The 57,671-nt window shown below is 61.8% G+C and carries 46 protein-coding genes and 1 tRNA gene (2 of these 47 only partly in view); 25 read left to right on the top strand and 22 right to left on the bottom strand.

The genetic code is table 11. The features are described from left to right. Positions 1-491 carry the 3' portion of a GAF domain-containing SpoIIE family protein phosphatase gene (locus VGG89_06600; GenBank protein ID HEY1976191.1) on the top strand. 808 nt of this gene lie to the left of the window's left edge, so only the last 491 of its 1,299 coding nucleotides appear in the window; the start codon falls outside the window, past its left edge; it ends in the stop codon at positions 489-491. Between the two features lie 10 nt (positions 492-501). Here VGG89_06600 and VGG89_06595 read toward each other — a convergent pair whose 3' ends face one another. Further along, on the bottom strand, positions 502-693 hold the full coding sequence (locus VGG89_06595) for a hypothetical protein (GenBank protein HEY1976190.1): 192 nt from the start codon (positions 691-693) through the stop codon (positions 502-504). 104 nt (positions 694-797) lie between these two features. Here VGG89_06595 and VGG89_06590 point away from each other — a divergent pair, with 104 nt between their 5' ends. After that, entirely contained in the window at positions 798-1,382 is a 585-nt protein-coding gene (locus tag VGG89_06590; protein ID HEY1976189.1) for an ATP-dependent Clp protease proteolytic subunit, read from the top strand. Positions 1,383-1,779: 397 nt separating this feature from the next. Here VGG89_06590 and VGG89_06585 read toward each other — a convergent pair whose 3' ends face one another. The 3 genes from VGG89_06585 to VGG89_06575 all read right to left on the bottom strand — a co-directional run bounded on the left by VGG89_06585 (position 1,780) and on the right by VGG89_06575 (position 6,712). Continuing rightward, on the bottom strand, positions 1,780-2,160 hold the full coding sequence (locus tag VGG89_06585) for a hypothetical protein (protein HEY1976188.1): 381 nt from the start codon (positions 2,158-2,160) through the stop codon (positions 1,780-1,782). Between the two features lie 414 nt (positions 2,161-2,574). Beyond that, positions 2,575-4,881: a UvrD-helicase domain-containing protein gene (locus VGG89_06580; GenBank protein ID HEY1976187.1), complete on the bottom strand. Its 2,307-nt coding sequence runs from the start codon at positions 4,879-4,881 to the stop codon at positions 2,575-2,577. Positions 4,882-5,554: 673 nt separating this feature from the next. Next, positions 5,555-6,712 (bottom strand): DNA cytosine methyltransferase, encoded by a 1,158-nt coding sequence (locus VGG89_06575; GenBank protein ID HEY1976186.1) that lies wholly within the window; start codon positions 6,710-6,712, stop codon positions 5,555-5,557. A 68-nt stretch (positions 6,713-6,780) separates the two neighbouring features. On the opposite strand from VGG89_06575, the gene VGG89_06570 reads away from it, so the two are divergent. After that, entirely contained in the window at positions 6,781-7,707 is a 927-nt protein-coding gene (locus VGG89_06570) for a helix-turn-helix transcriptional regulator (GenBank protein ID HEY1976185.1), read from the top strand. A gap of 484 nt (positions 7,708-8,191) precedes the next feature. Here the strand turns inward: VGG89_06570 and VGG89_06565 are convergent. Beyond that, positions 8,192-8,285 (bottom strand) — tRNA-Sec (locus tag VGG89_06565). A gap of 277 nt (positions 8,286-8,562) precedes the next feature. Between VGG89_06565 and VGG89_06560 the strand changes: the two genes are divergently transcribed. The 3 genes from VGG89_06560 (at position 8,563) to VGG89_06550 (ending at position 11,213) form a co-directional block, all read left to right on the top strand. Then, a complete protein-coding gene (locus tag VGG89_06560) occupies positions 8,563-9,081 on the top strand; it encodes a hypothetical protein (protein ID HEY1976184.1) in 519 nt (172 codons plus the stop codon). A 127-nt stretch (positions 9,082-9,208) separates the two neighbouring features. Further along, positions 9,209-9,583, top strand: a complete 375-nt coding sequence (locus VGG89_06555) for a hypothetical protein (protein ID HEY1976183.1) — start codon at positions 9,209-9,211, stop codon at positions 9,581-9,583. A 103-nt stretch (positions 9,584-9,686) separates the two neighbouring features. Next, positions 9,687-11,213 carry a right-handed parallel beta-helix repeat-containing protein gene (locus VGG89_06550; GenBank protein ID HEY1976182.1) on the top strand — a complete coding sequence of 509 codons (1,527 nt, stop codon included), beginning with the start codon at positions 9,687-9,689 and terminating at the stop codon, positions 11,211-11,213. Between the two features lie 7 nt (positions 11,214-11,220). On the opposite strand, the gene VGG89_06545 is transcribed toward VGG89_06550, so the two are convergent. Then, positions 11,221-11,463: a hypothetical protein gene (locus VGG89_06545; GenBank protein HEY1976181.1), complete on the bottom strand. Its 243-nt coding sequence runs from the start codon at positions 11,461-11,463 to the stop codon at positions 11,221-11,223. Between VGG89_06545 and VGG89_06540 the strand changes: the two genes are divergently transcribed. Genes VGG89_06540 through typA form a run of 3 tightly spaced genes read left to right on the top strand, consistent with a single transcriptional unit; the run spans position 11,462 to position 15,068 of the window. Continuing rightward, positions 11,462-11,914 carry a DUF5069 domain-containing protein gene (locus VGG89_06540; protein ID HEY1976180.1) on the top strand — a complete coding sequence of 151 codons (453 nt, stop codon included), beginning with the start codon at positions 11,462-11,464 and terminating at the stop codon, positions 11,912-11,914. The genes VGG89_06545 and VGG89_06540 overlap by 2 nt on opposite strands. 21 nt (positions 11,915-11,935) lie before the next feature. Further along, on the top strand, positions 11,936-13,228 hold the full coding sequence (locus VGG89_06535; GenBank protein ID HEY1976179.1) for a HAMP domain-containing sensor histidine kinase: 1,293 nt from the start codon (positions 11,936-11,938) through the stop codon (positions 13,226-13,228). A gap of 13 nt (positions 13,229-13,241) precedes the next feature. Beyond that, on the top strand, positions 13,242-15,068 hold the full coding sequence (gene typA, locus VGG89_06530; GenBank protein HEY1976178.1) for a translational GTPase TypA: 1,827 nt from the start codon (positions 13,242-13,244) through the stop codon (positions 15,066-15,068). On the opposite strand, the gene VGG89_06525 is transcribed toward typA, so the two are convergent. After that, a complete protein-coding gene (locus VGG89_06525; GenBank protein ID HEY1976177.1) occupies positions 15,055-15,972 on the bottom strand; it encodes an aldose epimerase family protein in 918 nt (305 codons plus the stop codon). The two genes, typA and VGG89_06525, sit on opposite strands and share 14 nt — an antisense overlap. A 73-nt stretch (positions 15,973-16,045) precedes the next feature. Between VGG89_06525 and VGG89_06520 the strand changes: the two genes are divergently transcribed. Beyond that, a complete protein-coding gene (locus VGG89_06520; GenBank protein ID HEY1976176.1) occupies positions 16,046-17,197 on the top strand; it encodes a hypothetical protein in 1,152 nt (383 codons plus the stop codon). Here the strand turns inward: VGG89_06520 and clpB are convergent. Beyond that, positions 17,153-19,795, bottom strand: coding sequence for an ATP-dependent chaperone ClpB (gene clpB / locus VGG89_06515; protein HEY1976175.1), 2,643 nt, complete (start codon positions 19,793-19,795; stop codon positions 17,153-17,155). The two genes, VGG89_06520 and clpB, sit on opposite strands and share 45 nt — an antisense overlap. 131 nt (positions 19,796-19,926) lie before the next feature. Continuing rightward, complete coding sequence (locus tag VGG89_06510; protein HEY1976174.1) at positions 19,927-22,911, bottom strand: hypothetical protein; 2,985 nt, start codon at positions 22,909-22,911, stop codon at positions 19,927-19,929. A 37-nt stretch (positions 22,912-22,948) separates the two neighbouring features. Between VGG89_06510 and VGG89_06505 the strand changes: the two genes are divergently transcribed. Next, entirely contained in the window at positions 22,949-24,004 is a 1,056-nt protein-coding gene (locus VGG89_06505; protein HEY1976173.1) for a hypothetical protein, read from the top strand. A 10-nt stretch (positions 24,005-24,014) separates the two neighbouring features. On the opposite strand, the gene VGG89_06500 is transcribed toward VGG89_06505, so the two are convergent. From VGG89_06500 to VGG89_06480, 5 genes are all read right to left on the bottom strand, one after another. Continuing rightward, entirely contained in the window at positions 24,015-25,022 is a 1,008-nt protein-coding gene (locus VGG89_06500) for an adenosine deaminase (GenBank protein HEY1976172.1), read from the bottom strand. Then, the gene (gene selB, locus VGG89_06495; protein HEY1976171.1) at positions 25,019-26,875 is read right to left on the bottom strand and encodes a selenocysteine-specific translation elongation factor; all 1,857 of its coding nucleotides are present in this window, start codon (positions 26,873-26,875) and stop codon (positions 25,019-25,021) included. The genes VGG89_06500 and selB overlap by 4 nt, the downstream gene beginning before the upstream one ends. 17 nt (positions 26,876-26,892) lie before the next feature. Further along, positions 26,893-28,497, bottom strand: coding sequence for an NAD(P)/FAD-dependent oxidoreductase (locus VGG89_06490; protein HEY1976170.1), 1,605 nt, complete (start codon positions 28,495-28,497; stop codon positions 26,893-26,895). Between the two features lies 1 nt (position 28,498). Beyond that, a complete protein-coding gene (locus VGG89_06485) occupies positions 28,499-32,083 on the bottom strand; it encodes a TonB-dependent receptor (GenBank protein ID HEY1976169.1) in 3,585 nt (1,194 codons plus the stop codon). Positions 32,084-32,160: 77 nt separating this feature from the next. Continuing rightward, positions 32,161-33,825, bottom strand: coding sequence for a PucR family transcriptional regulator ligand-binding domain-containing protein (locus VGG89_06480; GenBank protein ID HEY1976168.1), 1,665 nt, complete (start codon positions 33,823-33,825; stop codon positions 32,161-32,163). Between the two features lie 56 nt (positions 33,826-33,881). Here VGG89_06480 and gabT point away from each other — a divergent pair, with 56 nt between their 5' ends. The 3 genes from gabT to VGG89_06465 are packed head-to-tail and all read left to right on the top strand — an operon-like array spanning position 33,882 to position 38,031. Beyond that, positions 33,882-35,132, top strand: a complete 1,251-nt coding sequence (gabT, locus tag VGG89_06475; GenBank protein ID HEY1976167.1) for a 4-aminobutyrate--2-oxoglutarate transaminase — start codon at positions 33,882-33,884, stop codon at positions 35,130-35,132. Beyond that, on the top strand, positions 35,133-36,500 hold the full coding sequence (locus tag VGG89_06470; protein ID HEY1976166.1) for a putrescine aminotransferase: 1,368 nt from the start codon (positions 35,133-35,135) through the stop codon (positions 36,498-36,500). It abuts the gene before it with no gap. A 4-nt stretch (positions 36,501-36,504) separates the two neighbouring features. Beyond that, positions 36,505-38,031 carry an aldehyde dehydrogenase family protein gene (locus VGG89_06465; protein HEY1976165.1) on the top strand — a complete coding sequence of 509 codons (1,527 nt, stop codon included), beginning with the start codon at positions 36,505-36,507 and terminating at the stop codon, positions 38,029-38,031. A gap of 18 nt (positions 38,032-38,049) precedes the next feature. On the opposite strand, the gene VGG89_06460 is transcribed toward VGG89_06465, so the two are convergent. The 6 genes from VGG89_06460 to VGG89_06435 all read right to left on the bottom strand — a co-directional run bounded on the left by VGG89_06460 (position 38,050) and on the right by VGG89_06435 (position 46,750). After that, on the bottom strand, positions 38,050-40,221 hold the full coding sequence (locus VGG89_06460; GenBank protein HEY1976164.1) for a prolyl oligopeptidase family serine peptidase: 2,172 nt from the start codon (positions 40,219-40,221) through the stop codon (positions 38,050-38,052). Between the two features lie 26 nt (positions 40,222-40,247). After that, the gene (locus VGG89_06455; GenBank protein ID HEY1976163.1) at positions 40,248-42,209 is read right to left on the bottom strand and encodes a S9 family peptidase; all 1,962 of its coding nucleotides are present in this window, start codon (positions 42,207-42,209) and stop codon (positions 40,248-40,250) included. Further along, the gene (gene selA, locus VGG89_06450) at positions 42,203-43,537 is read right to left on the bottom strand and encodes an L-seryl-tRNA(Sec) selenium transferase (GenBank protein ID HEY1976162.1); all 1,335 of its coding nucleotides are present in this window, start codon (positions 43,535-43,537) and stop codon (positions 42,203-42,205) included. Before selA ends, VGG89_06455 begins: the two co-directional genes overlap by 7 nt. 3 nt (positions 43,538-43,540) lie before the next feature. Then, positions 43,541-43,867: a thioredoxin gene (trxA, locus tag VGG89_06445; protein HEY1976161.1), complete on the bottom strand. Its 327-nt coding sequence runs from the start codon at positions 43,865-43,867 to the stop codon at positions 43,541-43,543. An 87-nt stretch (positions 43,868-43,954) separates the two neighbouring features. After that, positions 43,955-46,459, bottom strand: coding sequence for a DNA gyrase subunit A (gene gyrA / locus VGG89_06440; GenBank protein ID HEY1976160.1), 2,505 nt, complete (start codon positions 46,457-46,459; stop codon positions 43,955-43,957). A gap of 42 nt (positions 46,460-46,501) precedes the next feature. Continuing rightward, positions 46,502-46,750 carry a hypothetical protein gene (locus VGG89_06435; GenBank protein HEY1976159.1) on the bottom strand — a complete coding sequence of 83 codons (249 nt, stop codon included), beginning with the start codon at positions 46,748-46,750 and terminating at the stop codon, positions 46,502-46,504. Between VGG89_06435 and tsaE the strand changes: the two genes are divergently transcribed. The 8 genes from tsaE to VGG89_06395 are packed head-to-tail and all read left to right on the top strand — an operon-like array spanning position 46,749 to position 52,132. Beyond that, on the top strand, positions 46,749-47,186 hold the full coding sequence (tsaE, locus tag VGG89_06430) for a tRNA (adenosine(37)-N6)-threonylcarbamoyltransferase complex ATPase subunit type 1 TsaE (protein HEY1976158.1): 438 nt from the start codon (positions 46,749-46,751) through the stop codon (positions 47,184-47,186). The two genes, VGG89_06435 and tsaE, sit on opposite strands and share 2 nt — an antisense overlap. Further along, on the top strand, positions 47,183-47,839 hold the full coding sequence (gene tsaB, locus VGG89_06425) for a tRNA (adenosine(37)-N6)-threonylcarbamoyltransferase complex dimerization subunit type 1 TsaB (protein HEY1976157.1): 657 nt from the start codon (positions 47,183-47,185) through the stop codon (positions 47,837-47,839). The genes tsaE and tsaB overlap by 4 nt, the downstream gene beginning before the upstream one ends. After that, complete coding sequence (gene rimI, locus VGG89_06420; protein ID HEY1976156.1) at positions 47,836-48,375, top strand: ribosomal protein S18-alanine N-acetyltransferase; 540 nt, start codon at positions 47,836-47,838, stop codon at positions 48,373-48,375. Before tsaB ends, rimI begins: the two co-directional genes overlap by 4 nt. Next, a complete protein-coding gene (gene yqeK, locus VGG89_06415; protein HEY1976155.1) occupies positions 48,372-48,962 on the top strand; it encodes a bis(5'-nucleosyl)-tetraphosphatase (symmetrical) YqeK in 591 nt (196 codons plus the stop codon). The genes rimI and yqeK overlap by 4 nt, the downstream gene beginning before the upstream one ends. Then, positions 48,851-49,279, top strand: coding sequence for a ribosome silencing factor (gene rsfS, locus VGG89_06410; GenBank protein ID HEY1976154.1), 429 nt, complete (start codon positions 48,851-48,853; stop codon positions 49,277-49,279). Before yqeK ends, rsfS begins: the two co-directional genes overlap by 112 nt. After that, positions 49,266-49,406, top strand: a complete 141-nt coding sequence (locus VGG89_06405; GenBank protein HEY1976153.1) for a hypothetical protein — start codon at positions 49,266-49,268, stop codon at positions 49,404-49,406. Before rsfS ends, VGG89_06405 begins: the two co-directional genes overlap by 14 nt. A 9-nt stretch (positions 49,407-49,415) precedes the next feature. Further along, positions 49,416-50,741 (top strand): aminotransferase class III-fold pyridoxal phosphate-dependent enzyme, encoded by a 1,326-nt coding sequence (locus VGG89_06400; protein ID HEY1976152.1) that lies wholly within the window; start codon positions 49,416-49,418, stop codon positions 50,739-50,741. A 2-nt stretch (positions 50,742-50,743) separates the two neighbouring features. Continuing rightward, the gene (locus VGG89_06395; GenBank protein HEY1976151.1) at positions 50,744-52,132 is read left to right on the top strand and encodes a CoA-acylating methylmalonate-semialdehyde dehydrogenase; all 1,389 of its coding nucleotides are present in this window, start codon (positions 50,744-50,746) and stop codon (positions 52,130-52,132) included. Here the strand turns inward: VGG89_06395 and VGG89_06390 are convergent. Both VGG89_06390 and VGG89_06385 read right to left on the bottom strand, forming a co-directional pair. Continuing rightward, positions 52,129-52,770 carry a GntR family transcriptional regulator gene (locus VGG89_06390; GenBank protein HEY1976150.1) on the bottom strand — a complete coding sequence of 214 codons (642 nt, stop codon included), beginning with the start codon at positions 52,768-52,770 and terminating at the stop codon, positions 52,129-52,131. The two genes, VGG89_06395 and VGG89_06390, sit on opposite strands and share 4 nt — an antisense overlap. Continuing rightward, positions 52,767-54,113, bottom strand: coding sequence for an APC family permease (locus VGG89_06385; protein ID HEY1976149.1), 1,347 nt, complete (start codon positions 54,111-54,113; stop codon positions 52,767-52,769). Before VGG89_06385 ends, VGG89_06390 begins: the two co-directional genes overlap by 4 nt. Positions 54,114-54,193: 80 nt before the next feature. On the opposite strand from VGG89_06385, the gene VGG89_06380 reads away from it, so the two are divergent. The 3 genes in view from VGG89_06380 to VGG89_06370 are tightly spaced (at most 30 nt apart) and all read left to right on the top strand, a layout consistent with a single transcriptional unit that may run on beyond the window. Beyond that, complete coding sequence (locus tag VGG89_06380; GenBank protein HEY1976148.1) at positions 54,194-55,177, top strand: TPM domain-containing protein; 984 nt, start codon at positions 54,194-54,196, stop codon at positions 55,175-55,177. Further along, positions 55,171-55,890 (top strand): hypothetical protein, encoded by a 720-nt coding sequence (locus tag VGG89_06375; GenBank protein HEY1976147.1) that lies wholly within the window; start codon positions 55,171-55,173, stop codon positions 55,888-55,890. The genes VGG89_06380 and VGG89_06375 overlap by 7 nt, the downstream gene beginning before the upstream one ends. Before the next feature lie 30 nt (positions 55,891-55,920). Further along, positions 55,921-57,671, top strand: partial view of a hypothetical protein gene (locus VGG89_06370; protein ID HEY1976146.1) — the 5' portion only. Its footprint extends 1,192 nt past the window's final position; the window shows 1,751 of its 2,943 coding nt (coding positions 1-1,751); the start codon lies at positions 55,921-55,923; its stop codon lies off the right edge, out of view.

Below are 57,671 nucleotides of genomic sequence, written 5' to 3'. Positions count from 1 at the left end.
CGCTGCGCGCCGCAATCCTCAGCGAGCCGGATCCCGCGGGCGCATTGATCGTCGCCGATCGGCTGATGCGCTTAGATTCCGAAGACGCCTTCAGCACCGCGCTGGTCGCCATCGTCGATCCCGTTCATCGAACGATGTCGTGCGCTTCGGCCGGTCATCCCGGGCCGCTGATGTGGATGCACGACGGAACGATCGCCGATCCGATATCGGAGCGGAGCCTCCCATTGGGGTTGCACGACTTGGACAGCGGCAGGATTCGGCGGTCGCAAACGGTGCTGATGAAGCCGGGAATGTTCGCAGTGTTTTTCACCGACGGTCTGCTGGAGTGGAACCGAGACGTTCCGGCAGCGTGGGATCACCTCATCGAGGCGATGCGCCGGCACGACGTGCGCTTCGCGCGCCGTCCAGCCGCCGTGATACGCGAGATCGTCATCGACGGCGGAAGCCACCCCGACGACGTCGCGATTCTGACCCTTCGCGTCGACGCGTGATTGGCGGGAGCTAAGCGGCGAGCGCGTTCGTTTCCGAGCCGTGCCGTTCAGAGACGGTTCGCGGGAAGACGCCGGCGAGCCGCCCGTACAGAGAAATCGTTTCACGCCGGTGTCCCGTGATTTTCTCGACCTCGCGAGCGCTCTTGCCTGACTCGAGAAGGCGAACAATCCGCTGCTGCTGCTCGGGTGTCAACGTGTTCATGACGGTTACTCCGTCGTAGCTCTTGCAGCTCCTGCGATTACGGTGTCCGCTTTTGACCACGATGGCCTTTCCGCGCTCCGCTCCGGGATGCTATAAAGCGTCTCATGGGACATCTTGTGCCGACCGTACTGGAGAATAATGGGCGGTACGAACGCGCCTACGACATTTACTCTCGCCTCTTAAAGGACCGTATCGTCTTCGTCGGTGGAACGATTGACGATGCTCTTGCTAATCTCGTGATGGCGCAGCTGCTCTTCCTAGAGAAGGAGGATCCGCAAGCCGATATCGACCTCTACATCAACAGTCCGGGCGGCAGCGTGACCGCCGGACTTGCGATCTACGATACGATGCAGTTCGTGAAACCGGACGTCGCGACGATCTGCGCAGGCCTTGCCGCTTCGGCCGCTACGGTGCTCTTGGTCGGGGGTGCCCCCGGAAAGCGCATGGCGCTGCCGAGAAGTAAAATGCTCATTCATCAGCCATGGGTCTCGCAGATTGGTGGCCAGGCTACGGACATCGAGATTCACGCACGCGAGATGCTCGCGACGCGTCAATTGCTAGCGACAATTTATTCGGAGCGAACCGGAAAAACGGTCGAAAAAATCCTTGCCGATCTGGAACGCGATTATCACATGAACGCACAGGACGCGCGGGAATACGGGCTTATCGACGAAATCCTCATGCGTTAGCACTGGTCCCTTGCAATTGAACTCAACCACTTGACGAGCTAGGACGTCGGCGCCCAGCGCTGGCTTGAGGAGAACGTCGATCACCCAAGCGGGAGCGCCGCAGGTCGTACGAGCGCTGTGGCAATCCGGCCAAGTCGCCTTCGCGGTGGCTTTGGGATACGCGAATCGATGCTTCTTGAAGTATTCGTAGCGTTGGGTCGGGTATCAACCGCCTAGCCGGAGTCCTCCGGGTGGTCGCTCGCGAGCCAGGGGTCGTTGATCGAGATTCGCGGCGTTGCACCGCTGAAGACACTCTTGTTGCGACGGGCTTGGAGTTGTCGCATGCGGGAGACGAGATATTCGAAGTGTGTGAATTGATCGTTACCGCGTTGCCGGCGCAGTAGCGCGACGACGGGCTCTAAGTTCCGCCACTCGTATCGATCGCGGGCGAGTATAGCTGCAAGAAATGATCGTCGAGCAATCCCTCGCTGACAATGAGTCCGAGCTGTGCATTCCAGTCGATCATGTACATCTCAGGATGCTTGCTGCGGTTGATCGGGCCGTACTCCAGTTCGTGACGATATCGCGGATCCTTGAGCTTTTCCCCGAGCTCCTCCTTGATGTAGTCGTACGGCCCCTGAACCTTATCGGACTGCCACATTTCCAGGATGGTCAACTGCGCTGCAAGCCAATTGCCGCGCCGAAGGTGGCGAAGTTGTACGAGCGCCGCGAGCGCGGTCAAAGCAATGACGATAAAGGTCCCTACAGAAGCGACCGAATTGAGCGTTTCAAGCGTCATCGGTGGTACGTAGTAAGCGTCGGTTCAAGGTCGTCTTCGGCGTCTAGCATTCAAGATCGGGATTAGACCTGCGCGGGGAGTTGGCCTGTTACGCTACGATTGGCCAGGTGTGCCGGATCGTGCGCCGCCGCTTTGAGGTTCCACGGCAGTAGATTTTCTATACGTGAAGTCCGATTGCAAAAGCCGAATTGCCACATGATGCGTGCGAACTGCCACACTTCCCCAGTGTGGCAACAAGGCAGTGTTTGTGGCGGGAGCGTATAGGAATCGAACCACAATTCGGGGGTTCCGGGCAATTCCTACCGTTACCGAATAGTGTTGGCCTGTTGCATTTTCAGAAGCCTTGGCTCCCTGCCAATGCCGTCGTGTCCCTTCCGTTTCCGACCGGTCCGTTAGAAAATGTTAGACGAGATGCTATGGTATGACTTCGAGAAGGCCCTGCTCAATTGCACCCCTTAGAATTGGCGCGGGATCGGCCTGACTACCGATCAATACCGTCAGCCTGTCCTTCGCGCGACTAAATGTAACATACACATCCCTAAGAGCTTGCTGTTCAAGAGCGGTTTGCAGTGCCGAATTTGAAACATATTTTGGAACGACCCCCTGTTCCAGGCCGACGGCGATTACTGCGTCGAACTCCTGGCCGCCGACAATTGCCGGCCGGCAAAGGGTCGTGAAGCTATGTCCGCGCGGGCGCTCCCCACGCCGCAACATCGGGAAAAAATCCAAGTCCTTTAATTTGTCCTTGAGTTTCTCTTCGAGCTCCAACCAGTAGGACTCGTTAAAACAAACGATCGCAATCTGCCTTAATCCATCGCGGCGACAGTCCCTAACAAGTTGGGCGACCGCGTTAGATAGAAATTCGTCGGCTCCGACGCGCTCCAAGTGTGGCTTGCTTCCATCGGACGTGTGAGAGGGCGTCTCGGTGGTCTTCGTGTAGTCAGGGAAATCCAGCGTAAAAAGCTCCGTGCTCTGCGAAATCACGTAAAAAGCCAAGTCGGCGATTCTAGCCGTCATTCGATGATTGTATCGAAGATTCTCGCGTTCGGCGTCCTTAATCCCAAGAAGAGCTAGACCTACCCGCGATTCGCCGAAAAACTGCTGGCCCTCGTCGAGAGCAAGAACGATTGGCACAAATGGTCGCTTCCCATTGCCGAGGTACTGAAAAATCTTGCGCTCATTTTCGTTGAACAATTGCGCCTCGTCTACAAATATATAGTCAAATCCCATAGATTTGCGCTGGTGGTGCCAGACAGGTGAGCTTAATTTTCCAAGCATCGTAAGAGCCACGTCATCAGTGTCAAGCACGCCGTACTCATCGAGCATATTCTGATATATCTGGAACGCTTGATATACGACCGCTCGCTCATCAGGCGTAAGAATCCCGTGCAGTTTACCGAGCGCAACGGAGGAGTTTACATATGACGTCTTATCGGATTGGAGATTTTGCGCTTTGATTGCCACGGAGAAGTCGGACCGCACAAATTCGCCAAACGTATTAAGGTCCTTAGCGATTACGCCGAGTACATCGGATCCCTTAACGATGGATTCGCTGATCTTTGCGGCCTCCAAAAACGCTTGATTAACGAATGCGAGCTGCGTATTCTTCGCATCTGCACTGGTCGGCTCAAGTAGATTAACGTCCCTTAGCAGCAGTGTGTCATTTGCATAACGCTCAAGCGTGGTCACGGCTATATTGTTGGCCAGAGTAAACTGCTTTGCGCCGAGCACCGCGAAACGCTCTCGAATAGCTAACTCCATCGGCTGGTTGTGCGTAATGAAGATTATCTTTGAAGCGGATGGATCGATGGTTTGCAGTCGCATGGCCATCAACTGCATTAGCAAAGTCTTGCCTGCACCAGCCGGCCCAATTATTCGGATTGGATGCTTGAGGACACCATCGCCCATGAGGATATTTAGCTGGTCCTCGGAAAGCGTGGTGCCATCGGACAACCACTGCTCGAAGGGCCATCCGGCGGTTCTATATTTGTCGGATTCTTCAACGGCGAGAGGCCCGGCGCGCCTTGTTACCTCGGTGAGCGGCGGCTGCTGTATCGGTGGACTAATTGCCATACGAAGTTCGACGAGCGCATTTTGCGTCAATAGTGAAGCAGAGCCTCGCGCTTCGCTTATGCGCTCTACAAGGGACTCAGAGAGGTCGCCCAGGATGGCCCGCTCAGCAGTTGCCGCAGCGCCAGCGCGCTTCCAGTCGCCCTCCGGACCAACGCAAACAACGACCTTTCTTGATACCGCCTGTGCTCTGACGGCGAGCTGGGTTTCGGCATAGCCGATACTGTAGTCGCGTGCTTCAGTGCCTCTCCCCGCAAGAACCTTATGACTACCGTCCTCGAAGTCCTGATGATAGTAGGCGGATTCGAATATGAGGTTACGCAAGCGATAGTTCAGAACGGTCAGCTCGCGTTCGAACGCTTCAAAGGCAATCCTCGGAAAATTGACTAGCCCGTACGTCCCAGAAAGCTTGATAAAGCCGAGCCCCTCATCCGCCAACCCGGTAAGATAATCGATGTTCCAAAAGCAAACCAGCCCCAATTTATCGTCATAGACCATTCGAACTGGGCCCTGCCTAAACAGTCCCATCTGCACTACCTTTAGCTTTTCAGGATCGCTGAGTGCGTCAAGGAGTGGCGTGCGTATAGATTCGTGTTCGAGTAGCCAGCCTGCTGTCTGCCATGTCGTACCAAAATAGAGCGCGTCGGGCACGAAACAGAGCCTCCGCTAGTCGCATTATTTGAAGTGGCACAGCTTGCGAGTTGGGTGCTGCCTATCCTTCTTTCACCCGCGGCTGCGCGGTTGTACAGTACCCAAGTTCAGACGCGAATCGAGCTTTCCGAACCATTTGCTCCGCCAGTCCTAGTCGCGCGTCATCGCAACGGGCAGCCTAGGCGGTACGTTAATCGTCAAAACCACATGCGTCCAGACGTTACGCCTTACAGTGCGGTTCGACGATACGTGCCTATGGTACGCCTTAGATTTGCGAGGAACGTCTGTTGTTCGCACTCCCAGAGTATTACGACAGATATACCAACGGCACGTAGCCGCTGCACGGTGCGACGATCTCTCGCGACCGTATTAGCGAGTTTCACCGCCCAAAAAGCCACATTTGTCCGCGGTTGCCTTCTACCTTTTGGACAATGATGCGAGTGCCAAAAGCAGCCGTGAACGAATACCGCAACCCTTATGCGCGGGATAAAGATATCAGGCCGACCCGGTAAATCCGCTCGGTGGAGCCTGTATCGAACGTGATAGGCCGAAAGAACTTGTCGAGCTGCGAGTTCACACGGCGTGTCCCTTGTGGCGACATTCTGCATTCTTCTCGATACGAGAACTGAAGTTTGCAGGGATTTCCGGAGGTGTCCCTCTTGTGCGGTCATCGCTAGGCGATCAGGGATGCGAGGTGCTCGCCTATTACTTTGCCAAGGAGCGGCGGCACGGCATTACCAATCTGCTTTACGATCTGTGAACGATTTCCGCAGAAAACAAAATCGTCATCGAATGACTGCAGTCGTGCGCCCTCTCTAGGGGTAAGGGCACGGTTCAGTACGGGATGTATGCAACGGTTCGATGCCGGATGAACAAAATTAACGGTGATCGTTACCGATGGGCAGTCGCCATCGAGCCGCGAATAACACGAGCTAAAGCCGCTGGTTATAAGGTGCTTCGGTATCGAATAAATATTTGGACCGGAGTGTTTGATGATACGAAGCATCTTCTTGGTGTGCTTCGTCGATCCGTGGAGCGTTAGCTTAGTCAAGCCCTTTCGCCTAGCTGCTTGGTACGCATTGGTCGGTGCTACGTCATACGCCAGTGATTCCTCGCCGGATTCGATCCTTGGTAAGTCGCCGATTGCTTCCATCACAGTTATAGCGGGCTCAAGGTTTGGCGCCCTGGTGAATAGCGTATCCTCATCAGGCAAAAGCATGCGTGTCCGATCACGGTAGCCAATCGTGCTTCCATTGGAACTGTGAGTTGGGTTAGGGAACGTTATCTTCGCTCCGCGTGGCAATCCTATGAAAATAAGTCGCTCCCTACGCTGCGGTATACCAAAGTGGGCCGCGTTAAGGATGCGCCAGTCGGTATCGTAGCCGAGTTGCTCGAAGCAGGTTTGCATTGCCTCGATCGTCTCGCCACCCTTATGCGTCGCGAGCCCAACGACGTTCTCAATAACGAGTGCTCTTGGTCGAAAATAGTTTACGAATGAAGCAAACTCTTCAAAGAGGCTATTCCGTGGATCGTCCTCCTCGGATGATCTAAAAGGCCTTATCGAAGAAAATCCCTGGCAAGGGGGACCTCCGATTATCACGTCAACCTGCCCACGACGTAGCTTGAGCATCTCCGCGACGTGTTCGCGTCGAAGCTTTCTTATGTCGCCGCTGACACACTTTGCATGGGGATGATTGGCAGTAGCGGTTCGCACAGCAACCGGGAGTAAGTCGTTGCAGAAAACCGTTTGGTACTCGGCGGACAGAGAGTTCTCGAAACCCTTTGAGAAGGCACCTGTTCCAGAGAACAGATCAAAAAGCCGATACGCCAAACCTTGCACCTCCGGTGGAGAATATATTCTCGTTGACCAAGCTTTCCCTCCTCGCCTAGACTCATCGCGTGTCGGAAAATGACGAGGGACTAGTCGCCGCATTTCTTGCGATCTTAAAAGAACTGCGCAACGATCAGAATCTTACTCATGAGTCTCTCGCCGAGCTTGCCGGGATTGACCGGACCTACATCGGCGTCTTAGAAAAGGGCAACTCCCAGCCCACGCTCGGCATGGCGCAGAAGCTCGCCGAAGCCCTAGGGTTTCCACTTTCCGGCTTGGTCGCTATGGCCGAAGGGCGAGCGGGTCTCGAAGCCGCGCCGCCAAAAGCTCCCGAGCGAACCGAACGAGCCGTTTCGACGGAGTTCTGCCACAACGTAGCGCAGTTGACTCACCTAACCGGCCTAACATGCGAAATGCTCGTTGAAGCGATCAGATATTGTTACGAAACGCTGGACATAATCGACGATCAGCTCATCGCGCACGGCTCAAACCGCCTTGCCGGCTTAGTGGAACTCGCGAACCTTTCTTCAATGGTCGGCAACCTTCTCGGAGCGGGAATCGCTCAAGCGTCGAACGGCCTTTACATAAGAAATGGACCGCATACTTATCCCGATCTTCTTCCGCAGAAGTCTCCCGCCGTTGACTTAGAACTCAAGGTAGCTCTCGAAACAAACCGTCCCAAAGGACATCTGCCAAAGGCGGGAACGTATATCACATTCCGGTATGTTCTCACAGATGAAGCAGGTGTGTTCACACGGGGCACCGCGAATCGAGGACTTCGCGCCTTTGTTTGGGAGGCTAAGGTTGGCGTTTTGACCAAGGACGACTTCGATATTAGCAGTACTTCGGGCGATTCCGGAAAAACCGCTGTTATTAAAACAAAAGTTCACGACAACATGAGCACCGTTTACCAAGTAGACGATTTAAATCCTTACGCTAGGCCGCGTATCGTCGAGGAGCGCCAGTTAGCTCTCCCGGAAATGCCTACTGAATAAGGCGCTCCTGGAGTGTCGTCGACAATTGAATCCATCGCTTATGACCGCGAGACCAGCGTGCTAAGCGTACGTTTTTTCGATGGAAATCTGTATCGTTTTAAGGATGTACCGTTACTGGTATACAAAACGTTCCTCAATGCAAGCTCTAAGGGCTCCTACTTCAATGAGTTCATAAGGGACGCATATGAGTACGAGCGCACCAAGTAGCCAATAGTGTTTGACGCCTCTATTCTCTGCAAGCGGTCGTCTAGCGTAGTACCCGGCTCAGGCAAACACCGGGACCTTACGTCGAGATCGCAAGTTTCCGCGGTCGAAGGCGCGTCGCAGCCGTGGCTTCAGCCCCGGCATTAACTCAAAGGTGTGCGAGCACGCGCTTTACTTGCACGGGATTCCATCGGAGGCCACGTCGCGTTGTGTGTCCTTCAGAGTTCAGGGATTCGGCAATCGAACGCAGAGAGCAGCTAAGAACAATGCTGTTGCTAGGTGGCGGGAGCGTATAGGAATCGAACCTACCAGCCGAGTTGCCCCGGCCTCAGCGGTTTTGAAGACCGTGCGGGCCACCAGACCCGTACACTCCCATGGTTGCGATTATTTGCAAGGGCGATGCTGATTCACTTTGCACGTTCTGTCAGAATTGGAAGCGCATGCGCGTGCTCGTTCATAAGAACGCGGTTTGATAGGGAGCACGATAAGGTGATCTGGGTAACATTTCCCCTCCATTCAGCTTTTCTTTGCCTTCAGCCTTGGCTGGAGCATGCTAGCAGCCGAAGACTACTAGCATAACGGCATCCCGGCTTAGATTATCTAACCTGGGCCTTCCGTTGCACATTGCGACCATAAAGGGTGTGGCATTTAATGTACATGCTGTCTAGCCTGCGCCGTTATCACCGCGCCGCCCTCGCCATTCTTGGGTTGGCAGCGCTCTTGCTCGACGGCTGCTCCTCGTCCGCGTCGTCGTCCACCGCGCCCCCGAAGGGCGCGATCGATTTCTGGAATACCGGCGTCACGGTCGTTAACGATTCCGCACAATGCGCCTGGGTTACACCGTATTGGTCGAATGCAGTCACGACGTGGCACATCTTCGACGGCGGCCCTATGGCCCATCCGCACGTCGTCGAAGCCGGAAAGAGCTACACCTTCGGTTATTTGCTGATCGCTCACAGCTTTATCGTTCCGACGCTTCACATCAAGGTGCTCGCAGAGATGCAAAGGAGTCCCGGCTGCGGCGGAAACACAGGCCAAAGTCCGGCAAACGAAAACACGGACCTTCATCCGATCGGGTCGGACGCAAACGTTTGCGCGCACATTAAAGCGTCAAACGGCGGCTTTTCCGTAACCGAACCCAAACTCGTGCATGACCCCGTAGACTGCTAACGCAGACTACGACGCAACGTTCGATCTCGGCGTTGCACCTCGGCTCACGTATGACGTCATTCGGTCGCCGACGTTTAGGGGATAACGGTTCGCACCCTTTGAACGTTGCCGGTGCTGGAGGCGTAGTATGAAACGCAGAGATCTAGGTATGGCGGTAATTGGTGCCGCTGCGGGCGTTGCCGGTTGCAGCCAACCTGTGACGTCGCTCCTCGTGCCCGACGCGAACGCCGCTAACGTTACCGTGCCGAACGACGCCGCGATGGTCGAAGCTGTAGGCTTAGCTCAAGTGCAAGTCAACACCGTCGTAAGGTTGTATCTGCAGCCGCGGCAAAAAGGCTATTGGCGGGCCTCGGTGTTCGGACCGAGCGGCGCCGTCGAATACGACAAAACGAAGCTCGACGACGAGTCCGTTCTTCAAGCCAAAGTCCTGACGACGCAAAAGGCGTCCATCGCGCTCATCGGCGGCAACGGCTTGAAATACGTAGCCGTAGACTTCAATTAAAGATATCGTAGCCGGTAGGATCGTGCCGGCGGCCTGCGCCGTCGTCATCCTGGCGGGGTGCGCGAATATAGCGCGCTTGCTGCCGTCCTCGGTTGCCTCTACGGTGTCTGCGAAAACCACTTGCACCGGAACCGCGATCCGTCCCTCTGACGATCGCGCGGTCCAGCGCGTGCTCGACGCACGTCCGCCCGGCACGACGTTTTGTTTTGCGCCCGGAACATACCGGTTCACGCGGCCCGTCAATCCTAAAGCCGGACAACGCCTCGTTTCGACGGTGCGCCATGGTGCCGTCCTCAACGGGGCGGCAATCGTCGGGCCGTTTTCGCGATCCGGGAACGCCTTCGTCGCTCGTGCCTTTCTGAAACAATCGCCGGAATCGAGCCTGAACTGTGCCGTTCCCAAATCGCTCTGCGATACGCGCCAAGACGTTTTCTTCGACGGCAAGCCGCTTACGCGCGTCACGTCGCGCGGGCTCGTTGGGAAGACAACGTTCTACGAAGATTTTTCGACCGGCCGGCTGTGGCTGGGCGTTAACCCGTCCGGACACGTCGTGGAACAGGCTCTAGCATCCGCCTTGGTCTGGTCGTCCAACGGCGGAATCGTCGTCGACGCCTTCGTCGTCGAGTTCGCAGCCAATCGCGCGCAGAGCGGCGCAATCCAGAGCTACGGATACTCGGGCACCGGATGGACACTCGAAAACAACGTCGTGCGCTATAACCATGCTGCCGGTATCGCGTCGGTTCCAGACCGCGGAAACCATGGCGGCTCGCTCATTACCGGTAATACCATCGCCGGCAACGGCCAAGAAGGCATCGCTGCCGTCGGCGACGCGCTCACCATACGCGACAACGAGATTACGCGCAACAATCGGGTGAACTATAGCTGCTGGTGGGAATGCGGCGGCGCAAAGTTCGCCGGCGGACCGGGATACGAGTCGCGAGACCTCGTCGTCGAGGATAACGACGTTCACGACAATAACGGACCGGGCTTTTGGAACGACATCAACAGTTATAACGTGGTTTACCGCCGTAACCGTGTGGTACGGAACGTCCAAACCAACGGCCCGTACGGCTACACGGTAGGCTCCGGCATCTTCATCGAAATCAGCGACCGGGCGCTCATCGAAGACAACCTCGTCGAAAACAACGGACCGCCGGCCTCACGCCAGGGCACGATGTCGTTTTACCTCGGCGCGCAGATCGAAGCGTCTGCCAGCGCCAACGTGACGGTGCGCAGCAACCGCGTTAGCGGCGCCGGAGGCATTGGAATGCTTCAGCAGGCGCGCAGCGATTCGTGCGTTTTCGGTACGGCCCGCGCAGCATCGTATCCTGACGGCACGCCGGTATGTCCGCACCGCTATCGCGGCAAGTCGATTCATTGGGTTCACGACAACACGTTCGAGAACAACGCGATCGTCGAGACCGCGGCCGCCGGTCGCGCCGAAGTCGCCGGCTTGGATTGCGACCTGCACCACGACGGCGCCGCGTTCTCGCCGGCAAACCACAACGTCTACGCCGAGAATAGCTACACGCTGCCCGAGCGAACCGGCGCCTACTTCAGCTGGCTCAATAAGCTCATGCGCCCCGCAACCTGGACCGCTCACGATCAAGACGCGGGAAGCAAGTTCTGATCTTCTCTTACGAGTTTTTGCCGGCGGCGAAACGGAACTGTCCGGGGTTCCAGACGCAAATGGTGCCGTCGTTCATCGCGAACGATTCGTAGCCGTCGACGTCGGGATTGAAGTCTTCATTGAGCGCCTTGGTTTTGGGCCAGTTGACGGCCGGCTCTTGGCGTGCGGTCGCGCGCGCTTTCTGATTCGAAAACTGCGGCGCCTTGAGGTGGGCGTTGAGCGCAGTCGCCAGCCGTTGTGCGTCGTTCATGCGTGGGGGTATGCAGAGGCCGCTTGTGGATACCCTCCCGCGGCAAGCTGAGAACCCCCTCGGGTTCATGAACAGGCCCGGTGGGAAAACTGCGGCCACTATGGTTACGACCGTACCTGATCTTTCCCAGAGTCCGCCGCGCAGCGGCCGCTCGATGCTAGGGCATTATGCCTGGCTCGGTCGCCTTGCAGACAAGATCCGTGCGGAACAAGCCGGCACCAGCGGCGACTATACGGGCTACTGTCCGTTGTCGACCGGCTTTCTGGAACGCGCCGGCGTCAAGCAAGACGCATTCGACGTCCTGATCTCTCAGGGGGCCGACGACGAGAAGCTGGTGACGTATTTCGACCGGCACGTCTCACCCTCGAGCCGGGAGCGGGCCAACGCGTTCGTGCTCGACGAGCACCGCTCGGATCTCGACCGCCAAGACCGGGAGGAAGGCAGGCTCTAGTTTCCCTGCGAAACCGAGGAGATGCACCTCGCGCAGGGGCGCTCGGCTAGCGGCGATCTTCTCGAACATCTGCTGTCGATTACGCACGATATTCTGCAGACCCAGGATATCACTTCACCACTCGAGTCGATCGCGCAAAGCGTAGCCACGCTCTTCGGTTGGCGTTTCGTGACGATCGTTGCCGCTGACGAACCCGGCGGCGACCTCTATCGCCGCGTGCTTTTGGGCTTTGGCGAACAGGTCATTCGCGAACGGCTCGGCGAGCGCATCGCTCGCAACGACATCAAAACGCTGCTCCTTCCCGAGTTCGAAGTGCTGCCGAACTGCTTCTACAATCCGGCCGAACGCGAAGTGTTCTGGGCGCGCTCCATCTATCTCGGACAGAGTACCGGGCACGAGCCGCGCACGGCGCCCGACGCCTGGCACGAACGCGACTCGCTGACCTTGGTGTTACCGGATCGCGACGGCGGCATGCTCGGCTACCTTTCGACCGACGGACCGGTCGACGGCAAGGTGCCGTCGATCGAAACGCTTCGCCAGATGCAGCTCTTCGTCAACCTCGTAGGCCTTGCGTTGGCCAACGCACGCGCGCACTTGTCGGAAATCGAGCGGCGGCAGCTGCTCGAAGAAAACGTGGCGCTGCAGAACGAGTTTTTCGGCATGGTCTCGCACGAAGTTCGTTCGCCGCTGGCCGCGATTCGCGGCGCGACGTCGCTGCTGGAAACGCATTGGGAAACGATGGGCGGCGAGCGCCGCGAGGAGTTGCTCAACGTCTTGGGCAGCGCTACCACACGCCTCGCGACCATCTTCGAAGATTTTCTTTTACTCTCGCGGATGGACGCGGGACAACTTTCGCTCCGCATGACCAGCGTCGCGCCGATCGCGATCATCGAGGAGTCGATCGCGCGGCTGCGCAGCGAGCACCCGGACCGTTTGTTCAACGTCGCGTACCTCGACCCGGTGCCCAACGTTCTGGCCGACGAAGGTCGTTTCGTTCAGATCGTCGCGAATTTGCTCTCAAATGCCGTGAAATACTCGTATCCCAATAGCCCGATCCATATCGAGATCAAGCCGGTCGGCGAGCGCGAGATGGGCGTGTACGTGGTCAACGAGGGCATCGGCATCCCGGCCAGCGACACCGAGAAGCTGTTCAAGCGTTTCGGCCGGCTGACGTACGACAACGGCTCGACCGGTCTGGGACTCTACATTTGTCGCGAGCTCGTGACGATGATGAACGGAGCCATCGGACTGGAAAGCGAAGGTGGACGGCGAACCACGTTCTGGTTCACCCTACCACGCACCACCGAGCAATAAACAGCAGCATTTCGTGAAAACTCGACCCGACATTCGCAACGTCGCGATCATCGCGCACGTCGATCACGGCAAAACCACGCTGGTAGACGCCATGCTCAAACAAAGCGGCGTCTTCCGTGAGGGCCAGCTGGTCGCCACGCGCGTTCTCGACTCAAATCCGCTCGAACGCGAGCGCGGCATCACCATTCTGGCCAAAAATACCGCGGTGCGTCACGGCGAGGTCAAGTTCAACATCGTCGACACGCCCGGCCACGCCGACTTCGGCGGCGAGGTGGAGCGCGTGCTGCAGATGGTGCAGGGCGTGCTGCTGCTCGTCGACGCGGCCGAAGGCGTCATGCCCCAAACGCGCTTCGTGCTGCGCAAAGCCCTCGAGCTCGACCTGCGAGCCATCGTGGTGGTCAATAAGATCGACCGCAAGGACGCGCGCGCGCAAGAGGTCGTCAACGAGACCTTCGATCTCTTCATCGAGCTCGGCGCCAACGACGAGCAGGCGGACTTCCCGGTGCTCTTCACCAACGCCAAGGCCGGCATCGCCAAACGTACGCTCGAGGAATCCAGCGATTCGTTGGAGCCGCTCTTCGAGACGATCGTCGCGCGCATTCCCGACGCGCCCGCCGAGGAAGGCCCGTTTCAGCTATTGATCTCGGCGATCGACCACAACAAGTACGTCGGACGCATCGGCATCGGGCGCATCTTCCGCGGCAGCTCGTCGGTGAACGCGCCGATCGCCAAGGTCGCGCGCGACGGAACGGTTGCCGGCGGCTTGCGCTTGACCACGCTGCTAACGTTCGCCGGGCTCGAGCGCCTCGAAGTCGAGGAAGCCTCGGCCGGCGACATCGTCTGCGTTTCGGGTATTGAAGATCTCAACATCGGCGATACCATCGCCGACGCATCGTCCCCCGAAGGTATCCACGCCGTCGCGGTCGACGAGCCGACCGTCTCGATGTTCTTTTCCGTCAACAACTCGCCGTTTGCGGGACGCGAAGGCAAGTACCTGACGTCGCGGCAAATTCGCGAGCGACTGATGCGCGAGCTCGAGTCGAACGTCGCGCTGCGCGTCGCCGACACCGAATCGGCGGACACGTTCGAAGTGCGCGGCCGCGGCGAGCTGCATCTCTCGATTCTCATCGAAACGATGCGCCGGGAAGGCTACGAACTCGCGGTCTCCAAACCGCAGGTCATCGTCACCGAGCGCGACGGCAAACGCTGGGAGCCGGTCGAGTACGTGGTCGTCGACGTGCCGGAGACGTACTCCGGCGCAGTGATCGAAGCGCTCGGGCGGCGTAAGGCGATGATGTCGAACATGATCAACGTCGGCGAGTCGCGGCGCTTGGAATACACCATGCCCACGCGCGCGATATTCGGCCTGCGCGGCGAGCTGTTGACGCTCACGCGCGGTACGGCGGTGATGTCACACACGTATTACGATCATCAGGAGTGGCAGGGCGAACTGCCGGGCCGCAACGTCGGAGCGCTGGTCGCCACCCATACCGGGCGCACGACGGGTTATGCGCTGATGGGCGTCGAGCAGCGCGGCGAGTTCTTCATCGGGCCGGGCGTCGACGTCTACGAAGGCATGATCGCCGGCCGCGCCAACGACGATAAAGACGTCGGGCTCAACGTCGTGCGCGAAAAGAAGCTGACGAACATGCGGGCCGCCGGCTCCGACGAAAACGTGGCGCTCGCGCCGCCCGACGAGTTATCGCTCGAGCGCGCGATCGAGTTCATCGAAGACGACGAGCTCGTCGAAGTGACGCCGCAATCGATCCGCTTGCGCAAGCGCATCCTTAACGAGAGCGACCGGCTCAGAGCCAAGAAACGCGAACTTAGTCGCTCGTAGTAAACCGGTAGACCGTCGTCGACTTGAAGTGCTGACCCGGCCGCAGCGCGGTGCTGGGAAAGTTTGGGTGGTTCGGCGAGTCCGGAAAATGCTGCGTTTCCAGTGCGAAAGCGTTGCCCTTGCCGGTGTACAGCTGCAATCCGGGCTCGGTGGTTTCGACGCGCAGCTGGCGTCCCGAAGCGTCGTCGAATGCCTCGGCCACGACGCGCAGATCGCCGGTAAACGCGTCGAGGACGAAGTTGCAGTCGAACGCGACGTTGCCGATCGGCCGCATCTTGCGAAAGTCGCGCACGGTTCCGGCGATCGGCGAAATCTCACCGGTCGGAATCATTGCGCGGTCGACGGGCGTGTATTCGTCCGATGCGATCCAGAGCTGCTGCGTCGCGATGCTCGGACTGACGGAACCACTGAGATTGAAGTACACGTGATTGGTGAGATTGACGACCGTCGGCGCGTCGGAGGTCGCGCCGTAGGCTATGCGCAGCGCCGCTTCGTCGTCGAACGAATACACGACGTTGCAGCCGAGATTGCCGGGAAAGCCTTGATCGCCCGCCGGGCTGTTGAGCGAGAACTCCACGCTCATCGTGCTGCCGTCGATCGACGTGCGCGTCGCCCCGGTTTTCCAGGTGCGTTTGGTAAAGCCGTCCGGTCCGCCGTGAAGCGTGTTCGCCCCTTCGTTGGCGGCGAGTTGGTAGACGCGGCCGTCCAACGCAAAGCGCGCGCCGGCAATCCGGTTGGCGTAGCGGCCAACTACTTTACCCGCGCTGCCGCCTTCGTCGACGCTAACGTCTCCCACCCGGCCCTGACGGTCGCGCACGTAGATCCCGGTGATGCCCGCGCCCAGTGGCGAGAGCTCAACGCGCTCGCCCCGGGCGTTGAAAAGCACGACCGTGTCTTTAATCACGAGCAGTGAATTTGCGCGAGCCTCAGACGATTACCTATCAATGGCAGCTTCACCGCGAGCTCTGTTTTCCGTGTTGGCCCTCGCAAGCGCCGTCGCTTGCTCGACGCACTCCGGGATCGTTCCAGGACTACAGCCGGTCTCGTCCGCGGCGGCTACGCCGGCGCCGCACGGCCTGTTGCCGCTACACGTCAACGGCGCCGACAAAGCCGGACTCAACCTTCGCCTGCAAGTCGCGGGCGGATCACCGCTGCCGTATCTCTTCGACACCGGGTCGTCGGGTCTATGGGTATATTTCAACGCCGCCGGTCCGCGCAAAAACTACAAGAGCACGCATCTGCGCACGACCAATACGTACAGCAGCGGTATCGTCTACGAGGGGACCGTCGTCCGCACGAACGTTGCGTTCGAAAATGGATTGACCGCTGCATCCGTGCCGGTCGTCATCGTCGACGGCGCCGGCTGCGCGACAAAAAGCTGCCCGGCGCAAGTGACGGCGCAAAACTGCCCCAACGTCTACAAGCGGCACCCGCGCGATCACGCGGGAGTTTTGTGTTTGGAAGAGGGGCGCGCGCTGTTCGGCACCTTTGGCGCCGATATCGAACCGGCGCTGGTTCCATCGCCCTCGCCCCCGGCCACCGCGCCGCCGGGCCCCGTCGTCTTATATAACGTGCTCTTCGGCATCGCGCCGTGGGCGACCACATTCGTCGTCGTCGCGCCGCACGAGCTGCAGCTTGGCCCGCGGGACGCGGCGACGGCAGGCTTCACCTACGTCAAAATGTCGCCGAAGCCATTAGCGACGGACTTGCCCAACGGCGCTCGCAGCTGGGAACGCGACGTCAATCTCTGCTATACCATCGGCTCGTACGTCAAGCGCGCGTGCATCGCGACGGTCTTTGACACCGGCGCGCACAACGTCGAATTCCAAACGGAGACGCCGTTTGCAATCCCGACTCAGCCCGCCGGATGCGAGTTCGTCGTGAAAGGCCTGGCGTTTGCGCTCGCGCGCGGCGACCGGACGACGATCGGTTCGTTTTCGACGGGCTATAGCGCGAACTACAACGCCGCTCACTTAGCCACGCCCAAGCCGGGAAAGACGCCCGAGGTCAACACCGGTTTGACGTTTTACAACCGCGACGAAATTCTGTTCGACGCGGCGCATGGCCGCGTCGGATTGCGCCCGTTACCCGCTCCGGGCCATCTCGCGCGAAGCGGATGCAGCGGCTAACGTAAACGTCAGCTCGCCGCGAACGTCGTCGAAGCCGACTTCGACCGTGACGCCGTCGTGGATGTCGCCCGCGAGGATCTTACGTCCGAGCGGCGTTTCGAGCTCTTTTTGAATCGTGCGCTTGAGCGGGCGCGCACCGTAGTTGGGATCGTAGCCCACTTTGACGATGTGGCGTTTAGCCGCCTCGGAAAGCACGAGGACGATACGGCGCTCGGCCAACCGATGGCGCAGGCGTTCGAGCTGAATCTCCACGATCTCCTCGAGCTGTTCCTCGTTCAACGCGTGGAAAACGATGATCTCGTCGACGCGGTTGAGGAACTCGGGCCGGAAATGCTGCCGCATCTCGTCGAGCACCGTCGCGCGCATCACCGCGTAATCGGCGCCGTCGAACGACCCCTTAAAGTCGAGAATGCGGTGGCTGCCGATGTTCGACGTCATGATGACGATCGTGTTTTTGAAATCGACCGTACGCCCCTGACCGTCGGTTAGGCGTCCGTCGTCGAGAATCTGCAGGAACACGTTGAAGACGTCGGGATTCGCCTTTTCGATTTCGTCGAACAGGATCACCGAATACGGTCGCCGGCGCACCGCTTCGGTGAGCTGGCCTCCTTCTTCGAAGCCGACGTATCCCGGAGGAGCGCCGAGCAGACGCGCCACGGTGTGCTTCTCTTGATACTCCGACATGTCGATGCGAATCATCGCGCGCTCGTCGTCGAAGAGAAACTCCGCGAGCGCGCGAGCGAGCTCGGTTTTTCCGACGCCGGTCGGCCCCAGGAAAATGAACGAACCGATCGGGCGATTGGGATCGGCCAGGCCCGAGCGCGAGCGCAGCACCGCTTCGGCAACGGCCGTAACCGCTTCATCCTGTCCGATCACGCGTTCGTGCAGCTCGTCCTCGAGATGCAGCAGCTTCTGCTTCTCGCCCTCGAGGAGCTTGGAGACCGGGACGCCGGTCCAGCGCGAAATCACTTCCGCAATATCGTCTTCGTCGACTTCCTCTTTCGAAAGCCGAGCGCCGTCCTTACTTTGAAGCGCGCTCTCCTCGGCCGCCAACTGCTTTTCGAGCTGGGCGAGTTTGCCGTAGCGCAGCTCGGCAACGCGATTGAGATCGTACTGACGCTCGGCCTGCTCGATCTGCACCTTCGTCTGCTCGATCTGCTCGCGCAGTCCGCGCGTCTTAGTGACGCCGGCTTTTTCGGCGTCCCATTGCGTGCGCAGCCTCGTCTGCGACTCCCGCAACGTCGCAAGCTCTTTCTCGAGCTCTTCGAGGCGCCGGCGGCTAGCGGAATCGTTTTCCTTGCGCAGCGCTTCTCGCTCGATCTCGAGCTGCATGACGCGACGCGATACCTCGTCGAGCTCTTGCGGCATCGAGTCGATCTCGGTTCGCAGCTTGGCGGCGGCCTCGTCGATGAGATCGATGGCCTTGTCGGGCAAGAAGCGATCGCTGATATATCGATTACTCAGCACGGCAGCGGCCACGAGCGCTGCGTCTTTGATACGCACGCCATGATGCGTCTCGTACTTCTCCTTGAGACCGCGAAGAATCGAAATGGTGTCTTCGACGCTGGGCTGATCGACGAGCACCGGCTGGAAGCGACGTTCGAGCGCCGCATCTTTTTCGATATATTTGCGATACTCGTTGAGCGTGGTCGCGCCGATCATGTGCAGCTCACCGCGCGCCAGCATCGGCTTGAGCAAGTTGCCCGCATCCATGGCGCCTTCGGCTTTGCCTGCGCCGACGACCGTGTGCAGTTCGTCGACGAAGAGCAGAATCTGCCCCTCGGAGTTGGCGACGTCTTTGAGCACGGCTTTGAGCCGCTCTTCGAACTCGCCGCGATATTTCGCTCCGGCGATGAGCGCGCCCATGTCGAGCGACACGATGCGTTTGTTCTTCAATCCTTCCGGAACGTCGCCGCGCACGATCCGCTGCGCCAAGCCTTCGACGATCGCCGTCTTGCCGACGCCGGGATCGCCGATGAGCACCGGGTTGTTTTTCGTCCGTCTCGACAACACCTGAATGACGCGGCGAATCTCCTCGTCGCGTCCGATGACGGGATCGAGCTTGCCGCGTTCGGCTTCGAGCGTTAGGTCGCGTCCGTACCGTTCGAGCGATTTGTACGTGCCTTCGGGATCCTTGGTCGTAACGCGCTGGTTGCCGCGCACCTCGCGCAGCGCCTGCAGTATCTTATCGCGCGTCAGACCGGCATCGCGAAAGATGCGTCCGACGTCGCCGGAGTTTTGCGCCATCGCGAGCAGCACGTGCTCGACCGACGTGTAATCGTCTTGCAGCGCTTTAGCTTCGCTCTCGGCGGAATCCATAACGCGCGCAAACTCGGGCGCAATGGTGACCTGCGCGGAATCGGCGTTGCTTCCACCCAAGCGCGGAAGCCGGCCGATTGCTTCGTCGACCTTTTTCTCGATCGTTTCGGGGTCGGCGCCGGCCTTACTGAGAATGTCCGGTGCGATGCCGCGCTCTTGCTCGAGCAGTGCGGCGAGCATGTGCAGCGCGGTCGTCTGGGGATTATGCTCGCGAAGGGCACGAGTATAAGCGGCGTTAAGCGCGTCGCCGACGCGCTCCGTCATCTTGTCTACGTTCATGTGTGCTCCATAATACCGCCGAGGCGCCCAATTCGTTGCAGGTTTCCCCTGCTCTGGACGGTTTCCGCTTTGGCTAGGGCAGAAGGAACCGGGCGCAGGCTACCCGTCGTTTTCAGCCCGTCGTTGGGCCCTCACGGAATTTCTAAGGCTCTGCGTTGAGCCGACAAAGCGTCGAAGGTCGCCTTGATATCGGCGGCTTCGTCTGCCTGCGGCGCGTTGGGTGCTTGTAACGACGTTCCGACGCGTGCTAACAGATCGCCGATACGATTGCGCAGTGCCGTTGCGCCCCCGAGGTCCTCGACGTTGCGCGGCGCAGACGAGAGTTCGCTTGCGAAAGCTCGCAGCTTAGCGGCCTGTGACGGCGTCGCCGTTTTCAGACGGGCATCGATCTCGTTGAGCCACCTGTCGATCGCAGAGAACTCGCTAAAGAGCTCGCTCAAGAAGGCGTAGCGCTTTGCGTAACGATCGGTGCTGTCGCCGTCGCGCGGGTCGGCTAATACGACCAGCGACTGCTCGTACGCACGTCCGTCGACGTGCAGCCGAACGATATACGTTCCGGGCAGCGCCTCGGGGCCCGCATCCGGCCCCTGGTTTTCCTTGAAGGTTCCATACCATTTCACCGGACCGTCCTCGCCAATGTCCCAGCCGGTTCGGTTGATCCCAACGCGGTTCGGAACGGCATCGCCGCTGAGATGCCGGACGAGGCGCCCCCGCGCGTCGACGATCTCGATGGTGGGCCGGCGCGCGGCCGGTCTGGCTAAGTAGTAGCTAATCGATGCCGGATACTTCGGATTCTCTCCGACGAAAACGTTGTCGGGCAGCGTCAATCCGGTCGTCGCGGTGGTAAGTGCTCCGCAGCAAGGAAACGCGTTGACGGGCGATCCGTTAAACATGCGATAGGCATCGCGCGGCGCAAAGAGCGTCACCGCGGACGCTTCCGCTTTCGCGAGATCCCGTAAGGGCGCAACGTCGTCCAGGATCCAGACGCCGCGTCCGTGCGCCGCAACGACCAGGTCGCCGGTCTTCGGTTGGATTTCGAGATCGTAGATCGCGGTGGCAGGCATGTTGAGCCGCAGCGACCGCCAGTGCGCGCCGCGATCGAACGAAACCCAAACGCCGCGCTGCGAGCCGGCGTAAAGCAGATCGCGATTCTTCGGATCCTCGCGGACGACGCGCACGAATACGTTGCTCGGCAAGTCGCCCGAAATCGAGCGCCACGTCGCGGCGGAGTCGTCGGTCACGAAAACGTACGGGCGCTCGTCTCCAACCAAATGCCGATCGTACGCTGCATATGCCGTGGCAGTCGAGAAATGGCCCGGCGTGACGGTCGAAAACCGCCCCCAGGGTGCGACTCCGCGCGGCGTAACGTTGGTCCAATGCGTCCCGCCGTCGCGCGTGAGCTGCACTAAACCATCGTCGGTTCCAACCCATATCGCCGCGGGATCGAGCGACGTCGTTTCGATGTCGAGAATCGTATCCGACGTTTCGGCGCCGGAAATATCCAAATCGATGGGACCGCCGGAGGCTTGCTGATGCGATTTGTCGTTGCGCGTGAGGTCGGGGCTGATCGCCGTCCACGTCTGACCGCGATCCGGGCTTTCGAAAACGACGTTACCGCCGACGAGTACGCTCGGACGATCGGATACGGTAAATGCGAGCGGCGAATCCCAGTTAAAACGATATTTCAACGTGTGCGGCGCAGCCGAATTGGAGCGTGCGTACGGCGATAGCTCCGACGCTTGCTGCGTGCGCTCGTCGAAAAGGTACACTTGGCCCGTATCGCTGTTGGTCGTCGTGCTCCAGATCAAGTGACTGTCGGTCGGGTCCTCCAACGCCCACATACCGTCGCCCGGACCGACCGTGGACCAATCGCGGTTCAAAATGCCGATACCGTTGAACACTTCCGACCAGCCGCACCACGTATCGTCGTCCTGCAAACCGACGCACACACGATAGTTCGGCGCCGTATCGCCTAGACCGATATGATACGGCTGTGCGAAGGGAACGTCGTAGGGTTGCCACCAGTTCGCGCTGCCGTCACCCGACATGACGATGCCTTCATCGTTAGCGACGATCACGCGCCGGCCGTCGGGCGACCACCACGCTTGGTGGTAGTCCCAGCCGGCATTGGTCGCAATCGCGTGAAAGCTTTTCCCGCCGTCATCGCTGCGCGACAAGATCAGACCCACGTCGATTAGCCGATTGCGATCGCCGGGATCGACGAAGATGCGGCTAAAGTAGAACGACCGGTCGCCGACGTAGTGACTGTGCGGCATTTTGCTCCACGTCGATCCCCCGTCGTCGGAGCGCCACAGTTCCCCGGCGCGAGATTGAACGATCGCATAGATCCGTCCACCGGTTGCCGCGGCGAGCCCAATGCGGCCGGTAGGTGCGGGCGGCAAACCGTTGCGGCTCAACTTCCGCCACGTCGATCCCCCGTCGTCGGACCGATAGATGCCGCCGTTTAGTCCACCGCTGGTCAACATCCACGGCTGCCTGCGAAACTGGTAGACCCCCGCGAAAAGCGTGTTCGGCTTTCCCGGAACGCGCACGAGATCGGAGACGCCGCTCGACGCTCCCACGTACAGTGCATGCTGCCAATGCGCTCCCGCATCGTGCGTAACGTAAGCGCCGCGCGTCGTGCTGTCGGCAAACGCGTTGCCGAGCACGCCCACAACTACGGTATGCGGATCGCGCGGATCGATCGAAATGTTTGAAATCTGTCCCGCTCCGGCAAGCCCGGCGAAGTGCCACGTTTTGCCTCCGTCGGTCGTATGCCAGATTCCATCTCCCGGTTCGACGTCGTTGCGCGGATTGGACTCGCCGGTCCCGACCCATACGTCCGCGTCGTCGCGCGGCGAGATCGCGATCGCGCCGATCGGCGCTACACGTTCGCGATCGAACACCGGACGCCACGACGCGCCGCCGTCGACGCTCTTGAAGACGCCTCCGCCGGCCCCACCGGCATAATACAAGAGTGGATCGCGGTCGCTGCCGGAGACCGCGGTCGCTCGTCCGCCGGCGATTGCCGGCCCGATGGCGCGGTACTGGAGATTTCCGAACGCCGCAACGACGGCGGCAATTACGGCCAAGAGATAAGCTGCAAGTACGACCATAGGCCTCGGTTACCTTAGCGAATAATGCTCTCCTTCAATGCTCGAAATCGCCGAAGGCTCGATACGCGCACTGTATCTGTTCGACGTCGCCGATACGATCGATTTGGCGCAGATGACGGCGCTGGGCGGCGACAGCCGCGCTCCGGCCGAGCTGCCCTTGCGGCCACACACCTCACCGGCATATCTGCAGTTCCCGGTTCCCCCGCTCGTCGCCACGCTCGAACCCGCGCGCATTGGGGAGTTGGAGTGCGCGGTGCGATTGAAGGTCTACGATTACGGCGTGATGTCGCTGCGACTCTCGTTCGACTGCAGCGGCACGTGGAACGATCTGGTGGCGCTCGCCGAACGCGTGCGAACCGACGAGAAGATCGCGCGATTTGCCGAATCGGCGATGGCCCGTATCCGCGACGAGCATCCCCATGCCTTCGACGACCTCCACACTCCGCTCGTTGAGGACTATCACATTCTCGAAATCAATCGCTTCGTCGAAGCGGTCGATGCCGAAACGCTGCTCGACGAGCACGCACCGGCGCTGGTCAGCCTGCTGCTCGGGGAGCGTCACCGGCTATCGGCCTCGGAATCCGAAGAGTCGCTGCGAACCCGCTTTTCGTATTACGACGACGACTTGACGGTCGTGCAGTGGGACGCCGCCTTCGTCTACGACCGCCTGGAGAGCGGACGCGCGATCGAAGAGATTCTCGAGTTTGCCAACTCGCAACTCTTGGAGCTGCGTACTTACGACGCGCTGCTCGACCGCGAGCTGGACACGATTTACAAGCTAAAACCCGGCGGAGACGCGCGATCCTTACGCTATTTGATCGTCGACGTGCTCGAGCTCATCGACCGTTCGAGCAACGCGCTCAAAATCGTCGGCGACGCCTATTACGCGCGCATCTATCGCGCGGCCGCGGCGCGCTTGGGCCTCAACGATTGGCAGCGCCAGATCGATTCGAAGCTCGCCAGCGTCGGCGAGATGTACCGCTTTTTTACCGACGACGCGCGCAGCCGGCGCGACGTCTTCCTAGAGTGGATCGTGATCGCGCTTATCGCGGTGGAAATCGTCGTCGGCGTCGCAACCCTAATCCATCACTGAACGGCATAGGTTAGGTCGCTGCGCTCGCTACGTACTCATCGAGCTCGTTGAGAAACCTGCGTTTTGCTTCGTCGCCGATGAAGGACGCGTTGAACGAGTTTCGCGCCAAGGTCAACGTCTCGGCTGTCGTTAGCCGCAGCGCATCGTCGACTTTGGCGAAGTTGTCGCCAACGTAACCGCCGAAATAGGCGGGATCGTCGGAGTTACACGTCACCATCAAACCCGCTTCGAGCATCCGCTTGAGCGGATGCATCGAGAGCGAGGGAACGACGTGCAGCCGCACGTTGGACAAGGGGCAAACGGTTAACGGTATCTGTTCGCGCCGAAGGTACTCGACGAGATGAAGGTCTTCCATAGAGCGTATGCCGTGGTCGATGCGGTCCACTTCCAGCACCTGAATAGCATCCCAAACGTACTCGGGCGGTCCTTCTTCGCCGGCATGGCAGACGAGACGCAGACCCTCGGCTTTCGCGCGATGGAACACGGCGGCGAACTTGTTGGGCGGATTGCCCACTTCGGCCGAATCGAGGCCGATTGCGACGAAACGATCCTTGAACCGAAGTAAGCTCTGCAGCATCATTGCGGCCGATTCGGGGGTTTTGTCGCGCAAGAAGCACGGGATGAGCAGCGAGGTGACGCCCAAATCGCGCTCTCCGTCGCGCAGCGCCCGCCATATGCCGTCGACGACGGTGTTTAGCGCGACGCCGCGCGCGTTGTGTGCTTGGGGATCGAAGAAAATCTCGGCGTGCCGCACCCCTTGACTGCTCGCACGCTTCAAATACGCGGTGGTGAGCTCGTAGAAGTCGCGCTCGTCGCGAAGAACGGCCATGGCCTGATAGTACAGTTTGAGAAATGACGACAAATCGCTAAAACGGTACGCCGCGCGCAGCGCCTCGACGTTAGCATACTCGAGCTGTATCCCATGGCGCTCGGCGCACTCGAAGATCAGCTCGGGTTCGAACGTTCCCTCGATATGAACGTGCAACTCCGCCTTGGGTAACGTCACGACGTCGATCACGTGCCCCTCTTCCGCAGTATGCGGTAATCTCCATTACGAAGCGTGATGCCGCGCGCGTCGAGCCATTCGAGCAGCGGCACGGCGTATTTTCGTGAGGTTCCCAGCAGATCGCGAAACTCCGAGGCGGTCATCTTGCCGGTCCGCATCAAGAGCTGCTCGACGCGCGCCTGGATTTGCGCTATCTGCGACCCCCTATAGAGAAAGTCACCCACCTTTACCAACGCACCCCGCGCGAGCAGCGTGTCGAACGCCTTGGCCGCACCGGGAAGCTGGGCCTTTCGTACCACCGATGCAACTTCCTCGAACGGCGCGGGAACGAACGGTTGGCTCGGTTCGACGTTAACGAGCGTATCGAAGAACTCGCGCTGCTTGGGGGTAAGCGCCGGCGTGAAGTCGACCGCCGCGTAGTAACCCGCGCGGTTGGCGATTCTGCCTTCCTCGGCAAACGCCGACAACAACCGAACCGCGAGGGCTTCGGGCTTGTTCGTGGCGCGCGCGATCGTGATCGACGTCGCTCCCATCGCCCACGGCTCGGCGCGGTGCAGTTCGTCGAGATGGACGTTGACCGCGCCCAGATATTCGCGCGCGGCGCCCGCGTGCACGTACGCCACGGGACGTGCCACGCGAACCGCGTCGCCTCGCTCGACGAGCGCGTCGAGCGTCTTGGCGACGACCTCTTCGCGCAGGTTCGCCGCGACGGCAATGTCGCCGGGAAGGATCGGATCGGCTCCGGCCTTCGCAAGCACGTTGCTTACGGCGAGCTCCGCCGGCGCCGCGACACCGTCGCTCGGCGCGCTTGCATCGATTCCTTCGACGAATCCGCCACCCAGCAACGCGTGCGGTGAAAGGCGCCGTACCACGAATCGCACTCCGGGAAAGGCGACGACGGGCGTGCGCAACACTAAGCGCGCGCGCATCTCTTTGAGCTCCGGGCTCCCCTCGAGCAGCAGCGTTCCGAGAATCTCCGCCGAGCCGACGTACGCGTGCACGGGCGTGCGCCGCTGCAGCAGGCGCATCGTATCGGGCAGCGGCGTGAACCGCACGTCCAAGTTCGTTCGCCCGGAAAACTCACGCCCGACGCCGGCTTCTCCGCGCGCGATGTCGCGCCGGTCGACGGCGGGAACGTTCAGCGCGACGCGCGAGCCGGCTTCGACGACGTCGCGCTGCTTACCGAAGACGTGTAGACTGCGCACGCGCGCACCTTTTCCGCTCGGTGCAAACGTGACGGTATCGCCGGTGCGAATCCGTCCCTGCATCAGGGTGCCGGTCACGACCGTGCCGAGACCGGGCAACGCAAAGACGCGATCGACGGGAAGATAGAGCGGCGCTTCGGCGTCGCGCACCGGAAGCGACGCGAGCGTCTGCGCGAGCATCGAGCGAAGGTCGTCGAGGCCAGCGCCCGTGACACTCGAAACGCCGAGCATCGGCGCATCGCCGGCGATGGTTCCGCGAAGATCGTGCGCGATTGCCTCGCTCGCTGCGGCGAATTCGGAATCGGAAAGCAGATCGACCTTCGTCAACGCGACGACCGTACGGCGTACGTTGAGGTAACGTAAGACGTCAAGGTGCTCGCGCGTCTGCGGCTTCACGCCTTCGTTGGCGTCGATGACCAGCAGCAAGACGTCCATGCCGGCCGCGCCGGCAAGCATGTTGTGCAAGAAGCGCTCGTGACCTGGAACGTCGACGATACCGGCTTCGACTCCGCCGTCGAGAACGAGGTGCGCGAATCCCAAATCGAGCGTCATCCCGCGCAACCGTTCTTCCAGCCAACGGTCCGGATTCGTCCCGGTCAGCGCCGCGACGAGAGACGATTTACCGTGGTCGACGTGACCCGCCGTGCCCACAATATGCACGGCGCCCTCTTTCGAGGTTACGTCTGGGACTTCTGCTTGATTTTGTAGTCGGCGAGAATTTCGTTCGCGGCTCGGATTCCCGACTCGGCGCCGCCTTCCATGAAGCCCTGATTGTCGACCGAAGTATGCTCGCCGGCAAAGTGCACGCGTCCCTGCGGCGAGGCTTCGTGACCGGCGATCGTCGTGCACTGTCCCACCAGCCAGCACGCGTAGCTAGCAAGGATGTTGGGATCGGCCTGCGCGTTTCCGAAGGTTGCCTTACCGTTCCACGCAGGCGACACGCCAGGCCAAATGTCGTCGAGCTGCTCGAAGAACGCCTTGACGTGCCGGCGGACGGCGGGCGCGTTTTCGACGTAAGCGTACGGTTGCGGCGGCGTATCGAGCATTGCGGGCCCGGCGCCGGTGAACACTTCGATCAACCCGTCGCTTCCGGGTTGTTCCAACGAGAAATCCAGCGCGCTCTGCACGGGGAGCGTGGTCCAGATTTGTCCCGTCGTCGGATGCGGCCACGGATGACTCGGGCGCATCCACGCGCGACGATCGAACTGAAGATGGAGCTTCGTGTGGTAGCCGTAGCCGAGCTCGTCGATCGCCTTGCGTTTCGACGTGTCGAAACCGGCGCCGGACGTGTCGAGTCCGCGCAGCACGATAAACGGTAGCGTGAGGACGACGCGATCGGCATCGACGGACTCCGTTCCGCTTCCCGTGTCGAAACGCAGTTCGTACGTTCCGCCGGGTTTCGATCGCAGCGATTGCAGACGCCGGTTGAACGCGATGCTTCCCTCGGGCAGCGACGCCGCAATGGCTTCGGGAATCGCCTGGCTTCCCAAAGCCGAAATATACTTTTGATCGGAGTAGCCCAGCACGTTCATCTCGTGATTCTGCGTGTAACGGCGTTGCTGTCCGAGCTGAACGACCAGGTTGAGCGCGCTGAGCTCCTCGAACTCACGGCCGTACTCATTGCGGTACGCTTCCTTGATCAACCGTCCGAGTTGCGAATCGAGACCGCCGGGCACGTACTGCGCCACCCAGTCGTGCATGCTCATCGCATCGATTCGCCGCGCCTCCGGCGTCGCGGTAGCGTACGTGGTTGCGGGGTTGACTTTGTTCAACTGCTCTTGCAGCACCGGATAGATCCGGGCGAAATCGCGATCCGCGTCGGTCATGGAATAGTAGCGCCCGTCGAGATAGCACGTATCGCGCGCACCGTGCGGCCGGCCCTCGTACGTATTGAGCAGCGGCACGCCAAACCGCGCGGCAAGACGATGCATGTTGACGTGGAGCGAGTCGATCATCGCTCCGCACCACTCGGTATGCTGCCCTTGCGCCCAGTACTTGCGCTCGGAGTGCATGCGGCCGCCGACGCGCGTCGACGACTCGTAGACGATCGAATCGATGCCGGCATCGCGAAGCTGCCGGGCCGTGACGAGACCGGCGATGCCCGCGCCGACGATAACGACGCGTTCGCGTCCGCGAGCTTGCGACGATCCGCACGCCGTAAACTCCGGAATCAGTGCCGCCGCAGTTACCGCGTCGGCTGCTTGACGCAGAAAGTTTGCGCGCGAGTTGGTGTGACGCGCTGCAACCGATTGCAGCGCGCGCATCAATGGGGATCGCGCCATATTAGAGTTTCACGTTAATCGAGCCGAAGAGGTTGAACGGTTGGGTGGTCGACGATATGCCCACCTCGGTGACGTTGAAGAACGTCCCGTACGGATATTTCAGCTGGACCGGCGGATTTCTTACGAAGTTTCCGGCGGGCGGCAAGATGTTCGACGGCAAGCTGGAGTAGACGCACGTAACGGAGTTGTCCCACGCGTAACCGCGCTGGAAGCAGCTGCTATAGAGGTTGACGGCCTGCAACGTCAGGCTCACTTTGGGCGACACGTCGTAGCTGAGCTGCATGTTGAGCGCAAGCTGCGACGGCTCGCGAAGCGATCCTAGGTTGTCGAACTTGCCGGTGTACGGATCGGGAAGCATGATCGCGCCCTCGGTCGCCGTTCCCGGACAGGACATTCCCGGTGTCGCCGGAGTCCTCGACGGCGGCGCGGTACACGTTTGCGGCACGTAGCCGGGCCACGACAACGGCGAACCGTACGACGTTCCGTCGGAATATCGCAGCGACGGAGTCACCGCGAACTTGCCGTGCCGGTAGTTCAGAATCAGCGACGCGACGTTGGGAACGTTATACCCGTTGGCACCGTTGAACGGCGTCGGTATGACGTCGTAGGGCTCGTACCAGCCGTTCGGATCGAGCAGCGGCTGCAGCCCAAGATGATAGTACGGATTGGGAACCTTCACCGTGCAGCCCTTCCCGCACGCGTTCGTAAAGATCGATTGCGCGTTGCCGGCGTCCACGCCGCCGCCGCAGGCTTGCCAGTTCGGGGACCGCGCGGTGACGCTCGCGCACGCCGACGTGTACGAGTTGTACAGCGCGATTTGCGAGTTGAGCCCGCCGATGACGCTTTGTCCGTTGATCGGGCTGAACTTGATGCGATCGGCCGTATACGTGTAGGAGAGTTGCCCCGAGAGTCCGTCGCGCGCGAAGTCGCCGTACTGTAAGGACAGTTCGGCGCCGTACGACTCTTGGTTGCCGACGTTGAGGCCGGCCAGCGTTCCCTCGACGGGATCGATTGCCAGGAACTGGAGCTGATTGCGCGTGTCGCGATAGAACGGCGTGATTTTGTACGAGAACTTCGTGCCGTGGAGATGCTGCTCGAGCGAAAGGTCGTAGTTATTCGAAGTGTCCGGATAGATTTGATGGTCGGGCGTGTGGTAGCCGTAGGCATAAAACTGCGCGATGAACGACGCGAGGTTCTGCTGGTACGTGTTGTACTCGTAATACGACGAACCTTCGGCGCGCGCGTACTTGCCGTACGAACCGCGCAGCACGGTATCCTGGTTGATCGTGTACGTAAAAGAGGCTCGAGGCTGAAACACGTTGGAAACGAAGAAGTTCGAGCCCGAGTTGTACAGCCCGTTACCGGGCTGCGTCAGGGGCGTGGTTCCGGCGGGGCAGGCGCCGAAGCCGCTGCCGTTCCACGTCCACACCGGATACGAGCCCACCGCGCCGCAGTGCTCTCGATTGTACGCGCTAAACCAGAACTGCCGCGCGGGATAACCGCTGGCGAGGTCGTTCGTAACATACGCGAAGTGATCGAGCCGAGCGCCGACGTTAACGACTAATCGATCGTTGGGCTGCCACAAATCGGTGAGCGAATACGACGTAAAATACGGCTGCACGTCGTCGACCTGCGCGCTTTGACCGTTTTCGGTCATGATCCAGTGTGCGTGAGCCCGCGCCGCTGCCGAGCCCGCGCACGAGCCGCCCGTCACGCAGTTTCCGGGCTCGAGATTGAACGAACCGCCGAAGCCCGGATAGCAGCCGCCGCTGCTTTGATCGTAGCCGGTCAACAGACAACCGCCCTGGCTGTGCGCGTCGAAGCAGCTCCACGGCGCGCCCGTAGCATAGTTGTAACACCGTCCGTTGCTTCCGACGTAGTTCGATAGGATGGAACCCAATCCGGTCGGCAGCAGGCTGTTCGTCGCAGGATCGGTTGACGAAAAGGTCGCGTTGTACGTTTGGAGTTTTTGTGACGTAAACGTCGTTTGCGCGGTGAGGAGATTTCTCGCCGAAAGCTGATTGGAATACATAAGGCCGGCACCGTAGCCGTGCTCGAGCACCTCGTAATCGGGAAGGTCCGACCCGAACGGCAGCTCGGCAGCGTCGGCGCCGCTGATGAACCAGTCACTGTACGCCGAGTACCCGAGGAACCGTAAGTAGGAGCTCGGATTGAAGTTCTTCTGGTACTGGAACTTTTCTATTGCGTAGTCGTTCCAGTTGCCGTCGCGCAAATTCACCGGCACCGGGCTACCCGGTGCTCTGCCGGTCTGGCTGCTCGGCAGCAGTTGAATCGTCACGTCGTTCGGGTTGGGCGTCTGCATGAGCGCGCCGTTGTAAATATACGAGTCGAGATACGGAAATGGATAGCCTAGACACGTGTAACGGCAGCTGCCCGCCTTCGGCGTATAGTTCATCTCTTGCTGCGAGCTCAAATACTGCGAATGGATCCCCCCGACGATGTACAGCAATTGGATGTCGTCGCGCAGCGGCGAGTTTTTGTGCGGTATACCGAGGTGAAGGTTCGCGATACTTTCGCGATCGGCGTTGTAGCCTTGGGCGTACGAGTAGCCCGGCGAGAATAGGGCGCCGTAGTTCGGAGCTTTCCCGGCGCTCCCGTCGAGGATGTAGTATTCGGCGTTATTCGACGGCACCCACAACGGATAGAAGTAGAGCGGTTCGCCGGCGCCGTTGAACTGATCGCCGTAGCGGAAGGTTTGATTCGTGCCCGAAAAACCGACGTAGTACGAAAAGAGCCGGTCGGGCGTCGCGCCGCCGGCTTCGACCATCGCTTCGTGATAGAACGACGGCGTACCGGCACCGAGCTCGCCGTCGGCGTATCCCGGATACGTGCCCGTCTTCAAGACTTGATTGATGTAGCCCGCCAGGCCCGACGAGTTCGACGTTGCGGGCGTTCCGCCGGTATAGACCTGCACTTCCTGACTGCCCAGCGTGCTGAGCGTACCGATGGGCGCGAGATCCGATTGGCGCGTCAACTGCAAACCGTCGAGCTCGTACGCCACTTGGTCGACGTCGCCGCCGCGAATCGAGAGGCCTTGATACCATCCTTGCTGATTCGAGGGCATATTGACGCCGGGCGCGCTTGCAATCGCGCCGTACGCTTGCGTCATCGAACCGGACCCCGCGAGCGTTTGCGACGCTTTCTGACCGCTGGGTCCAACCGAATACAAATCGCTGGTAACGCCGGCGTGCACGAGGCTTTGCGCGGATCGCGACGTCGTGTGCGCAATCGTTTTGAGCGCCTTGGGCAGTGAGATGTTGACGGTTTGGGATTGATCGGCGTAAACGACGACGCCTGGATACGATATGGGTTCGTAGCCGGTCTTCGTCGTACTCACCGCATAGGTGTCGGGTATCAGGGAGATCAGCGAAAAGTTCCCGCCGGCGTCGGTAACCGCCGTCGCAGTTTGCGACGGCGAAACGGCCGTCACCGCGACTCCGGCTACTGGGGCTGCGGTCGAGGCGTCGACGATATGCCCGTGCAGCGAGCCCGTCGTTCCCGGCCAGGCAGTCAGCGGCAGCGAAAAGAGCCCGAGCGCTGCCAGAGCCGATAGCAGTCTGCGCATCTTCGTGAAGTACGGCTCGTTTGCCGTCGCCCCTATGGAGATGCCGGACAAATTCCCCAATGGGGTCTGTCCGTGCCCTACAAAATACCCGATCCGCCCTCGAATTCGACAAGTTTCGCGAGCAACTGCAGTTCGAAGCGCTCGTCGGCACCGTCGAAACGCCGCCCGAGCACGTCGGACGCTCGGTTCAGCCGATATCGCAGGGTATTGGTGTGGATCCCAAGCGCGTCGGCAGTCTCTTTCATGGCAAAGCCGTTGCGCGCCAGGGCCAGCACCGCGTCGGCGAGGTTCCTTCCGCCGCGTTGACGCAGCAACGGCGCCAGCGAGTCATCGATGAACGTCCGCCGCGCTTCGGTATCGCCCCCGATAACGCGCGGCACTAAGACGTCGTCGAACGAACAGACGCGCGGCCGCTTTCGATAGCGCAGCAGCGAAAGCGCCTGCCGGTAACCCGTGCGAACGCCCTCGACGCCGCGCTGTACGCGTCCGGCGACGAGCGTGACTTCGGGGTCGAGCACGCTCGCGAGTGCGTCGATATCGACTTGCGCGGGAATCAAGAACGGCACGCGATCGAGAACGACCGAAACGAGCTGATCGGCGCCGTATCTGCGCAACGCTTCGCGAACGCGCGAGGCGACGCGGTCGCGCCGCAAGAATCCCTCGCGCCCGAGCGGCATCTCTTCGGGTAGAACGGCGATCGCCGGACGATACGATTTTTCCGGATCGAATCCCAGCAGCCGCACGCGCTCGAGCGCGGCCGGCGTCAACTCGCCTTCGGATTCGAGCAGCGAAAGAATCGACGCATACCCGAGCGACGCTTCGAGCGACGCGAGCTCGCGCTGGTGCGCGATGTGAATGGCCGCGACGAGCGCGGCGTATTCGGCGGCGCGGTGATCGAGCTCCGAAAGCGGCTGGTCGCCTTCAACGATCCAGACGGCGCCTACGAACTCCGCACCCAGCCGTATCGGGCACGCCAACCGCGCGACCAATCCGATTTGCGGCATCGCCGGAACGCGAATCGGCTTTTCACTCGAACGCAGGCGTCGATCGAGCCCCGACGCCTGCAGCACTTCGAGCATCTTGGGCGGCGTCTGCGCGTTTTCGAGCGTCTCTCGCCGAATTGGATCGGCGCGCTCGTCGATCGTGCAGCTCGCAAGCAGCTTTCCATGCGGATCTTCAAACGTCACCGATCGGCCGATCAGCGGCCCGAGCGTGCGCGCCAAATCGTCGAGCGTCGCTTCGCGCGACGCGGCGTGCATCAACGCACGGTGGATCTGTTCCGAACGCTCGATCACGCGATACGGCTCGGCCATGATCGCACGGTGCAGCTCTTCGGTTATGCGCGCGAACGGAATATCGAACGGAATCTCGACCAGCGGCAGAAACGCGCGATCGGCGGCCTCGCGCTCGGCTTTGGAAAACTCCGGAACGTACCGGCCCACCGCCAATCCAACGCCGGCCACGCCCCGCACGGCAAGCGCCTCGATCAGCTCGCGCTGGGCGGCGGCGTCCTTCGGCCAGCTGTAGCCGGTCGTCAAAAGGAAGTAGCCCTCGGGCACCCACGGCGCCGGATCGGGCATGTCGACCACGTGGGACCACATGACGGGGCGATCGAGGCCCGCCTCCCCGGCCACCAAACGGCTGCCTTGGAGGACACGCAGGCGCAGCACGTCGCGCACGGTCAGCGGCGTGGCTTTTTTGGACTCTTCCTCCAAAAAGGGCGGTAAAATTGTGCCGGACATACCTGGCATCGACCTGTGCCCACCGCTTACACTCGAAACAGAGCACTTCCTTGCCTATGGATACGATCAGCAAGCAGAACGTCATTGGCCGGCGCTCCGCCGCGGTTCCCCGCGGGGTCTCGGTCGCCCATCCCGTCGTCGTCGAGCGCGGCGCCGGCGCCCGCATTTGGGACGATCAGGGCCGATCCTACCTCGATTTCGTGGGCGGCATCGGGACGCTCAACCTCGGCCACGCGCATCCAAAAATCGCCGAGGCGATCGCCGAGCAAGCCAAACGCCTGACGCACACCTGCTTCCAGGTCGCGACGTACGAGTCGTACGTGGCGGTCGCCGAAGCGCTCAACCGCCGCGCGCCGGGAACGTCGGCGAAGAAAACGCTTTTGCTTTCGACCGGCGCGGAAGCGACCGAGAACGCAATCAAGATCGCGCGCGAGTACACGCGGCGACCGGCGGTGATCGCGTTCGCCCACGGCTATCACGGCAGAACGCTGCTCGCGCTATCGATGACCGGCAAGAACGCACCGTACAAACAGCACTTTGGGCCGTTCTGCACCGAGGTCTATCACGCGCCGTTTCCGTACGAGCATCACGGCATCACGAGCGAGCGCGCGATCGAAGCGCTCGAAGAGATTTTCGAAAGCACCGTCGCTCCCGATCGCGTCGCCGCGATCATCGTCGAGCCGGTGCTGGGCGAAGGCGGATTCGTGCCGGCGCCCGCGCAGTTCTTGCGCAATCTGCGCGCGTTGACGATCGCACACGGCATCGTGCTGGTTGCCGACGAGATTCAAACCGGATTCGGACGCACCGGAAAGTTCTTTGCGTGCGAACATTACGGCATCGAACCCGATCTCGTTACCGTCGCCAAATCGCTTGCCGGAGGATTGCCGCTCGCAGGCGTGACCGGCAAAGCCGAAATCATGGACGCGCCCGCCCCGGGCGGTCTGGGCGGAACGTTTGCGGGCAATCCGGTTGCATGCGCCGCCGCGCTCGCGACCTTCGAGTTGATGGACGAAGCGTTCTTGGCACGCGCGCGAGAGATCGGTGCTCGCCTGACCGTCGAGCTGCGCTCGCTGCAGTCGCGTTTTCCGCAGATCGAAGACGTGCGCGGCTTGGGCGCGATGGTCGCCATGGAGCTGTCGACGGGTGCCGAGCAGATCGTCGACGCGGCGCGCGAACGCGGCCTCTTGCTGCTGCTCGCCGGCAAACGCAACGTCGTACGCATCTTGGTACCGCTCGTTATCGACGACGCCGATCTCGACGAAGCGCTGCGCATATTCTCAGACAGCGTGGAGCACGTGTTGAAATAAATGGACGAACGACAACGTAAGGTTTACGATTACACGCAGACCGTTTTAGACCTCATCGACACGCGGCAGATCACGCCGGCCGATGCCAAGTGGATCACGCAAGAAACGGTCGAAGCGTTTCGCAATCACGTCAACCCCGGATTTCTCGAGTACCGTAAGGCGACCAACGTTGAAGGCGCCGAAGCGGTCGTCGAGTGGTCCGACGCCGGGCCGAACTCCTACCGCGACGTAAGCGGGCGCGAGTACCTCGACTGCCTGGGAGGCTTCGGCATCTTCAACGTCGGCCACCGCCATCCGAAGGTCGTTAAGGCAGTGATGGATCAGCTGCGACGTCAGCCGCTGCACAGCCAAGACTTGCTCGATCCGCTGCGCGCGATGTTGGCAAAGACGCTGGCAATGCTCTGCCCGCCGGGTTTGGACTTCGCGTTCTTCTGCAATAGCGGAACCGAGGCGGTCGAAGGCGCCCTCAAGCTGGCGCGTTCGTACGATCCCTCCAAGCAAACGATCGTCGCCGCAACCAAGGGTTTTCACGGCAAGAGTTACGGTTCGCTCTCGGCCAGCGCGAAGGCGGAGTTCCGGCGCCCGTTCGGACCGATGCTGCCGAACATCGAGCACGTTCCGTTCAACGATTTGCTCGCGCTGCGCGACATGATGACGTCGTGCAAAGCCGTCGGCGAAGACGTCGGAGCGGTGCTGCTCGAGCCGATCCAAGGCGAGGGCGGCGTTAACCTTCCCTCCGACGACTATCTGCCGGGCGTGCGCGAGTTGTGCAACGAGTTCGGCGCGCTGCTCATTCTGGACGAAGTGCAAACCGGCATGGGGCGCACCGGGAAAATGTTCTGCTGCGAACACTACGGCGTGTCGCCCGATCTCATGTGCCTGGCCAAAGCCTTCGGCGGCGGCGTCATGCCGGCGGGCGCGGTGGTGGGACGGCGCGACATCTTCTCGCGCCTGTTCGACAACCCGTTCCTGCACACGTCGACGTTCGGCGGCAACCCGCTCGCCTGCGCCGCAGCGCTGGCAACGATCAACGTCCTGATCGAAGAGGCCCTCCCCGCGCGTGCCGCCGCAATGGGCGACCGCATGCTCGCCGGCATCCGCCGAGGCATCGCCGGGCACGACGACCTCGTCGTCGACGTACGCGGAAAGGGGCTGTTGATGGCCATTGAGTTCTGCAGCAACGAGATCGGCTTCGAGTTCGGCAAACGCATGCTCGACCGCGGCGTGCTGGTCTCCGGCACGCTCGTAAACGCGCTCACGATCCGCATCGAGCCTCCGCTGACCATTGCGGAGGAACAAGCCGACTACGTGTGCCAAGCCATCGCCGACAGCCTCAATTCCATGAAACCACTTCCCGCGGGAGCGTAACTCGATGGAAACGATACAACGAGTCAGCAGCGAAGAAATTCTGCGCGGGCTGCCGCGCTCCGGAAACGTCATCCCGATGTACGTCGACGGTCGCTGGAAGCTCGCGGCCCAAGACGGCACGCGCGACTTGATCAATCCCGCGAACGGCGAAACGATCGCGACCGTCGCCGAGGGCACGGAGCGCGACGCCGAAGAGGCGATTCGCGCCGCCCGCAAAGCGTTCGACGAGGGTCCGTGGGGATCGCTTACCGCCGCCGACCGCGCGGCGCTGCTCTTGCGCGTCGCCGACCGCATCGACGCTTTGCGCGACGAGTTCACGCGCATCGACACGCTCAACAACGGCAAGCCGCTGCGCGAAGCCGAGTACGACGTCATCGACGCCGCCAACTGCTTCCGCTATTACGCCGGCATTGCCACGAAGCCGCACGGGCAAACCTTCGACGTGCCCGCGCCGTCGCAGTCGTTTACCGTGCGCGAGCCGATCGGCGTTTGCGGACAGATCGTGCCGTGGAACTACCCGCTGCTCATGGCGGTGTGGAAGCTCGCGCCGGCTCTCGCGGCCGGCAACGTGTGCATTCTCAAGCCCGCCGAGCTCACGCCGCTTTCAACGCTCCGTTTAGCGGCGATCTTCGAAGAACTCGAGTTTCCGGCCGGCGTCGTCAACATCGTTCTCGGTGCCGGCGCGACGGTCGGCCACGCGCTCGCCGCCAGCACGCAAGTCGATAAGATCGCGTTTACCGGCGGAACAAAAACCGGTCGCAGCATCATGCAAGCCGCCACGTCGAACCTCAAGAAAATCTCGCTCGAGCTCGGCGGCAAATCGCCCAACGTCGTCTTCGCCGACGCCGACTTCGATACGGCCGTCGATTACGCGCTCTTCGGCATCTTCGCCAACTCCGGCCAGGTCTGTTCGGCCGGATCGCGCTTGATCGTCGAACGGTCGATTCACGACAAGCTGATCGATCGCGTGGTCGAGCGCGCGCGCAAGATTCGGGTCGGCGACGGTTTCGATCCGAACAGCGAAATGGGCCCGATTATTTCACCCGTGCATCGCGAACGCGTCGAGAGCTACATTACGACCGGCCGCGAAGAAGGCGCGAAGCTGTTGTGCGGCGGCGAGCGTCTCGGCGGACCGCTTGCAAACGGCAACTTCATCGCCCCCACCATTTTCGACAACACGAAACGCGACATGCGCATCGTTCAAGAGGAAATCTTCGGACCGGTGCTGGTGGTGCAGACGTTCGAAGACGAAGCCGACGCGATTCGTCTGGCTAACGATACGGTCTACGGACTGGCCGGCGCCGTCTTTACCCAAGACGTCGGCAAAGCGCACCGCGTGATCCGCAAGATGCGCGCCGGCATCACGTGGATCAATACGTATCATCCGACGTACAACGAAGCGCCGTGGGGCGGCTACAAGCAGTCCGGCATCGGGCGCGAGCTCGGCACGTACGGCTACGACGCGTACACGGAGGTCAAGCAGATCAACGTGAACCTCGACGTCGTCCCCTCCGGGTGGTTTAGCGAGTAAGTCCGCCTTACCGGATCCTCACTCCATGAGCTTCATCGTAAAATAGGTCCACTCGAGCGCGCTCGTCGTCGCGTCCTGCTTGGGGTTGGCGCCGGCGCCGTGGCCGCCTTGCGTCACTTCAAAGAACAGATACGGCACGTCCATTGCAGCAAGCTTAGCGGCAAATTTGCGGGCATGCTGAGGACCCACACGATCGTCCTTGGTCGTCGTCCAAATAAACGGTTCGGGATAGGCGACACCGGCTTTGAGGTTCGCATACGGCGAACGCGCTTCCCAAAACGCCTTGACCGCCGGATCGGAGATGCTGCCGTATTCACCGACCCACGACGCGCCCGCGTCGATTTTTTCGATCCTTAGCATATCGAGCAAAGGCACTTGGATGTCGACGGCGTTGAACTCGCTCGGATGCTGCGTGAACTCGACGCCCATGAGCAGTCCTCCATTGGATCCACCCTGGATGCCGAGCCGCCTGGGTGAGGTGATCTTGCGCGCGATCAGATCCTGCGCGACCGAATAGAAATCATCGTAGACGATCTGGCGGTGCGTCTTTAGTCCGGCATCGTGCCACGCCGGACCGAACTCGCCGCCGCCGCGAATGTTGGCGACGACGTAGACACCGCCGCGCTCGAGCCACGCCTTGCCGACGGTGCCCGAATATGACGGCCAGAGCGGCACTTGAAAGCCGCCGTAGCCGTATAACACCGTCGGGTTGCGTCCGTCGAGCTTCATGATCTTGGGATGCACGATAAAATACGGAATCTTCGTGCCGTCGGTCGACGTGGCTTCGTACTGGTCGACGGTGTCGTTTGACGCGTCGAACTCCGCAGGCAGCGCTTTGACCTTAGCGAGGGCACCGGTATCGGCGTTCACGGACCATAGCGTGGTCGGCGTGAGGTAGCCCGTCACCGCAATATAGGCACGGTTGTCGTGCAGATTCGTATCGGCGAGGTAAACCGTGGATTTATCGGGGAGGACTAGCTGCGTGACTTGCCAACCGGTTGCGCCCTGCGGCGTAAAAACGAACGCGTGGCCGCGGACGTTCTGGTAGATCGACAGGATCATCTTCGATCGCGTGATCGCGACGGAATCGATCGCTTCACGAGGCCCGGCGGCGCGCACGAGCGTCGGATGCAGGTGGGCCGGATCGCGCTTGAACTGCGCGTACGCAAGAGCAACGACCGCGCCCTCGGGAAAGGTTTTCCCGCCGGCAGTCCACGGCTCGTTGAGCGACACGACGATCCGTCCGTCGACCATGCCGTCGATGCTCGATTTCAGCGGCAAACCGGTGAGGACTGCCTTGTTACCGTTGTAGAGATACGTCTGGGTGTGGAAGAAGTCGACGCCTCGAGTGATCAGGGTGAGCCGATCTCCTCGCGCGTCGTAGAGCTGGGAGGCGGAATCGGAGACGTCGGTCGGCTTGCCGCGGAAGATCTCGAGCGCACTGGATAACGGCCGTCCCCGGCGCAACAATTTCACGACGTACGGGTAGCCCGATTTCGTCAGCTGTCCGGGCGTCCACTCGCGTGCGACCGCAATGGTGTCGTCGTCGAACCACGACACGTCTTGCTTCCCGCGCGCAAGCATGAAGCCGCCTTGACGGAACGAGTCCGTGCGAAGGTCGAACTCGCGAACCGTGTCGGCGTCCTCGCCACCGTTTGAGAGCTGCAACAAGCAGTCATACTCTTTGGGCCAGTTACAGTCGGCGCCGTGATTGACCCAGGTTTTGTTGTCCGCTTTGCTTAGCGCGTCGAGATCGAGCACGGTCGTCCAGCGAGGCGTATCGCTCGCGTAATCGGCGAACGTCGTTCGGCGCCAAATGCCCTGTTGATGCGTCGCGTCGGTCCAGAAGTTGTACACGGCACCGTCGAGCACGGACGGATATGGAATGCGCCCCTTCGCGGTAATGACGGAATAGGCGTCGTTATACAGCAGCGCGTAGTGCGGATCGCTCTGAAGAACCGGCAGCGTGCGCGCATTCTGCTGATTCACCCATTGCATTGCGCGTGCGCCGGTCTGCTCCTCGAGCCAAAGAAACGGGTCGGGGCCGTCCTGCGCCGCAGGCGAGGCTTTGGCAACCGTCGTTTGTGCTGCGTCTGCCGACTGCGCGCGCACCGGCTCGGCAACGCTCGCGCAAAGAGCGGCAGCGCTCAACAGCGCGATCGCGCTCAGCGCTCGAAAAGTACGATACAACGGACGTCTCCTTTGCCAAGATCGCACTAGCGGAAGTGTTGGGCGATGAAGTCTAGCCAGTAATGGTAGACGTCGACTATGCGCACCGGATCGCTCGGAAAATGCCCGTTGATGGGCCAGACGCGTAAGGTCGCGTCCTTGCCGTTGTCGCGCAGCGCTCGCCAGTACATCGACGACGTCGCGAAGGGATCGCGATTGTCGCCGACGTCGGAAAGGATCAGGACCGGCGTCGTTACGTCGCGCGCGTACGAGATCGCCGAGACGCGGTGCCACTCGGGCGCGTTGTCGCCGACGAACGGCGAGCCGTGCAGCATGTCGCGATCGGCTAGGCTATCGTCGGCGGTACCGTAGTCGGTGATCCAATCGTTGACCGACGCGCCCGAAACCGCGGCTTTCCAAAAATGATACTTCGAAATCATCCACGCGGTCATGATGCCGCCGTACGACCAGCCCGATACTGCGATGCGCGACTCGTCGACGAGGCCGCGCGACCGCAACACGTCGATTGCCGCGACGATGTCTTTGCCCGGCCCTTCTTCGGGATCGTAGAGGATCGCGCGCTTGTACGCTAAGCCGAGATTCGGACTGCCTCGATAGTTCGGCCGCAGCACGATCCAGCCGCGCGCCGCCATGACTTGCGCCCAGAAATCGAATCCGAGCGCCGTTGGATCGTCGGGGCCGCCGTGAATGTAGACGCTCAGCGGGTATTTGCGACCGGCGCCAAAGCCCGGCGGATAATACACGACGCCGTCGCCCGTGATGCCCGTGGACGTAGGAAACGTCATGCGCTCCGCGGGCGCCAGATCGAAGCGCGCGACGGTCGCGTTGAAATCCGTGAGCTTGGCTACCGCGCCGCCGATCGCGCGTTCGTAGAGCTCCGGCGGCTGCTTTGGAGAACTCCCGACAAAGACCATCGTTCCGTCGGAGGCGACGCCGTTTTGCAGCGACGATACCGAGACCGCTCCGGTCGTTTGACCCGGCGTTCCCGGCACGGTTCCGTGTAAATCGAGCGCTTCGGGCGTACCCTCGAGCGGCACGCGGTACAGTGCCATCGTCGTGCGTTCCGGCGTTGCAACGAGCAAACTCTTCGAGTCCCGCGACCATGCGTAGTCGGTGACGTCGCCGTCGATTTTTCCGGAGACCGGCGTTCCTTTGCCGCCCCCCGGCGTCGTTACGTAGAGCTGCACCAGCGTTATCTGCGAATCGCCGGCGGAGTACGTGTACGCGATGTGTTTACCGTCCGGCGAAAAGATCGCCGAGCTCTCCCACTGGGTACGACCCGTCAGATCGCGCACGTTCTTCGTCGCGACGTCGACGAGCGCAACGTGCGAATAGCTCTCGTCGTTGAGGATCGCGTTGGGAACCAGCGTGAACGCAATCGTCTTACCGTCCGGCGACCATGAGATCGGATAATCCGAGGTTGCGCTCTGCGCGCCGAACGTCAACTGCGTCGGCGCCCCGCCGTCGAGCGATTGAACGAAGAGATGATCGGGGCGCGGGCGCGAGCGCGCGGTGATCGGCTCGGTCGTAAAGACGAAGCTGTCACGGAATTTGTCGGAGCCTTTGCGATCCGGATCGGGGTCGGTCGCCAGGTACGCCAGCGCGCGGCCGTCGGAGCGCCACGCGAACTCGTCGACGTCGCTTTTTGCGTGCGTTACCGGGCGAGCGTCGCCGCCGTCGAGCCGCATCACGAAGACCTGATCCTTGTCGTCCGCGCCCGCTGCGATGAATGCGAGCCGCGAGCCGTCGGGCGAAAACGCGGGACTCGAGAGATCTTTTCGCCGGTAGGTCAGCGTGCGCGTCGCATGGGTCGCAAGGTCGACCACGATCAAATCGTCGTCGCGACGATCCTCATCCCACACGACGTGCGAGACGATCGTGACGGCGTGCTTACCGTCGGGTGATATCGCCGGGGACGACAACGTCGCCAGACTACGATAATCGTTCTCTCCAAGAGTCGCAGCGAGTGCGACCGCCGCTATCAACATGCGCGAAGCTTCGCGATAACGCTGCCGTCTTCTTCCGGCGCAATGGTCCGCAGATCGAACAGGAGCCGCCCGTCCTCGATACGTCCCACGATCGCGGGATCGCCGCGCCGCAATGCTGCGGCCGTGAGGTCGGGACGCGGTACGCGAATCGCAATCGCGAGCGACGCAACGCGCGCGTCGGGAAGCGTGCCCGCACCGACGTACGCCACCGATTCCACGAGCATCGCTTGCGGTATCGCGGTAATATACGGCTGCGCCCGGGCGCGCAGATGCTCGATGGTGGCCGCAAGCATTCGATAGAGTGGGATGCGCTCGCGAGACGTACGATCGCGATAGAGCGCGAGCGTGGCACCGAGCGCGGCGATCGTCGTTTTATCGACGCGCAATGCGCGAAGGAGCGGATTGGTACGCAGCGCGGCTACGAATCGCGCGCTGCCTACGACGATACCCGATTGCGGTCCACCCAGCAGCTTATCTCCCGAAAACGTCACGAGATCGATGCCCTCGGCGAGCGCTTCCCCAACCGTGCGCTCGTGCGGCAGACCGTACTCCGCAAGATCGACCAACGCTCCGCTTCCCAAATCCTCGACGACCATAACACCGGAGCGACGCCCGAGCTTGACGAGCTCGTCGCCGGAAACGTCGGCGGTAAACCCTTCGATACGATAGTTCGAAGGATGCGTCCGCAGCAGCAGCGCGGTACGCGGCGACAGCGCCGTTTCGAAGTCGCGAGCGTAGACGCGATTGGTCGTGCCGACTTCGACGAGCGTCGTGCCGCTGCGCGCGAGCACGTCGGGAATGCGAAAACCGCCGCCGATTTCGACGAGCTGGTTGCGCGCGACGACGGTCTCGCGGCCGCGCGCGAACGTGTCGAGCACGAGCAGCACCGCCGCCGCGCAGTTGTTGACGACGACGGCGTCTTGCGCGCCGGTCGCTTCGCGCAACGCGTCGGTAACGCGCGAATACCGCGAGCCGCGCTCGCCGGCTTCCAGATCGTATTCCAGATTCGAATAACCCTGCGAGAGCCGATCGACGGCGGCGAGCGCTTCGGTCGCCAACGGCGCGCGTCCGAGATTGGTATGCAGCATCACACCGCTCGCGTTGATGACGCAGAGCATGCCGCGCATGCGCATTGCATCGAGCTGCGCCACTACGGCGGCGACGATATCTTCGTACCCGTGCGCTTGGCCGGAAGCACGAGCGCGATCGAGCACTCGCTCGATCGCGCCTTTCATTCCTTCTCTTCCAAGGGTCGCCGCGAATACGGCAACCGCGGGCTCTTCCAACAGCCGGTGCACAGCCGGAAGGCTGCGCAACGCTTGCGACATCGCTTACGCGACGTGCTTGCTGAGCATCGACGTAATGACGTTCTCGGGAACGTAGCCGACGATGCGATCGACGGGCTGTCCGCCTTTGAAGAGAATCAAGCACGGAATGCCCGAGACCTGATACTGACCCGCCAGACTCGGGTTGTCGTCCGTGTTCAACTTCACGAACTTCGCCTTGCCGGCGTTGGCATTGGCGACCTTTTCCACGACGGGGCCGAGCATTTTGCAAGGTCCGCACCATGGCGCCCAAAAATCGACCAGCACGGGCTGGTTGCTTTGCAGCACCTCGCTGTCAAAGTTCGTCTGAGTTACGTCGTTTAGTGTGCTCACTTTACTCCTCCGGTCGCTGGGACCGCGCTGGCCGGGCCTAGGGTTGCGCCTGCCCTTCGACTTCGCTCGCTACGCTCAGGATGACAGTTAAAGTTCCGGCTGTTGGGGTTCCCCGGTGATGTCGGTGATCTGTTTGGCCTGTTTGCCGAGGTTGGTAATGGCGATCACCTCGTCGCCTTCGCCCAGACGCTGCAGCCGGACGCCCTTCGTATCGCGGCCGGTCTTGCGAATGTCGCCGACCTTCAGCCGGATCACCTGGTTGCCCGAGGTGATCATCAAGATTTGATCGTCGGGCGCAACGAGAATCTGATCCACGACGCCGCCGATGTCGTCGCGCTGGCGCGCGAAAGCCTTGACGCCCTTGCCGCCACGCGACGTGTGACGGTACTCCGAGATCGGCGTGCGCTTTCCGAAGGCCAGCGACGTGACCAGCAGCACTTCGCGCCGTTCGTCTTCGATGACGTCCATCGCAACGATCGTGTCGCCGTTCTCGAGTGTCATCGCCTTGACGCCGCGAGCCGGACGGCCCATCGCGCGCACGTCTTTTTCGTTGAAGTGCACGGCCATGCCGTTGGTCGAGGCTAGGATGATGTCGCGCGATCCGTCCGATAGGTCGACGGCGAGCAGTTCGTCCCCGTCGTCGAGGTTGATCGCGATGAGTCCGTTGCGCCGCACGTTGGCGAAGTCTTCGAGTTTCGACTTCTTGATGACGCCCTGCTTGGTCACCATCACCATGTACTGATCGCCCGTGAACTTGTCGACGGGGTAGACCGCGCTGACTTCTTCGCCCGGCGGCAGGGTGAGCAGGTTGACCAGCGCGGTGCCTCGCGCTTGACGGGTCGTATCCGGAATTTCGTAACCGCGCAGACGATAGACGCGACCCTTATTCGTGAAGAATAGCACGTGATCGTGCGTCTTGGTCATGAAGAAGTTGCGCACGACGTCCTCACGCTTGAGGTTCGAGATACCGGTCACTCCGCGTCCACCGCGGTTTTGCGTGCGGAACGTGTCGACGGAAACGCGCTTGATGTAGCCGCCGACGGTGTACGTGACGACCACGTCGACGTTGGGCACCAGCTGCTCCATCGAGATTTCGTCTTCGGCCACCTCGATCGAGGTGCGGCGCTCGTCGCCGACGCGCTTGCGCACGTCGAGCGTTTCGGACCTCACGATGCCGGCGATCCGGCGCGGGCTCTTGAGAATATCTTGCAGCTCGGCGATCGTTTTGATCAGCTCGGCATACTCTTCTTCGATCTTTTGCCGCTCGAGACCGACCAGGGTCCGCAGTCGCATGTCGACGATGGCCTGAGCCTGAACTTCGCTGAGCGAAAAGCGCTGCGACAACCGCTGCTTGGCTTCGTCGGTGGTCTGGCTGCCGCGCACGATTTCGATGACTTCGTCGATGTTGTCGAGGGCGATGCGATAGCCCTCGAGTAGATGCGCGCGCTCTTCGGCTTTGCGCAAGTCGTAACGCGTGCGGCGCGTAACGACGTCTTTGCGGTGCGCGATGAAATGCTCGAGGAGCTGCTTGAGATTGAGCACTTGCGGCTCGAGCGCGGCCGATCCGTCGGGACGCGGCGCGCCCACGGGCACGAGCGCCAGCATGTTGAAGCCGAAGCTCGACTGGAGCGGCGTATGCTTGAAGAGCTGGTTGAGCACGACCTTCGGGGTCGCAGTCCGCTGCAGCTCGACCACCACGCGCATCCCTTTGCGGTTCGAAAGATCGTCCAAGCGCGCGATTCCGGTGATGCGTTTCTCCGCGTGCGCTTCGGCTATCGCCTCGACGATGCGGTTCTTGTACACCTGATACGGAATCTCGGTAATGATGATCTTATGCTTGCCTTTTTCCTCGACGATTTCGGCCTTGCCGCGAATCGTAATCGAGCCGCGGCCGGTTTTGTAGGCTTCGCGGATGGCTTCTAGACCGTGAATCGTGCCGCCGGTCGGAAAATCGGGCCCTTTGACGATGTCGCATAGCGAGTCGTCGCTGATGTTCGGGTCGTCGATCACCGCCGCGATGGCGTCGGCAATTTCGCTGAGATTGTGCGGCGGAATGTTGGTCGCCATCCCGACGGCGATACCGGACGAACCGTTGACCAGCAGCTGCGGCAGCTTGCCGGGCAGCACGGTCGGCTCGGTGGTTTGATTGTCGAAGTTGGAGACGAACGCAACGGTCTCTTTATCGATGTCGGCGAGCACGTCGAGCGCCACGCGCGCGAGCCGCGCTTCGGTGTAGCGCATGGCTGCCGGCGGATCGGGATCGATCGAACCGAAGTTGCCATGACCGTCGATCAGCGGATAGCGCAGCGTAAAATCTTGGGCCATGCGCACGAGCGCATCGTATACCGACGAGTCGCCGTGCGGATGATACAGCTTGAGCACTTCGCCGGTGACGCCGACGCTTTTGCGATGCTGCTTGGTCGGCTCCATTCCCATCTCGCGCATCGCGTACAGGATGCGGCGCTGGACGGGTTTGAGGCCGTCGCGCACGTCGGGCAGCGCCCGCGAGGCGATAACGGACATAGCATACGAGAGATAGCTCTCTCGCATTTCATCTTCGACGTTGACTTGGAAAACTAAATCGTTATTCAAGGCTTCACAAAACGAAGGTTGGCCGGAACGGCCAACCGTTAACTATAGGTTTTCTTCCGGTAGTGGAATCCCCTCGGCGTCGGCCGGCGCCTCGAACTCGTCCTCCGGAAGGTCGAACGATACCGCGGCCGGGTGTGGCACGTCGCCGAAGACGATGGGCGAGGGCTCGACGACCCGAATCGCCTCGACCCCTTGGTCGATCCGCGCGCGCGCCGCATCGGCAGCCGCGCGCAGGTCGCCGAGTCGAGCGTTCAGGGCCGCGTCCAGCTCGGCGCCGAAGTCGCCATTCATGCCCGATGCTTTCGCCGCTCCGTTACGGCGCACTTTTTCCGACGAGGCCGCGCTGACCGATTTCGCAACGGCGTTCGCGCGCGGGCTGCAACCGGGCGACGTCGTCGCACTTTCGGGACCGCTGGGAGCGGGGAAAACGACTTTTGTCAGAGCCGTCGTCCGCGCGCTTCACGGCGCCGACCAGACGTCGAGTCCGACGTTTACGTTTTGGCATCGCTACTCGGGCGATCCGCCGATCGATCATCTGGATCTCTTTCGCATCGGGGAACCGGGCGAAACCGTCGAGCTCGGCTTGGACGACGCGTTCGACGGACGCTCGATCGTTTTGGTCGAGTGGTGGGAGAAAGCGCCGCACCTCGTACCGGCCGCTCGTTACGACGTTCATATTGAGGGCGCCGGTGACTCGCCGCGCACCGTGGACTGTACCCGCCGATGAACGTTTTGGGCATCGACGGAGCGCTGGGCGGCTTTTCTGCGGCCGTCGCCGCGGGCGGATCGATCCGCAGCAAGCGCTCCGAACCGGGCAACGTCGCGCTCGAAGCCGGTTTGTCCGCCATAGCGGCCGTGCTCGACGACGCCGGCGTCTCCGCTTCGCAGATCGAGCGCATCGCCGTCGGATGCGGCCCCGGAGGGTTTACCGGCCTTCGGATCGCGATCTCGTACGCCAAATCGCTGGCACAGGCGTGGCGCACCCCGCTCGTTGCAATCGACTCTTTCGACCTGCTGGAGTATGGCGGCTCGTTCGACCGGGTTCTGACGGTGGTCGTGGGACGGACCGGAGTGATTTCGGCGCGGCTTCGTAACGGCGGGCGGATCGAGCGTGCCTCGGGCTGGATCGCCGACGTGCTTGGGGAGCTCGAGGGTGCCCTCCGCCCTTCGACGCCTCTGGCAGTACTCGGCGCCCCGGAGGACGTGCTCAGCGCGCTCGCCGAACGCGGCATTGTAGTGAGCCCGGTCACTCCTTCGATCGCCCCCGCCGCTTGCGCCGCCGCTCTGGCCGCAGCCGCGCTGAAGCCTGCCGCGAGCGTGCACGCCGTGCGCGCGGATTATGGCGAGCTTCCCGCCGCGCGCGTTCCGCGTTTGAAATGAAGATGACCCTCAGTCCGCACGACGCCGGACTGCCCGAGCGCATGACGATCGACCCGATGATCAGCGGCGACATACCGGCGGTCACGCGAATCGAGCGCGCGTCATTCTCGACGGTCTGGCCGTCGGACGCCTTCTACAACGAGCTCAGCACCAACAAAGTGGCGCACTATTTCGTGGGAAGAATCGGCGATCGGATCGTCGCGTACGGCGGCATCTGGGTGATTTTGGAAGACTCGCACGTTACGACGCTGGCCGTGGATCCGGCGTTTCGCGGAAAACGTTTGGGCGAAGTAATGCTGCTGCATTTGATCGACGAGGCGATCGAACGCGGTGCCGCGTGGCTGACGCTCGAAGTACGCGAAAGCAACGTCGTCGCGCAGCAGCTCTATCGCAAGTACGGTTTTACGACGGTCACCTTGCGCCGCGGCTACTACAGCGACGATAACGAGAGCGCGATGGTGATGTGGGCGGGAAATCTCAAAAGCGAGCTCTACCGCAACCGCATCGCCGTGCTGCGGGCGCGCAATAACGCTTGACGTTCACGCAGCTCGCGCGGCGCGTGCGCGACCACCTGGCGCAGGATCATCGGTACGAGCACACGGTGCGCGTCGCGCGCTGTGCCGATATACTCGCGCAGCGCCACGGTCTGGACGCGCGGCGCGCTCGGCTGGCCGGCATGCTCCACGACCTCGCGCGCCTGTACCCGGCGCAGCGGCTGCTGACCGAATGTGAGGCGCGCGGCATGCCGATCGACGGCTTCGAGCGAGCGAATCCGGTCGTGCTGCACGCTCGGCTCGGTGCCGCGATTGCCGCCGAAACCTTCGGGGTACACGACGAGCAGGTGCTCTCCGCGATCGAAAAACACACCACCGCGGCGGCGGCTATGTCGCCGTTGGATTGCGTCGTTTTTCTCGCCGACGGTTTGGAACCGGAACGCAACTTTCCCGAACGCGCCGCGTTATGGGAGCTCGCGATGAACGATTTGACCGAAGCGACGCGCGAGGTCATCAAATCGTCGGTGCGTCATTTGGCGCACAAAGGACTCGCCGTCGCGCCCGCCACCATCGCGGCCGCGCACACGTTCGGCATTCCGCTCGAGGAGGTAAGAGCATCGACCATGTAATCGACGTCGTCCGCGACGCTGCGCTCGACAAAAAAGGTATCGATTTCACCGTTTTGGACGTGCACGCGCGCACGATTTTGGCCGATGCGTTCGTCATCGTCACCGGACGGTCGAAGATACAAACCCGCGCCATCGCCGACGCGATCGTGGAAGCGCTTAAAAAGAACGATGCGGCCGTGTTGCGCGTAGAGGGCTATAGCGACGGCACGTGGATCCTCATCGACGCCGGCAATCTCATCGCGCACGTGTTCACGCCCGAGGAGCGCACGTTTTACAATTTGGAACGCCTCTGGGGGCCGCTCCATGCCGCGTCTTGAGACGCGGGCGTCGCGCAACCGCCGCGACTTCTGGAAACGCCTGGGCGTCTGGATCTTCATCGTTTTCTTCGCCTTGAGCGTCGCAGGCGGCCTCATCGTCGTGGGTACGACCCTGGCTGCCCGCTAAGCGGGAACAATTGTCGACAATGTACAAGAGGCTCGCATGGATCATGTTTTGACGCCGTGGGTTCCGCAGGCCGGCCGTTCGGTGCCGACCATCGTTCGCGGAGAGGGATCCTACCTCTACGACGACTCCGGGAAGCGTTATCTCGACCTTTCGGCGGGATTGGTGGCCGTCAACCTCGGCCACGGTCACGCCGGCATGGCGCAAGCCATCGGGGAACAGGCGGCGCGGCTGGCCTATGCGCCGCCCAGCCTGGGCAACGACACCCGTTCCGCGCTGGCCAAGGCAATCGTCGAAATCGGTCCCTGGAATGAGGGCGGCCGCGTCTTCTTCACGACCGGCGGTGGTGAAGCCAACGAAGACGCCGTGAAGTTCGCGCGCGCCATTACCGGACGGCACAAAGTGTTGACCGCGTACCGGTCGTTTCACGGCTCGGCACCCGGCGCCGGCAGTTTGAGCGGCGAGAACCGGCGCTGGCCGAACGAACCGGGCCTTCCCGGCGTCGTGCGCTTCTTCTCGCCGTTTCCGTATCGCAGTCCGTTCCACACGCGCGACGCAGCCGAAGAGGTCGAGCGCGCGATCGCGCATCTCGAAGAGATCGTGCGCTACGAAGGCGGCGAACGGATCGCCGCGCTGATGATCGAGCCCGTCATTGGTTCTAACGGCGTCATCGTCTTCCCCGACGGTTATCTCAAACGCGTGCGCGAGTTGTGCGACCGTTACGGCATTCTGCTGATCTTCGACGAGGTCATGACCGGATTCGGACGCACCGGCGAGGCGTTCGCTTCGCAGCGATTCGGCGTGGCGCCCGACATGTTCACGTTTGCCAAAGGCGTGACGTCGGCATACGTTCCGCTCGGCGGCGTCGCCGTGCGCGAATCGCTGGCAAAGTTTTTCGACGCGCACGCGCTGCCCAGCGGCCACACGTTTAGCGGACATCCGCTCGCAACGGCAGCCGGGCTGGCCGCCGTGAAGGCGTACCGGGAAGAAAATCTCTTCCCACGGGCGCGCGTCGTCGAAGAGTGGCTGCGCAAGCGCTTCGAAGAACTCGGGTCGCGGCATCCGATGCTGGGCGAGGCGCGCGGCGTCGGCGCGTTCTTCGGACTCGAGCTGGTCGCCAATCCCGAAACGCGCGAGCCGCTGGTCGAATGGCAAGGCGGCCGAACGCTGCAATCGCTCTTCGGCGACCTGCTCGCTCGCGGCATGTACATCTATGGCCGTTATAACGTCATCGTCGTGTCGCCGCCGCTGACCGTCGCCGAAAGCGAGCTCGACGAGGCGATGGAGATTTTCGACGCCGCGTTCGCAGAGTTCGCGAAGCTTCCGAAGGCAGGGTAACGATGGAAATGCTGGTCACCGATCCCGCGACCGGGCTCGAGCTCGGCAGCATTGCGGTCGCGCAGAGCGACGACGTCGCGCGGGCCGTCACCTCGGCAAAAGCCGCGTTTATAACGTGGTCGCAGGTTCCGGTGATCGAGCGCGCGCGGCTCATGTTCCGTTACGCCGACGCACTCGAGCGGCGCCACGAAGAGATCGCGCGCAGCGTGTCGCGCGAGAACGGCAAGACGATTGCCGATGCGCGCGCGGAAGCGCGGCGCGGCATCGAAGCCGTCGAGTTCGCGTGCGGCATGCCGTCGCTGATGATGGGCGACGCGCTGCCCGACATCGCGCGCGGCGTCGATTCGATCTCGATGCGCTACCCGCTCGGCGTCTGCGTGGGCATCACGCCGTTTAACTTCCCGTCGATGATCCCGCTGTGGATGTTTCCCATTGCGTTGGCCGCCGGCAACACGTTCGTGCTCAAGCCGTCGCCGCAGACGCCGCTCACGGCGAATTTGCTCGCCGAGGTCGCGCGCGAAGCGAAGTTCCCCGACGGCGTCCTCAACGTCGTGCACGGCGGCGTCGAAACCGTCAACGCGCTGATCGACCATCCCGACGTTGCGGCCGTGTCGTTCGTAGGGTCGTCGACCGTCGCGCAGCTCGTGCACGAGCGCGCGGTTCGCTCCCACAAGCGCGTTCAAGCGTTGGGCGGCGCAAAAAACTATCTGATCGTGATGCCCGACGGCGTGAAGCAAAGCTCGATCGACGCGATCGTCAGCTCGGCCTTCGGCGGCGCGGGACAGCGTTGCCTGGCGGGTTCGGTCGTGGTTGCCGTCGGCGACGCGGGCGAACGGCTCGTGCCGATGCTGGTCGACGCGGCGCGCGGCTTGCGTTTAGGATGCGGCCTCGATGCCGGCACCGACATGGGACCAGTCATCAGTCACGACGCGATCGCGCGCATCGACGGTTACGTCGAGCGCGCGCGCAAGAGCGGAGCGACGCTGGAGCTCGCTCCCGATCCGGCGGCTCGCGAAGCCAAAGGCTCGTTTCTCTCGCCGGTTATCTTCGATCGCGTCGATCCGCAAAGCGAACTGGCGCGGGAAGAGATTTTCGGTCCGGTCCTGGCGATCGTGCGGGTATCGACGCTCGGCGAAGCGATCGACTTAGCGAATCGATCGCGCTACGGCAACGCCTCGTCGATCTTTACGTCGGACGGCGGCAGCGCGCGAACGTTTTCGAATCGCATCGAAGTCGGCATGGTCGGCGTCAATATCGGCGTGGCCGCGCCGATGTCGTTCTTCCCGTTCGGCGGCGTGAAAGATTCGATCTTCGGCGACTTACGCTGTCACGGCAAAGACGGCGTCGCATTTTATACGCAACAGCGCGTCGTCATCAGCCGCTGGCCTTAGCCGACGTCCTCGAAGCCGTGCGTGATGTGCGCGTCGAGGAGCTTGCGCGACATCAAAAACTCACCGCGTTCGACCGCGTCGAAGAACGCTTCGTGCTCGGTCGCAAGATCCTCCGGACGCTCGTAGTGCGCGCTCGTGAGATCGATGTACAAGCGTATCTGTACGATGAGACTTTCGTACGCGCGCTCGACCAGCGTGTTGCCGGCCATTGCAACCATCTCGCGGTGCATCGCGAGATCGGCATCGATCGTTGCTTGACGATCGCCGCTCGAGATGGCGGCGCGCAGGGGCTCCACCCGCTCGCGCAGCCGCGCAATCTCGGAGCGATCGCTTCTTTCGACGAGCCGTTCCAGCGCGAAGTGCTCGAGCGCCAAGCGAAACTCCAATAGCTCCGTCAGACGCACTTTATCGAGGGGCACGACCATCGCGCCGCGATAGGGCAGAATTTCCACGAGGCCTTCTTCGGCCAAATGCAGCAGTGCCTCGCGCACCGGGCTGCGGCTCACGCCGAGCTCGCGCGAGATGTCGAGTTCGATGAGCCGCGAACCCGGCCGCAGCTCGCCGCGCGCGATGCGCTCGCGCAAGACGGTTGCGACGCGAACGGCCGTCGACGCGCGCTCGAACGCCTGCTGCTTCACGCCACGGCCTTGCGGCGGCGCAGCGCAAACCACATCCAACCCAGAACCAGAAACGCCAGGAAGTAGTAAGCAAAGTAACGCTGCGGGGGCGCCGGCAGCGGAAAGAAGTCCATCGCGGCGGCAAACACCAACAGTGCGACCGCGACCCCCGAGATCAGCAGATCGCCTACGCGGCGCTCGCCCCGGCGCTTCACGAACACTGCCGCCGCAATCGAGATCAGTGCGTATGCGAGAAAGAATCCAAATGAGCTCAGGACGCCGCAATTGTTGAATACATCGATCGGCGCGATCCCGCCTATGAGGCACGCCGCCGCAATCACGAGCGTGATTGCGGTCACCACGGTCACCGCAACGTTCGGTGTATCGTGCTTGGGTTCGATGCGTGCAAAGGCCGGCGGCAGCGAACCTTCCGTCGCCATCGCGTAAGCGATACGGCCCGCCGTCGTGATACAGGCCAGGCACACCGAAAAGGCGCTGCACAGCGCGCCGATCGTCAATGGCACGCGCAGGAAGCCGATGCCAAAAAGATCGACGAGGGTACCGAGCGGAAACGTCTGCTTGTCGAGCGGCTGCGCCGCGTGCGCCATGCCGACGATCTCGGCATACGTTACGACGATGAAGAACACGCTCGCAAACAGCACGCTGCCGATAACCGCACGCGGAATCGTCACGAGCGGGTTTTTCGCCTCCGCACCGAACGCCGTCGCGCTTTCGAATCCGACGAAACTGAACATCGCAAATGCTAACGCTATTCCGATTCCGCCGGGAAAGCCGCCCTTGAGCGTGACTTGATTGACGTCGAGGTGCGGCCCCTGGTGGAAGAGCACGACGCCGACCACGGCGCAGATGATGACCACCGAAATGACCTCGAGCACGAGCATGACGATCGCGGAGATCTGCACGCCGCGATATGCGGCTTGCCATGCGATCGCCGCGACGACCGCAGCGATGAGGACGAGCGGTGCGTGAATGCCGGCGTCGCGTAAAAGCAAATCGCCAAACAGCGCCATCGCACCGACTACGGCCGCCGCGGTGAATCCGTACGCCCACAGCAGCGCCCAGCCGTTGAGCGCGCCGGTCGTGCGACCCAGGTTATCGGCGACGTAGCCGTACATCGAGCCGGCCTCGCTCGAGCGCCGGGCAAATTGATTGATGTTCAGCGCCACGAAGAACAGCATCGCGGCGCCGAAGACGTAGGCGAGCCACGTCGCATTGCCGGCCAGGGCGAACATCCCGGGCGCAATTAAAAGCGGCGTCATGCTTGGCCCGATCAGCGCAACCGACGTCGCGAGGACCTCGATAAAGCTCAGGGATCCCGACTTCAACTGAGGGGACGTGGCCATGGCTTGCTCTCCTCCGTCGACTGTCGACAATCCTAGGCAAGAGGGCGAAACACCCCGCCGGGTCATAGGTAGAATCCACCGTGAGAACACCAGCGATTGCCACCCTTCGCGCCCTGGCCGCCATGCTCGCATTCGCGGCCTTGCTGCCGCTGCCGGCTGCGGCGCGCGACTTCGTCCAAGACCAGGCCGGCATGTTTTCGGCCTCGACCATCTCGCAGCTCAATGCGCGCATTTCGAGCTTCAACGCGCAGACCGGTAAAGAGATCGTCGTCGTTACCGTGCCGTCGCTCAACGGCACGTCGTTGCAGAGCGCGGCGAGTTCGGCGTTTTCATCGCAAAACGTCAACGGCGTCTTGATCTTCATCGCAAAAACCGACCGGCGCGACATTATCGTCCCCGATAACGCGGGCGTGCAGGCCGGATGGTTTACGCCCGACGTCACGCGCGGCATTCGCCAATCGATGGAAGCGCAGTTCCGCACCGAAAACTACGACGCCGGGATCGCGGCCGCAGTCGACGGCGTTCTCAACGTGTATCGCGCGCACACCGGCAGTTTGCGGTCGCAATCCAACGCCGGCTATTCTGGCGCACCCGCGACCGCCTACGGCGGTGGAGGTTTTCATATCTCGATGTTTTGGTGGATCATTATCGCAATCGTTGGTTTCATGATTTTGCGCTCGATTATGCGCGCGATGTCCGGACCTCGCAATTACGGCGGCATGCCGGGTCCGGGCGCGCCGGGACCGATGCCGGGATACGGCGGTTACGGCTACGGTGGGGGCGGCGGCGGAAGCTTCTTCAGCGGTCTGCTCGGCGGCTTGGGCGGCGCGTGGCTCGGTAACGAGATGTTCGGTCAGCACGGGGGCGGCGGCTTGGCCGCGCCCGCCGATGCGTCGCAGGCGGTTCAAGGCGGCAGCGACGGCGGCGGCTGGCAGGGCGACGCGGGGCAGGCCGGTCTCGGCGGCGCCAGCGGCGGCGACTGGAGCGGCGGCGGATTTGGCGACTCCGGTGGTGGCGGCGGCGATTTCGGCGGCGGGGGCGGAGACTCGGGCGGCGGGTGGTAATCCGCCGCGGAATTCCCTTAACCGGCGCTCCGCCTTCGGCTCCGCCGCCCCCCGCGCGGCAAAGCCGCTGGGGCCCCCTCGTACTTCTCGTCGCGCTCGGGGCGGCGCCGGCTTCCGCGCCGACCGCAAGTCCCCCGCAGAACGCTTCCGACGTACTCGCTCGAGCCGTCGCGGGCCGGCAAGAGCTGCACTCGTATCAAGTTCCGGTTTCCATCCGCGGCAGCGTTCGCGTGAGCTTTCTCTCGGTGCCGGTCGCCATGGACGGCACCGAGTACTTCAAAGCGCCCGACAAGGAGGCGATGCGTCTCAACAACGTGCCGAGCGCAGCCAAGAGCTTCTCGAACACGATGAACGCGATGGGCACGCCGCAGACGTGGGAAGCGACTTACGATATCGTTTTACAGGGAACCACGCCGCATCGCAATCACACGGCCTATGTGCTGGTGGGCACGCCGAAGCATCCTAGCAACGTGAAAACGGTCACGATGTGGGTCAACGCCCGCACCTACGCGATCGAGTCGGTAGCCTTTGCCTACACCAACGGGTCGGCCCTCGGGCTCGAGTTTAGCCATCACGGTCTCTCGCCGTACCATTTGCCGACGAGCATTGCCGTGACCGCGCGCTTTCCGGGTTACAGCGGTCAGGCGCGGATCGCGTACGGCACGTACCAAATCAACATCGCGATCGCGGACTCCGAGTTCACGCAGCAGTAGTTTTCCAACCCATACGAGTAACTCGCGCTCATGCACCGTTTGTTGAGCGCACTTCTCGCCACGCTCGTCGCGCTGACCGCCGCTCCGGTCTCCGCTGCCGCGGCAAGCGTCAGTCCGTCGCATCTCAACGCCCTGCACTGGCGGCTGATCGGACCCTTCCGCGGGGGCCGCGAAATCGCGGTGACCGGCGTTCCGGGCCAACCCGATCACTTCTACTTCGGTGCCGTCGACGGCGGCGTTTGGGAGACCACCGACGCCGGACGGACGTGGAATCCGATCTTCGACGGTCAGGATATCGCGTCGATCGGCGCGATTACGGTTGCGCCCAGCAATCCGAGCGTCATCTACGTCGGCAGCGGCGAAGCCGACATGCGCTCCGACATTGCCTACGGCAACGGCGTGTACAAGTCGACCGACGGCGGCAAGACGTGGCAGCATCTCGGTCTCGACGATTCGCGCCAAATCGGCGCGATCGTCGTCGATCCGCACGACGCCGACGTTGCGTACGTCGCCGCGGGCGGACATCAATACGGTCCCAACGCCGAGCGCGGCGTCTTCAAGACGACCGACGGCGGCAAGACGTGGAGCAAAGTGCTCTACAAAGACGAGAACACCGGGGCGTTTTCGCTGGCGATGGATCCCAGCGATCCCAACGTCGTGTACGCCGGGCTGTGGCAGACGCGCCGTCCGCCGTGGAACGTGTACCCGCCGTCAAACGGGCCCGGAAGCGGTCTCTACAAAACGACCGACGGCGGCAAGACGTGGACGCAGCTGCACGGCGGATTGCCGGCTAAAGTCGGGCACATGGGTCTCACGATTTCCAACGCCGCGCCGCATCGTATCTACGCAATGATCGACAGCGATCCGGCCAACGGCGGCATGTGGCGTTCCGACGACGCCGGCGCAACGTGGGCGCACACCGACAACGAGGAGCGCATTTGGCAGCGCGGATGGTATTTCTGCGGAATCACCGCCGATCCGCACAATCCCGACGTCGTCTACGCAATGAACACGACCACGTACCGGTCGACCGACGGCGGCAAGAGTTTTAACGCGCTCATCGGCGACCCGACCGGTCCGGACTTCCACATCGCGTGGGTCGATCCGAACGATTCGAATCGCATCATCCTCGGCAGCGATCAGGGTGTCGTGGTGAGCGTCAACTACGGCAAGAGCTGGAGCTCGTGGTACAACCAGCCGACGGGCCAGTTCTATCACGTTATCACCGACAACGCATTTCCGTATTGGGTTTACGGTGCGCAGCAAGACTCAGGCGCCGCCTCCACGCCGAGCTTCTCGAAGTATGGATCGATTTCGCAGCAAGACTTTCGGCCGCTCGACGTGGGTGGCGAAAGCGGGACACTCGCGCCCGATCCGCGACATCGCGACATGGTGTACGGCGGAACGGTGACCAAAGAAATCCCCAGCACCGGGTGGGAGCAGAACATCGATCCGACGCTCGATTACCCGGGTGTCGTGTGGCGTGGTACGTGGACGCTTCCGGTCGCGTTTTCACCCGTCGACCCCAGGACGCTGTACTTCGGACGCCAGCGCATCTTCCGCACGCGCGACGGCGGCAAAACGTGGGCAATCGTGAGCCCCGACCTGTCGCGCAGCGCGGACGGATCGTCGCCGAATCTCGATCCGGCGACGACGGCCGACGACAACGGCGTGAAGCGTCACGGCGTCGTGTATTCGATCGCTCCGTCGCCGCTGCGCGCCGACCTCATTTGGGCCGGCACCGACGACGGCTATGTCTGGGTCACGCGCGACGGAGGCAA

This window comes from Candidatus Baltobacteraceae bacterium (assembly GCA_036488875.1).
Taxonomy (GTDB): domain Bacteria; phylum Vulcanimicrobiota; class Vulcanimicrobiia; order Vulcanimicrobiales; family Vulcanimicrobiaceae; genus JAFAHZ01.
The sequence above is the reverse complement of the archived record's forward strand: the minus strand, read 5'-3'. Positions and strand labels throughout refer to the sequence as shown.

Excerpts from the sequence above, each read along its gene's own strand:
- selA (HEY1976162.1), bottom strand. The coding sequence starts at position 43,537 with ATGTCGCAAGCGTTGCGCAGCCTTCCGGCTGTGCACCGGCTGTTGGAA.
- VGG89_06405 (HEY1976153.1), top strand. The coding sequence starts at position 49,266 with ATGCCGCGTCTTGAGACGCGGGCGTCGCGCAACCGCCGCGACTTCTGG.
- VGG89_06540 (HEY1976180.1), top strand. The coding sequence starts at position 11,462 with ATGCGTGGGGGTATGCAGAGGCCGCTTGTGGATACCCTCCCGCGGCAA.
- VGG89_06505 (HEY1976173.1), top strand. The coding sequence starts at position 22,949 with ATGCTCGAAATCGCCGAAGGCTCGATACGCGCACTGTATCTGTTCGAC.
- VGG89_06465 (HEY1976165.1), top strand. The coding sequence starts at position 36,505 with ATGGAAACGATACAACGAGTCAGCAGCGAAGAAATTCTGCGCGGGCTG.
- VGG89_06585 (HEY1976188.1), bottom strand. The coding sequence starts at position 2,160 with ATGACGCTTGAAACGCTCAATTCGGTCGCTTCTGTAGGGACCTTTATC.
- VGG89_06470 (HEY1976166.1), top strand. The coding sequence starts at position 35,133 with ATGGACGAACGACAACGTAAGGTTTACGATTACACGCAGACCGTTTTA.
- rimI (HEY1976156.1), top strand. The coding sequence starts at position 47,836 with ATGAAGATGACCCTCAGTCCGCACGACGCCGGACTGCCCGAGCGCATG.
- tsaB (HEY1976157.1), top strand. The coding sequence starts at position 47,183 with ATGAACGTTTTGGGCATCGACGGAGCGCTGGGCGGCTTTTCTGCGGCC.
- tsaE (HEY1976158.1), top strand. The coding sequence starts at position 46,749 with ATGCCCGATGCTTTCGCCGCTCCGTTACGGCGCACTTTTTCCGACGAG.
- clpB (HEY1976175.1), bottom strand. The coding sequence starts at position 19,795 with ATGAACGTAGACAAGATGACGGAGCGCGTCGGCGACGCGCTTAACGCC.
- VGG89_06535 (HEY1976179.1), top strand. The coding sequence starts at position 11,936 with ATGCACCTCGCGCAGGGGCGCTCGGCTAGCGGCGATCTTCTCGAACAT.
- VGG89_06510 (HEY1976174.1), bottom strand. The coding sequence starts at position 22,911 with ATGGTCGTACTTGCAGCTTATCTCTTGGCCGTAATTGCCGCCGTCGTT.
- VGG89_06455 (HEY1976163.1), bottom strand. The coding sequence starts at position 42,209 with ATGTTGATAGCGGCGGTCGCACTCGCTGCGACTCTTGGAGAGAACGAT.
- VGG89_06395 (HEY1976151.1), top strand. The coding sequence starts at position 50,744 with ATGGAAATGCTGGTCACCGATCCCGCGACCGGGCTCGAGCTCGGCAGC.
- gabT (HEY1976167.1), top strand. The coding sequence starts at position 33,882 with ATGGATACGATCAGCAAGCAGAACGTCATTGGCCGGCGCTCCGCCGCG.
- VGG89_06590 (HEY1976189.1), top strand. The coding sequence starts at position 798 with ATGGGACATCTTGTGCCGACCGTACTGGAGAATAATGGGCGGTACGAA.
- VGG89_06490 (HEY1976170.1), bottom strand. The coding sequence starts at position 28,497 with ATGGCGCGATCCCCATTGATGCGCGCGCTGCAATCGGTTGCAGCGCGT.
- VGG89_06485 (HEY1976169.1), bottom strand. The coding sequence starts at position 32,083 with ATGCGCAGACTGCTATCGGCTCTGGCAGCGCTCGGGCTCTTTTCGCTG.
- VGG89_06435 (HEY1976159.1), bottom strand. The coding sequence starts at position 46,750 with ATGAATGGCGACTTCGGCGCCGAGCTGGACGCGGCCCTGAACGCTCGA.
- VGG89_06555 (HEY1976183.1), top strand. The coding sequence starts at position 9,209 with ATGAAACGCAGAGATCTAGGTATGGCGGTAATTGGTGCCGCTGCGGGC.
- VGG89_06480 (HEY1976168.1), bottom strand. The coding sequence starts at position 33,825 with ATGTCCGGCACAATTTTACCGCCCTTTTTGGAGGAAGAGTCCAAAAAA.
- VGG89_06595 (HEY1976190.1), bottom strand. The coding sequence starts at position 693 with ATGAACACGTTGACACCCGAGCAGCAGCAGCGGATTGTTCGCCTTCTC.
- VGG89_06385 (HEY1976149.1), bottom strand. The coding sequence starts at position 54,113 with ATGGCCACGTCCCCTCAGTTGAAGTCGGGATCCCTGAGCTTTATCGAG.
- VGG89_06560 (HEY1976184.1), top strand. The coding sequence starts at position 8,563 with ATGTACATGCTGTCTAGCCTGCGCCGTTATCACCGCGCCGCCCTCGCC.
- VGG89_06545 (HEY1976181.1), bottom strand. The coding sequence starts at position 11,463 with ATGAACGACGCACAACGGCTGGCGACTGCGCTCAACGCCCACCTCAAG.